General features: G+C 71.4%; 50 protein-coding genes. 19 read left to right on the forward strand and 31 right to left on the reverse strand.

Annotation, left to right across the window (positions count from 1 at the left end):
* The first annotated feature begins 597 nt into the window (after positions 1-597).
* Positions 598-1,635 (forward strand): tryptophan--tRNA ligase, encoded by a 1,038-nt coding sequence (trpS, locus tag ACIPFH_RS19990; RefSeq protein WP_401828091.1) that lies wholly within the window; start codon positions 598-600, stop codon positions 1,633-1,635.
* Here the strand turns inward: trpS and ACIPFH_RS19995 are convergent.
* Entirely contained in the window at positions 1,563-2,570 is a 1,008-nt protein-coding gene (locus ACIPFH_RS19995) for a GlxA family transcriptional regulator (RefSeq protein ID WP_401828092.1), read from the reverse strand. The genes trpS and ACIPFH_RS19995 overlap by 73 nt on opposite strands.
* A 74-nt stretch (positions 2,571-2,644) precedes the next feature.
* Here ACIPFH_RS19995 and ACIPFH_RS20000 point away from each other — a divergent pair, with 74 nt between their 5' ends.
* Entirely contained in the window at positions 2,645-3,232 is a 588-nt protein-coding gene (locus ACIPFH_RS20000; protein ID WP_401828094.1) for a cysteine hydrolase family protein, read from the forward strand.
* Between the two features lie 28 nt (positions 3,233-3,260).
* Here the strand turns inward: ACIPFH_RS20000 and proC are convergent, their stop codons facing one another.
* The 6 genes from proC to ACIPFH_RS20030 all read right to left on the reverse strand — a co-directional run bounded on the left by proC (position 3,261) and on the right by ACIPFH_RS20030 (position 9,484).
* Positions 3,261-4,073, reverse strand: coding sequence for a pyrroline-5-carboxylate reductase (proC, locus tag ACIPFH_RS20005; RefSeq protein ID WP_401828096.1), 813 nt, complete (start codon positions 4,071-4,073; stop codon positions 3,261-3,263).
* Positions 4,074-4,282: 209 nt separating this feature from the next.
* On the reverse strand, positions 4,283-5,086 hold the full coding sequence (locus tag ACIPFH_RS20010; protein ID WP_401828097.1) for an ABC transporter permease: 804 nt from the start codon (positions 5,084-5,086) through the stop codon (positions 4,283-4,285).
* The gene (locus tag ACIPFH_RS20015) at positions 5,083-6,015 is read right to left on the reverse strand and encodes an ABC transporter ATP-binding protein (protein ID WP_401828099.1); all 933 of its coding nucleotides are present in this window, start codon (positions 6,013-6,015) and stop codon (positions 5,083-5,085) included. Before ACIPFH_RS20015 ends, ACIPFH_RS20010 begins: the two co-directional genes overlap by 4 nt.
* A 685-nt stretch (positions 6,016-6,700) precedes the next feature.
* Entirely contained in the window at positions 6,701-7,504 is an 804-nt protein-coding gene (locus ACIPFH_RS20020) for a class I SAM-dependent methyltransferase (RefSeq protein WP_401828101.1), read from the reverse strand.
* Between the two features lie 211 nt (positions 7,505-7,715).
* A complete protein-coding gene (locus tag ACIPFH_RS20025; RefSeq protein WP_401829201.1) occupies positions 7,716-8,354 on the reverse strand; it encodes an EamA/RhaT family transporter in 639 nt (212 codons plus the stop codon).
* An 818-nt stretch (positions 8,355-9,172) separates the two neighbouring features.
* On the reverse strand, positions 9,173-9,484 hold the full coding sequence (locus ACIPFH_RS20030; RefSeq protein WP_356252506.1) for an SH3 domain-containing protein: 312 nt from the start codon (positions 9,482-9,484) through the stop codon (positions 9,173-9,175).
* A gap of 182 nt (positions 9,485-9,666) precedes the next feature.
* Here ACIPFH_RS20030 and ACIPFH_RS20035 point away from each other — a divergent pair, with 182 nt between their 5' ends.
* Positions 9,667-11,829, forward strand: coding sequence for a serine/threonine-protein kinase (locus ACIPFH_RS20035; protein WP_401828103.1), 2,163 nt, complete (start codon positions 9,667-9,669; stop codon positions 11,827-11,829).
* Positions 11,830-11,976: 147 nt separating this feature from the next.
* Here the strand turns inward: ACIPFH_RS20035 and ilvD are convergent, their stop codons facing one another.
* From ilvD to ACIPFH_RS20055, 4 genes are all read right to left on the reverse strand, one after another.
* The gene (gene ilvD, locus ACIPFH_RS20040) at positions 11,977-13,830 is read right to left on the reverse strand and encodes a dihydroxy-acid dehydratase (RefSeq protein ID WP_401828105.1); all 1,854 of its coding nucleotides are present in this window, start codon (positions 13,828-13,830) and stop codon (positions 11,977-11,979) included.
* A gap of 111 nt (positions 13,831-13,941) precedes the next feature.
* Positions 13,942-14,547 (reverse strand): TetR family transcriptional regulator, encoded by a 606-nt coding sequence (locus ACIPFH_RS20045; protein ID WP_356252497.1) that lies wholly within the window; start codon positions 14,545-14,547, stop codon positions 13,942-13,944.
* Positions 14,544-15,401, reverse strand: a complete 858-nt coding sequence (locus tag ACIPFH_RS20050; RefSeq protein WP_401828106.1) for a sugar phosphate isomerase/epimerase family protein — start codon at positions 15,399-15,401, stop codon at positions 14,544-14,546. Before ACIPFH_RS20050 ends, ACIPFH_RS20045 begins: the two co-directional genes overlap by 4 nt.
* A gap of 146 nt (positions 15,402-15,547) precedes the next feature.
* Positions 15,548-16,480 carry a Ppx/GppA phosphatase family protein gene (locus ACIPFH_RS20055; protein ID WP_356252491.1) on the reverse strand — a complete coding sequence of 311 codons (933 nt, stop codon included), beginning with the start codon at positions 16,478-16,480 and terminating at the stop codon, positions 15,548-15,550.
* A gap of 187 nt (positions 16,481-16,667) precedes the next feature.
* Here ACIPFH_RS20055 and ACIPFH_RS20060 point away from each other — a divergent pair, with 187 nt between their 5' ends.
* On the forward strand, positions 16,668-17,534 hold the full coding sequence (locus ACIPFH_RS20060) for a hypothetical protein (protein WP_401829203.1): 867 nt from the start codon (positions 16,668-16,670) through the stop codon (positions 17,532-17,534).
* Positions 17,535-18,036: 502 nt separating this feature from the next.
* On the opposite strand, the gene ACIPFH_RS20065 is transcribed toward ACIPFH_RS20060, so the two are convergent.
* Positions 18,037-19,800: a hypothetical protein gene (locus ACIPFH_RS20065; protein WP_401828108.1), complete on the reverse strand. Its 1,764-nt coding sequence runs from the start codon at positions 19,798-19,800 to the stop codon at positions 18,037-18,039.
* A gap of 278 nt (positions 19,801-20,078) precedes the next feature.
* Here ACIPFH_RS20065 and radA point away from each other — a divergent pair, with 278 nt between their 5' ends.
* The gene (radA, locus tag ACIPFH_RS20070; RefSeq protein WP_356252486.1) at positions 20,079-21,488 is read left to right on the forward strand and encodes a DNA repair protein RadA; all 1,410 of its coding nucleotides are present in this window, start codon (positions 20,079-20,081) and stop codon (positions 21,486-21,488) included.
* Between the two features lie 80 nt (positions 21,489-21,568).
* Positions 21,569-22,693 carry a DNA integrity scanning diadenylate cyclase DisA gene (disA, locus tag ACIPFH_RS20075; protein ID WP_356252483.1) on the forward strand — a complete coding sequence of 375 codons (1,125 nt, stop codon included), beginning with the start codon at positions 21,569-21,571 and terminating at the stop codon, positions 22,691-22,693.
* A gap of 6 nt (positions 22,694-22,699) precedes the next feature.
* Here the strand turns inward: disA and ACIPFH_RS20080 are convergent, their stop codons facing one another.
* Entirely contained in the window at positions 22,700-23,551 is an 852-nt protein-coding gene (locus tag ACIPFH_RS20080) for a hypothetical protein (protein WP_401828110.1), read from the reverse strand.
* A 258-nt stretch (positions 23,552-23,809) separates the two neighbouring features.
* Between ACIPFH_RS20080 and ACIPFH_RS20085 the strand changes: the two genes are divergently transcribed.
* The 5 genes from ACIPFH_RS20085 (at position 23,810) to cseC (ending at position 28,579) form a co-directional block, all read left to right on the forward strand.
* Entirely contained in the window at positions 23,810-24,742 is a 933-nt protein-coding gene (locus tag ACIPFH_RS20085; RefSeq protein WP_401828111.1) for an A/G-specific adenine glycosylase, read from the forward strand.
* A gap of 300 nt (positions 24,743-25,042) precedes the next feature.
* Positions 25,043-25,585, forward strand: coding sequence for a SigE family RNA polymerase sigma factor (locus tag ACIPFH_RS20090; RefSeq protein ID WP_069773156.1), 543 nt, complete (start codon positions 25,043-25,045; stop codon positions 25,583-25,585).
* Positions 25,570-26,229: a hypothetical protein gene (locus ACIPFH_RS20095; protein WP_401828113.1), complete on the forward strand. Its 660-nt coding sequence runs from the start codon at positions 25,570-25,572 to the stop codon at positions 26,227-26,229. Before ACIPFH_RS20090 ends, ACIPFH_RS20095 begins: the two co-directional genes overlap by 16 nt.
* Before the next feature lie 273 nt (positions 26,230-26,502).
* Complete coding sequence (gene cseB, locus ACIPFH_RS20100; protein WP_401828115.1) at positions 26,503-27,204, forward strand: two-component system response regulator CseB; 702 nt, start codon at positions 26,503-26,505, stop codon at positions 27,202-27,204.
* 25 nt (positions 27,205-27,229) lie between these two features.
* On the forward strand, positions 27,230-28,579 hold the full coding sequence (gene cseC, locus ACIPFH_RS20105) for a two-component system sensor histidine kinase CseC (RefSeq protein WP_401828116.1): 1,350 nt from the start codon (positions 27,230-27,232) through the stop codon (positions 28,577-28,579).
* A 307-nt stretch (positions 28,580-28,886) separates the two neighbouring features.
* Here the strand turns inward: cseC and ACIPFH_RS20110 are convergent, their stop codons facing one another.
* Entirely contained in the window at positions 28,887-30,473 is a 1,587-nt protein-coding gene (locus ACIPFH_RS20110) for an MDR family MFS transporter (protein WP_356252466.1), read from the reverse strand.
* Between the two features lie 164 nt (positions 30,474-30,637).
* On the opposite strand from ACIPFH_RS20110, the gene ACIPFH_RS20115 reads away from it, so the two are divergent.
* Complete coding sequence (locus tag ACIPFH_RS20115) at positions 30,638-31,225, forward strand: TetR/AcrR family transcriptional regulator (protein WP_401828117.1); 588 nt, start codon at positions 30,638-30,640, stop codon at positions 31,223-31,225.
* Between the two features lie 11 nt (positions 31,226-31,236).
* Here ACIPFH_RS20115 and ACIPFH_RS20120 read toward each other — a convergent pair whose 3' ends face one another.
* Entirely contained in the window at positions 31,237-31,818 is a 582-nt protein-coding gene (locus tag ACIPFH_RS20120; RefSeq protein ID WP_401828118.1) for a M23 family metallopeptidase, read from the reverse strand.
* Positions 31,819-32,334: 516 nt separating this feature from the next.
* Here ACIPFH_RS20120 and ACIPFH_RS20125 point away from each other — a divergent pair.
* On the forward strand, positions 32,335-32,979 hold the full coding sequence (locus ACIPFH_RS20125) for an HAD family acid phosphatase (RefSeq protein ID WP_401828119.1): 645 nt from the start codon (positions 32,335-32,337) through the stop codon (positions 32,977-32,979).
* A gap of 204 nt (positions 32,980-33,183) precedes the next feature.
* Here the strand turns inward: ACIPFH_RS20125 and ACIPFH_RS20130 are convergent, their stop codons facing one another.
* Positions 33,184-35,712 carry an ATP-dependent Clp protease ATP-binding subunit gene (locus ACIPFH_RS20130; RefSeq protein ID WP_401828121.1) on the reverse strand — a complete coding sequence of 843 codons (2,529 nt, stop codon included), beginning with the start codon at positions 35,710-35,712 and terminating at the stop codon, positions 33,184-33,186.
* Between the two features lie 431 nt (positions 35,713-36,143).
* On the opposite strand from ACIPFH_RS20130, the gene ACIPFH_RS20135 reads away from it, so the two are divergent.
* Entirely contained in the window at positions 36,144-36,791 is a 648-nt protein-coding gene (locus ACIPFH_RS20135) for an SCO3374 family protein (protein WP_401828122.1), read from the forward strand.
* On the opposite strand, the gene ACIPFH_RS20140 is transcribed toward ACIPFH_RS20135, so the two are convergent.
* The 10 genes from ACIPFH_RS20140 to ACIPFH_RS20185 form a co-directional block, all read right to left on the reverse strand.
* Positions 36,770-37,105 (reverse strand): Lsr2 family protein, encoded by a 336-nt coding sequence (locus tag ACIPFH_RS20140; protein ID WP_356252452.1) that lies wholly within the window; start codon positions 37,103-37,105, stop codon positions 36,770-36,772. The genes ACIPFH_RS20135 and ACIPFH_RS20140 overlap by 22 nt on opposite strands.
* A gap of 225 nt (positions 37,106-37,330) precedes the next feature.
* Positions 37,331-37,879 (reverse strand): amino-acid N-acetyltransferase, encoded by a 549-nt coding sequence (locus tag ACIPFH_RS20145; RefSeq protein ID WP_356252450.1) that lies wholly within the window; start codon positions 37,877-37,879, stop codon positions 37,331-37,333.
* A 9-nt stretch (positions 37,880-37,888) separates the two neighbouring features.
* Positions 37,889-38,329, reverse strand: a complete 441-nt coding sequence (locus ACIPFH_RS20150) for a BlaI/MecI/CopY family transcriptional regulator (protein ID WP_356252448.1) — start codon at positions 38,327-38,329, stop codon at positions 37,889-37,891.
* 147 nt (positions 38,330-38,476) lie between these two features.
* On the reverse strand, positions 38,477-38,656 hold the full coding sequence (locus ACIPFH_RS20155; RefSeq protein ID WP_401828123.1) for a hypothetical protein: 180 nt from the start codon (positions 38,654-38,656) through the stop codon (positions 38,477-38,479).
* Positions 38,657-38,707: 51 nt separating this feature from the next.
* A complete protein-coding gene (locus tag ACIPFH_RS20160) occupies positions 38,708-39,400 on the reverse strand; it encodes a hypothetical protein (RefSeq protein ID WP_401829205.1) in 693 nt (230 codons plus the stop codon).
* A gap of 382 nt (positions 39,401-39,782) precedes the next feature.
* Positions 39,783-40,580, reverse strand: a complete 798-nt coding sequence (locus ACIPFH_RS20165) for a type III pantothenate kinase (protein WP_401828125.1) — start codon at positions 40,578-40,580, stop codon at positions 39,783-39,785.
* 15 nt (positions 40,581-40,595) lie between these two features.
* On the reverse strand, positions 40,596-41,597 hold the full coding sequence (gene nadC, locus ACIPFH_RS20170) for a carboxylating nicotinate-nucleotide diphosphorylase (protein WP_401828127.1): 1,002 nt from the start codon (positions 41,595-41,597) through the stop codon (positions 40,596-40,598).
* A gap of 5 nt (positions 41,598-41,602) precedes the next feature.
* On the reverse strand, positions 41,603-43,327 hold the full coding sequence (locus tag ACIPFH_RS20175; protein WP_401828129.1) for an L-aspartate oxidase: 1,725 nt from the start codon (positions 43,325-43,327) through the stop codon (positions 41,603-41,605).
* Positions 43,324-44,313, reverse strand: coding sequence for a pantoate--beta-alanine ligase (gene panC / locus ACIPFH_RS20180; RefSeq protein ID WP_401828131.1), 990 nt, complete (start codon positions 44,311-44,313; stop codon positions 43,324-43,326). The genes ACIPFH_RS20175 and panC overlap by 4 nt, the downstream gene beginning before the upstream one ends.
* Entirely contained in the window at positions 44,310-45,266 is a 957-nt protein-coding gene (locus ACIPFH_RS20185; protein WP_401828132.1) for a Rossmann-like and DUF2520 domain-containing protein, read from the reverse strand. The genes panC and ACIPFH_RS20185 overlap by 4 nt, the downstream gene beginning before the upstream one ends.
* A gap of 243 nt (positions 45,267-45,509) precedes the next feature.
* On the opposite strand from ACIPFH_RS20185, the gene ACIPFH_RS20190 reads away from it, so the two are divergent.
* A complete protein-coding gene (locus ACIPFH_RS20190; protein ID WP_401828133.1) occupies positions 45,510-46,688 on the forward strand; it encodes a threonine aldolase family protein in 1,179 nt (392 codons plus the stop codon).
* Here the strand turns inward: ACIPFH_RS20190 and ACIPFH_RS20195 are convergent.
* On the reverse strand, positions 46,678-46,893 hold the full coding sequence (locus ACIPFH_RS20195; protein WP_401828135.1) for a hypothetical protein: 216 nt from the start codon (positions 46,891-46,893) through the stop codon (positions 46,678-46,680). The genes ACIPFH_RS20190 and ACIPFH_RS20195 overlap by 11 nt on opposite strands.
* Positions 46,894-47,029: 136 nt before the next feature.
* Between ACIPFH_RS20195 and ACIPFH_RS20200 the strand changes: the two genes are divergently transcribed.
* Positions 47,030-48,136 (forward strand): DUF5937 family protein, encoded by a 1,107-nt coding sequence (locus ACIPFH_RS20200; protein ID WP_401828137.1) that lies wholly within the window; start codon positions 47,030-47,032, stop codon positions 48,134-48,136.
* 94 nt (positions 48,137-48,230) lie between these two features.
* Here the strand turns inward: ACIPFH_RS20200 and ACIPFH_RS20205 are convergent, their stop codons facing one another.
* Both ACIPFH_RS20205 and ACIPFH_RS20210 read right to left on the reverse strand, forming a co-directional pair.
* Positions 48,231-48,902 carry a response regulator transcription factor gene (locus tag ACIPFH_RS20205; protein WP_356255727.1) on the reverse strand — a complete coding sequence of 224 codons (672 nt, stop codon included), beginning with the start codon at positions 48,900-48,902 and terminating at the stop codon, positions 48,231-48,233.
* 187 nt (positions 48,903-49,089) lie between these two features.
* Complete coding sequence (locus tag ACIPFH_RS20210) at positions 49,090-50,295, reverse strand: sensor histidine kinase (RefSeq protein WP_401828138.1); 1,206 nt, start codon at positions 50,293-50,295, stop codon at positions 49,090-49,092.
* A 118-nt stretch (positions 50,296-50,413) separates the two neighbouring features.
* Here ACIPFH_RS20210 and ACIPFH_RS20215 point away from each other — a divergent pair, with 118 nt between their 5' ends.
* A complete protein-coding gene (locus tag ACIPFH_RS20215) occupies positions 50,414-51,514 on the forward strand; it encodes an SAM-dependent methyltransferase (RefSeq protein WP_401828140.1) in 1,101 nt (366 codons plus the stop codon).
* Positions 51,515-51,690: 176 nt separating this feature from the next.
* On the opposite strand, the gene ACIPFH_RS20220 is transcribed toward ACIPFH_RS20215, so the two are convergent.
* The gene (locus ACIPFH_RS20220) at positions 51,691-52,842 is read right to left on the reverse strand and encodes an NADH-quinone oxidoreductase subunit D (protein WP_401828142.1); all 1,152 of its coding nucleotides are present in this window, start codon (positions 52,840-52,842) and stop codon (positions 51,691-51,693) included.
* Between the two features lie 43 nt (positions 52,843-52,885).
* Between ACIPFH_RS20220 and ACIPFH_RS20225 the strand changes: the two genes are divergently transcribed.
* Together ACIPFH_RS20225 and ACIPFH_RS20230 are read left to right on the forward strand one after the other, a co-directional pair.
* The gene (locus tag ACIPFH_RS20225; protein WP_401828144.1) at positions 52,886-53,389 is read left to right on the forward strand and encodes a PH domain-containing protein; all 504 of its coding nucleotides are present in this window, start codon (positions 52,886-52,888) and stop codon (positions 53,387-53,389) included.
* 248 nt (positions 53,390-53,637) lie between these two features.
* Positions 53,638-54,912, forward strand: coding sequence for a PH domain-containing protein (locus ACIPFH_RS20230; protein WP_401829206.1), 1,275 nt, complete (start codon positions 53,638-53,640; stop codon positions 54,910-54,912).
* 67 nt (positions 54,913-54,979) lie between these two features.
* Here ACIPFH_RS20230 and ACIPFH_RS20235 read toward each other — a convergent pair whose 3' ends face one another.
* Positions 54,980-56,572 carry a hypothetical protein gene (locus ACIPFH_RS20235; protein WP_401828146.1) on the reverse strand — a complete coding sequence of 531 codons (1,593 nt, stop codon included), beginning with the start codon at positions 56,570-56,572 and terminating at the stop codon, positions 54,980-54,982.
* Positions 56,573-56,666 lie beyond the last annotated feature (94 nt).

A 56,666-nucleotide genomic window follows, 5' to 3' on the forward strand; every position in this document is an offset into this window, starting at 1 on the left:
GTTTCCGACTCTATCAGATCTTTTCTCGACCCGATTTCCTCGGTGCTTTCCAGGTTCTCGCTTTCGCGTTTCCCTTTCCGGCGGTTCCGACTCTACCAGATCCTTTCGGCGCTGATTCCCAGTCAGAGGGGGCTTGTCTTCCCGGCTGTTGGGCCGTTCCGACGAGTGAGACTTTAGCGGATTCCCGGCCCCCGAAGCCAATCGGGGGCTGCGTCCTTTCGAACGCGGATTCCTCATTTCGCGAATACACATGCCGACGACACGACAGCAGACGAATCGACTGCTTGCCGAGAAGTGGTTGGTACCTGCGGAATGGCTGTCCGGGGACCGACCGGGGTCGGCGCTCACGTCGGACAACTCGGAGAACACTACGTATCCGGCCGGGGTGTGTCAACTCATGCCCCTCGGGCACCCCGGAGGCGTACTCTGACGGACGTGACTACGCGTACGTGCACCCAGCTGTGGTGGGCCGCCTGACGGGCGGCCGTACTCACGTATGTACTCAACGGCCGCCGCTTCGGCGGCCGTTCTGTTTTCCCTCCAGCGTTCCAGGGGGTCGGCCGGCCGGAGCGGCGGCCTCGACCAGGAGGTGGAGAGATGAAGCGGGTCTTCAGCGGGGTCAAGCCGACCGGGCATCTGACTCTGGGGAACTACCTGGGCGCTCTGCGGCAGTGGGCCCAGGTCGACCAGCACCGGGCGGACGCACTGTTCTGCGTGGTCGATCTGCACGCGCTGACCGTGGAGCACGATCCGGCGCGGGTGCGCCGGCTCAGTCGGCAGGCGGCGACGCTGCTGCTGGCGGCGGGGCTGGATCCACAGCTGTGCACCGTGTTCGTACAGAGCCATGTGGATGAGCACGCGCGGTTGTCGTATCTGCTGGAGTGCGTGGCCACGGACGGCGAGATGCGGCGGATGATCCAGTACAAGGAGAAGTCCGCGCGGGAGCGGGAGCGCGGGGGCAGTGTGCGGCTGTCCTTGCTGACCTATCCCGTATTGATGGCGGCGGACATCCTTGCCTACGGGGCCGACGAGGTGCCGGTGGGCGACGACCAGTCCCAGCACGTCGAGCTGGCGCGTGACCTGGCGGTGCGGTTCAACCAGCGGTACGGGCACACGTTCGTGGTGCCGAGGGCGACGCATCCGGCGGTGGCGGCTCGGGTGATGAACCTCCAGGAGCCGACGTCGAAGATGGGCAAGAGCGACGACTTCGGGCCCGGGATCGTCTATCTGCTGGATGAACCCGAGGTGGTGCGCAACAAGGTCATGCGGGCCGTCACCGACAGTGGGCGGGAGGTCGTGTACGACCGGGCGGAGCGGCCGGGGCTCGCCAATCTGCTGGAGATCCTCGCCGCGTGCACGGATGGGGACCCGGAGGCCCTGGCCGGTGGGTACGCGTCGTACGGCGCCCTGAAGAAGGACACGGCCGACGCGGTGATCGAGGTCCTGCGGCCCGTGCAGGTCAGGCACAGGGAACTGTGCGCGGATCCCGTCCAGGTGGAGGGAGTGCTGCGGGGCGGGGCGGAGAAGGCCCGGGCGATGGCCCGGCCGGTCGTGGACAGCGCCTATCGCGCGATCGGGTTGCTTCCGCCGGCGACGGAATCGGTCACGGACCGGGTGCTGAACGCGGCGCGGTAGGCGCGTGGGCTGGTGGCGAGGCGCGACGCGAAGTGCTGGCGCATCGTGACCTCGCTGCCGAAGCCGGAACGCCGGGCCACCTCGGGCATGGGGAGGTCGGTGCGTTCGAGGAGTTTCTGGGCCGCGGCGATGCGCTGGTCGAGGAGCCAGCGCAGGGGTGTCGCGCCGGTCGCGGCGGTGAAGTGGCGGGCGAAACTGCGCGGGGACATGCCGGCCCGTACCGCCAGGTCGGCGACGGTGAGGGGTTCGTGCAGGTGGCGCAGGGCGTGTTCGCGTACGGCGGCGAGGGTGTCGGCGTCCCGGTCAGCGCGGGGGGTGGGGTGTTCGATGAACTGGGCCTGGGTGCCGGTGCGGAAGGGGGCGGTGACCATCGAGCGGGCGATGGTGGCGGCCGCCTCGGCGCCGTGCGAGCGGCGGACCAGGTGGAGGCAGAGGTCGATGCCGGCTGCCGTGCCGGCGGCGGTCCAGATGTTGTCGTCCTCTATGAAGAGGGCGTCGGGTACGACGGTGACCCGGGGGTGGTGCGTGCGGAGGAGGTCGATCAGGTTCCAGTGGGTGATCGCTCGGCGGCCGTCGAGGAGGCCGGCCTGGGCGAGGGTGAAGGCGCCGCCGCAGAGGGCCGCGAGGGTGGTGCCTCGGGCGTGTGCGCGACGGAGGGCGTCCAGGACGGGGGCGGGCGCGGGGGTGAGGTGGTCGTCCAGGCCGGGGATCAGGATCAGGTCGGCTCGGGAGAGCCAGCTGAGGGGACGGTCCGGGAGGAGGGCCAGGCCGCCGCGCATCGGGACGTCGGCGCGGTCGGCGGCGACTCGGCGCAGGTCGAACGCGGGAGCGCCGCGGTCGGTGCGGTCGGTGCCCCAGACCTCGTTGATGACGGAGACGTCGAAGGCGCGGATGCCGGGGAAGGCGACGAGGGCGACCCGGTACGCAGGCTTCATGGATGGCAGTAAACCATCGATCGCTGTCTTTTGACCTTCTGGGGTGCGCGGGGTCCCGGCGGCAGGATCGAGGCATGGATATCGCGGAGAACGCAGCGCTGGTGGTCGTCGATGTGCAGAAGGGCTTCGAGGAGCTGGACTTCTGGGGGGCGCGGAACAATCCCGGGGCCGATGACAACATCGCGGCGCTGATCGACGTATGGCAGGGGTCGGGGCGGCCGGTCGTGTTCGTGCGGCATGACTCGGTGAAGCCGGGATCGCCGTTGCGGCCCGGGTACGAGGGGAACGACTTCAAGGAGTACGTGGAGGCGCGGCGGGGGAAGGGTTCCGGGGCCGAGTTGTTCCTCACCAAGACGGTGAACTCGGCCTTTCTCGGGACGCCGGATCTGGGTGCCTGGCTGACCGCGGAAGGGATCTCGCAGATCGTGGTGGCCGGGATCCAGACCAACATGTGCGCCGAGACGACGGCGCGGATGGGCGGCAATCTCGGGTACGACGTGCTGTTCGCGTACGACGCGACGTACACGTTCGGCCTGGAGGGTCCGTTCGGCTGGCGGCGGAGTGCGGAGGAGCTCGCGCAGGCGTCGGCGGTGTCCCTGCACGGGGGCGGGTTCGCCCGGGTCGTGACCACGAAGGAGATCGTGGGGGCGGCCGGCGCCTGACCGCCCCGCGCTGTTCCCGTGGTGGGGGTCAGTCCTTCTTGCCGGAGGCCAGTTCGCGGCTGCGGTCGCGGGCGGCCTCGAGGGCGGCGATGAGGGCGGCTCGTACGCCGTGGTTCTCGAGTTCGCGGATGGCGTTGATGGTGGTGCCGGCCGGGGACGTGACGTTCTCGCGGAGCTTGACCGGGTGTTCGCCGCTGTCGCGGAGCATCGTGGCGGCGCCGATCGCGGACTGGACGATGAGGTCGTGGGCCTTGTCGCGGGGCAGGCCGAGCAGGATGCCGGCGTCCGTCATGGCTTCGACCAGGTAGAAGAAGTACGCCGGGCCGGAGCCGGAGAGGGCGGTGCAGGCGTCCTGCTGGGACTCGGGAACGCGGAGGGTCTTGCCGACGGCGCCGAAGATCTCCTCGGTGTGGGCGAGGTGGGCGGCGGTGGCGTGGGTGCCGGCGGAGATGACGGACATGGCCTCGTCGACGAGGGCCGGGGTGTTCGTCATGACGCGGACGACGGGCGTGCCGGTGGCGAGACGCTCCTCGATGGAGGCGGTGGTGATGCCGGCTGCTCCGCTGATGACCAGGCGGTCGGCGGGAACGTGCGGGGCGAGCTCGTCGAGGAGGGTGCCCATGTCCTGCGGCTTGACCGTGAGAATCAGGGTGTCCGCGGTCTTGGCGGCCTCGGCGTTGGTGACGGGGGTGACTCCGTGGCGGGTGCGGAGTTCCTCGGCTCGTTCCGGGCGGCGGGCGGTGACCAGGAGGTCGGCGGGGGCCCAGCCGCCTCGGATCATGCCGCTGAGGAGGGCTTCGCCGATCTTGCCGGTGCCGAGGACTGCGACTTTCTGGGTCATGGTGCGGGGTCCTCCGGAGGGGTGCGTCGTCCGTCGTCCGGGGTCATCCTCGCACCGGGGGCGGGGGGTCGGCCTGGGTGTCCGGTGGGCGGACTGCTGTTTTCCCGCCCCCGCCGCCCCGTCCCGTTCCCGTCCCTGGGGCTGTGCCCCCGGATCTCCTTTCGGCCCTGCACGGGGCTCGTCCTCAAGCGCCGGACGGGCTGGGAGGGTCACGCGGTGCGCCGTCGCAGGGTCGCCGCTCCCAGGCCCAGGACCAGGAGGGCGCAGCCGCCGACGATGAGGACGTCTCGTACGAAGGTGGCCGTCATGTCGGTGTGGGTGAGGACCTCGTTCATCCCGTCTACCGCGTACGACATGGGGAGGACGTCGGAGAGGGTCTCCAGGGCCGGGTGCATGGTGTCGCGGGGGGCGAAGAGGCCGCAGAGCAGGAGCTGCGGGAAGATCACCGCCGGCATGAACTGGACCGCCTGGAACTCCGAGGCCGCGAAGGCCGAGACGAAGAGGCCGAGGGCCGTGCCGAGGAGGGCGTCGAGGAGGGCGACCAGGAGGAGCAGCCAGGGGCTGCCCGTGACGTCGAGGTCGAGGAACCAGACCGCCAGGCCGGTGGCCAGGGCCGACTGGATGATCGCGAGGGTGCCGAAGGCGAGGGCGTAGCCGGCGATCAGGTCGCCTTTGCCCAGGGGCATGGCGAGCAGGCGTTCGAGGGTGCCCGAGGTGCGTTCGCGCAGGGTGGCGATGGAGGTGACCAGGAACATCGTGATCAGCGGGAAGATGCCCAGGAGGGACGCGCCGATGTTGTCGAAGGTGCGCGGGCTGCCGTCGAAGACGTAGCGGAGCAGGAACAGCATCACGCAGGGGATGAGGACCAGCAGCGCGATGGTGCGAGGGTCGTGTCGCAGCTGGCGCAGCACCCTGGCCGCGGTGGCGGTGGTGCGCGAGACGCTCAGGGCGCTGGTGGGCAGGGGGGCCGGGACAGGGGCGGGAGCTTCGGCGGCGGGTGTCGTCGTGGTCATCGGGTCGTCTCCTTGGTTCGGTTCTTCTTGGTTCGGTTCTCCGTTCGGTTCTCCTTCGTGCCGGTCGCCTTCGTGCCGGTCTCCTTCGTGCGGGCCGCTTCCGTGGCCGCGTCCACCAGGTGCAGGAAGGCCGCCTCGACCGTGTCGGCGCCGGTGCGGGTGCGCAGGGCCTCGGGCGTGGCGTCGGCGAGGATCTCGCCCTCACGCATGAGGAGCAGGCGGTGGCAGCGCTCGGCTTCGTCCATGACGTGGGAGGAGACGAGAAGGGTCGCGCCTCGGGTGGCGGCGAGATCGTGGAAGAGGTTCCACAGGTCGCGGCGGAGGACGGGGTCCAGGCCGACGGTCGGTTCGTCGAGGACGAGGAGTTCCGGGGTGCCCAGGAGGGCGACGGCGAGCGAGACGCGGTTGCGCTGGCCGCCGGAGAGATTGCCGGCGAGGGCGTCGGCGTGGGTGGTGAGATCCACGTCGGCGATGGCCCGGGTGACGTTCTCGTGGCGCCGGTCCGCCGCCGCGCGGCCCGGATCGAGGATCGCGGCGAAGTACGCGAGGTTCTGGCGGATCGTCAGGTCGTCGTAGACGGAGGGTGCTTGGGTGACGTACCCGATGCGGGTGCGCAGGGCGGGGTGGCCGGCGGGGTGGCCCAGGACGTCGAGGGTGCCGGTGGCCTTGGCCTGGGTGCCGACGATGGAACGCATGAGGGTCGACTTGCCACAGCCGGAAGGGCCCAGCAGGCCGGTGATCTGGCCGCGGGGGACGGTGAAGTCGAGGGTGCGCAGGACCGTGCGTGGGCCTCGGACGACGGTCAGGGTCTCGGCTCGTACGGCGGGGGCGGCGGGTGGTGTGACGGCCGGGGCGGCGGGCTGGGTGACGGCTCGGGCCTCGCTCGTGTCTTCGCCGGGTGGGCGGGGATCGGCGTCAAAATTCATCATGCGATGAATAATGGTCGGGGTGCACTGGGTCGTCAAGTGCGCGGGCGTGCGGCGGTGCGGCTGGAATCGGATGCCCTGTTCATTCGCTTCGGGTGTTCACCGGGTCGGCACAGGAACCCGGCGCCCGGTCGATCCGGTTCCCCCGTGCGTGGCCGTCGCCGTGGCCTCCGGTGCGCCCGCCGGACTGGGGTGGTCACCGGCGTCGTCGGCCGGCCGATCGCGCTCGGGGTCGCGGCGGTGGCGATCGTGGTGGGGAATCCGTTCGAGGGGGTGTGGGGTGTGGGGTGTTGGTCGGGTTGGCGCCGGCTGTGACGAAGACGGCTTGGGAAATCAGCCATGTGCACGCCTCGGCGTCGAGACGGAGGGCAGGGGGCGTCGGGCTGGTCGTACGAGTGCTGGGGCATGCGACGTTTCGTTCCTGCGGCTGCTGGTGCTGGAGCTGGAGCTGGAGCTGGAGCTGTTGGACGCGCTGGACGTCGCGTTGAACGGGTTGGACGTCGCGTTGGCGCGCTGGACGCGCTGCCGCACGACCGCGCGGTGCGGCTGGAGTTGGGCGGGCTGCGACAGGTGGATCGCGCGTGTGCGGCGGCGGCCCTTGGAGGGGGGCCACCGCACGGGAGAGGAGGGGGCCGCAGGGTCAGGGGCGGGTGGGGTCAGGGGCGGGTGGGGTCAGGGGCGGGTGGGGTCAGGGGCGGGTGGCGAGCAGCAGTTCGACGTCGTAGGTCTCCTCCACGGTGCCGTGCGGGAAGGCCTGGAGAAGGTGCGTGCGCTCCTCTTCGAGGAAGGCGTCGCTGACCTCCTCGTCCTGCACCAGGAAGCCCGAATGGCTGCCGATGTTGGCCAGGTGGGTGTCGACGGAGACGTGGCGGCTCCAGCGGACCTGGCGGCGGGCCAGGTCGAAGGGGCCGGTCGAGTCGCGGGCGGCTCGGTCGACGCCCGTGTTCTTCTCGACGGCGGGACGGATGCCGAAGTGCCGGTGGATGCGGTCCGACTGGGCGGCGATCCATGACACGTCCAGGGCGTCGGTGTTCCACCACAGCGCCAGCGCGCCGCCCGGGCGCAGGACGCGCAGCGCCTCCGGGACCGAGCGGGCCGGGTCGGTCCAGTGCCAGGACTGGGCGTAGGTGAGGAAGTCGAGGGAGGCGGTGGCCAGGGGCAGGCGGTTGCCGTCACCTCGGACGATCGGCACTTCGGGGAGGGCGTGGCGGAACTGTGCGGCCATGCCGTCGCCGGGCTCGACGGCGACGACCTCGGCGCCGCGGGCGTGCAGGAGGGCGGTCGCGATGCCGGTACCGGCCCCTATGTCCGCGACCCGGGCGCCGGTGAGGGGGCGGCCTGCGAGGTCCTCGATCGTGTCGAGGAGGGCGGTCGGGTAGGAGGGGCGGTTTGCTGCGTACTGGGCCGCGGCGGAGTTGAAGGAGTGGGCCCGGGTGGTGTGCGAGGACGTCTGGGAGGGAGAGGGAGAGGAGGTGCGGGAGGAGGCTGTCATGGGGACATGGTGGCCAGGAGTGGTCGGTGACGGTAACGGATTCAGTGCCGCGTGCTGGATCCGAGCAACCTGAAGGACTTCCACGGCGCCAAAGGGGCCCGGTTCCTGGGGTGGTGGGCCCTCGGTCAGGGGTGGTGGGTCCTCGGTCAGGGGCGGTGGGGAAGGGGTCAGGGGGTGGTGGGGAAGGGGTCAGGGGGTGGTGGGGAAGGGGTCAGCCGCGGCGGCGCTTCTTCGACGGGTTGCCCGTGCGACGGGTCGAGCGGCGTTCGTGCCGGTGGCGGGCCGCGTCGTACTCCGCGCGGTGGAGTTTCTCGCCGGGGGCCTCGGTGAGGGTGCGGAAGAGGTAGGCGAGCAGCGAGCCGACGAAGCCGACGGCCAGCAGGCCCCGCAGTGAGGCCTGACGGTCGGGGTCGTGACGCTTGGTGAAGCCCTCCCAGGTGTGGCGGAAGGCGAGGGCGGTGCAGACCGCGAACATCACGACGACCAGGGGCGTCACGAAGCTCCCCAGGTCGGCGATCGCGATGCCCTGGTAGGCGAAGCGCAGGACGAGGCAGGAGCCCGTGACGGCGGCGAGCGAGCCGACGGACACGGCGATGCGGCGGGCCGCGTAGCCCTGGAGGCCTGGATCGTGGTTCACCCAGGTGGTGCCGAAGAACCGGAGAGGCTCCGGACGGGGCCCTGTGCCTCCGGGGCTTTCTGTCCGGCCTGAGGCGGTGTCGGCCTCAGTGGTGGGGGCGGCCGCCTGGCCTGCGGCGGTGGCCGCCTGGCCTGCGGAAGAGCTCGATGGACTGGTGGGGCTGCCGAGGGAGCGCGCGGAGGCGCCCCGGGGGCCTGCCGAGGTGTCCCGCAGGTCGGCCGGACTGTCCGAGGTGCCGTTTTCGTCGCTCACGGGACGATTATGGCTCCGGGTGGGGACGGACTCTCGGGTGGGTTGCTCGGAGGCCGGGGCGGGGCTGGTACGAGGGCTAGGGCGAGGGCGGGGCCGGGGCCAGGGCGAGGCTGTCCAAGGCCGGGCCGGAGCCGGAGCAGGGCCGAGCCCGGACCGAGGCCGGGACCGAGGCCGGGACCGAGGCCGGGACCGAGGCCGGGACCGAGGCCGGGACCGAAGAGGCTGCCGGCTGCCGGCTGCCGGTCCGGGGTTGCTCCGGTGGTGGAGCTCCGTGGCTGTCGTGCCGACCGCGAACGAGGGCGATCGGAGGTGTGTCGAGGACTTTCAGGACTGTCCGAGGCTGGAGCTGCGCCGACCGGCCGGTCCGAACCGCACCTGGGCGAGGCCGCCCGACCGAGCCTGGACCAGGTTCGGCCACCGGTCACCGGTCACCCCCCCCCGGCCCCCGATCTTCCTGCCCCACCGCCCAGTCGGCCTGAGGCTCGGCCCCGGCCGTCCAGCCGAGTCCAGGCCCAGGCCCAGCTACCCAGCCGACCCGGGGCTTGGGCCCAGCCACCCAGCCGACCCGGGGCTTGGGCCCGGCCACCCGGCCACCCGGCCACCCGGCCGAGCCTGAACCGGGCCCGGCCTGAACCGGGCCCGGGTTCGAGCGTGGCCGAGGCCGAGCGTGACCCGGCCCGAGCATGATCGAGGCCTGGCGTGGCCGGGACCTGGCGTGACCGAAATCGGCCGGGACCTGGCGTGACCGGGATCGGCCGGGGCCGGAATCTGGCCTGGTTTCAGGCGCAGTGGGCGGCCACGTAGCCGTCGCTGCCCGTTCGTACGTAGGCGTCCGAGACGAACTGGCCGCCGGCGATGTTGTCCCAGATGTTCGTCGTGCCGTACGGGCCCGTCACCGAGGTGCCCGGGGTCTGGCAGAAGATCGGGACCCTCGTGTCCTCGGCCAGGACCTTGACGACCGGGTAGCCCGTGCCGGGGCCGCTGCGGACGTTCAGCCGGACACCCGGGGCGATCGGGTAGTAGGTGAGGGCCGCCGTGACGGCCTCCGTCGTTTCGCCGCTCGCGACCTCTTCCACACGGTCGACAGACATGTAAGAACTCCCCCCGTCGGACCCCATGACTGCCATGGGGCCACGTTGATTCCCCTGAAACACGCAATGAAACACATGTACAGAATTCGCACACGGAGGCTAGCAAGCCGCCTCGGTCCCGGACGAGTCATCGACTAGGCTCCGTGCGTCGCGCGCGCGGTTGAACAGCACGGGGGTGGTCCATGACGCCACAGCGCAACGCCGGAGCGGGCGCGGAAGCGGAACTTCCGGAGTACGCCGGTCATTACCGCCTGGAGGAGCGTCTGGGCTCCGGCGGCATGGGTGTGGTGCACCTGGCCCGGAGCACCTCCGGGATGAAGGTCGCGGTGAAGGTCGTACACGCCCAGTTCGCCAAGGACCCCGAGTTCAGGGGCCGTTTTCGGCAGGAGGTGGCCGCCGCCCGGCGGGTGAGCGGGGCGTTCACCGCACCCGTCGTCGACGCCGATCCGGAGGCCGAGCGGCCCTGGATGGCGACCCTGTTCATTCCCGGCTCGACGCTCGCCGAGCAGGTGAAGCGGAACGGGCCCATGCGCTCGGGTGAGTTGCGGCGGCTGATGGCCGGACTCGCGGAGGCGCTGCGGGACATCCACCGGGTCGGGGTCGTGCACCGGGATCTGAAGCCGAGCAACGTGCTGCTCGCCGAGGACGGGCCGAAGGTGATCGACTTCGGTATCTCCCGGCCGAAGGACAGCGAACTGCACACCGAGACCGGCAAGTTGATAGGTACGCCCCCGTTCATGGCTCCGGAGCAGTTCCGGCGGCCGCGGGAGGTGGGTCCGGCCGCCGACATCTTCGCGCTCGGGTCGGTGATGGTGCACGCGGCGACGGGACGCGGGCCGTTCGATTCCGACAGCCCGTACGTCGTCGCCTACCAGGTCGTGCACGACGAGCCGGATCTGACGGGCGTACCGGGGAACCTCGCGCCGCTGGTGGTGCGTTGTCTGGCCAAGGAGCCCGAGGACCGTCCGACGCCGGACGAGTTGATGCGGGAACTGCGGTCGGTGGCGGCCTCGTACGACACGCAGGCGTTCATACCGTCACCGCGAGTGCTGGAGGAGGCGGGGAAGACAGAGGCGGGTCCGGCCGAGCCGGAGTCCGCGCAGGCGCCGGAACGGGCGGGAGCGAGTGCCGGGGGCCGGCGTCGGCGGATGGCCCTCGCGGCCGGCGCGCTGGTCGTCGTCCTCTCGGGCGGCGCGCTCCTCGCCACGCAGCTGCCCGGCGGGGACGACACGGGCAAGGGCGCGCGGGGCAGCGCGGGCGGCTCGCACTCCGCGTCGTCCGCCTTCGCCCCCTGGAGCACGCGACCGGCGAAGAGCGCGACCGGCGCCGCCGCGGGTACGGGCACGGGCGGGATGCCGCAGTGCGTCTACGACGCGCGGCGGCTGCTCTGTGTCCAGTCCGGGCTGGTGTCGGCGCTGGACGCGTCGGACGGGCGCGTCCTGTGGCGGCACGTCCTCTCCGACGACGACGGCCCGAGCCAGGCGCCGGTGCCAGCGGGCGGGCTGGTTCAGGTGATCACGCACTCGGGCAAGCGGCTGGAGGCGCTCGACCCGGCGTCGGGCGCCACGCGCTGGCAGCGCGACCTCTCGAAGTACCCGGGTGTCCGCAGCGTCGGCGGCACCCTGTTGCTGACCGCTGCCGACGGCACGGTGACCGGGGTGGACGCCGCGACGGGGAAGCCGGTGTGGAGCCGGCGCGTTCCGGGGCTGAGCGAGCCGTACTTCATGGCGTTCCCCGACGACCCGTTGGCGTACGTGACGAGCACGTCGGACCACGGGCGCACCCGGATCACGGCCGTGGATCCCGCGACCGGGAAGGTGCGGCTGGAGGAACGGCTCAGCGGCACGCTGACTCTCGTGGGCACCACGGACGGCAGCCTCGTCCTGCTGAGCCAGGGTGGCGAGTACGGCACGGTCGACGCCGTGGTCCGGTACTACCCGCAGGACAAGGTGTCGCTGCGCGTGAGCCTGGGCGTCGCGCTCCAGGAGGCGCGGGTCACCGTGCAGGGCGACCGGGTCTATCTCCTGGCCTTCGACGGATCACTCGTGGCCGTCGACACGGTCGCGGGCAAGCAGATGTGGTCCCTCCAGACGTCCGTGAGCCGGGGCTCGGCGCCGACCGCGGACGGCGAGCACGTCTACTTCAGCGGTGCCGACGGGCGTCTCCTCGCCGTGGACGCCGAGAAGGGCAAGCTCGTCGGGCAGACGGCACTGCGGCTCGGCGCCGACTCGGACGAGGTGGTGGCCACGCTGCCCTCACCCGAGACGGTCGACGGCCGTGTCTTCGCGGGCGCTCCCGACGGAACCGTCTTCGCGGTGGACGGGCGGGACCCGGCGGACTGGTGAGAACGGACTGCCGGGGCACGCGCTGGTGAGACGCGGGCCGGTGAAACGCGGGCCGGCGAGACGCGGGCCGGCGAGACGCGCCGAGGGCCGCCTCCGAACGGAGGCGGCCCTCACAGCAGCGCTTGACTCGACCACCCGGTGGTGGGGTCAGCCCAGCTTCGACACGTCCCGCACCGCGCCCTTGTCGGCGCTCGTCGCCATCGCGGCGTAGGCGCGCAGCGCGGCGGACACCTTGCGCTCGCGGTTCTTCGGCGCGTAGACCCCGCCGAGGGCCGCCTCGCGCCGGGCCAGCTCGGCGTCGTCGACGAGGAGCTCGATCGTGCGGTTCGGGATGTCGATGCGGATGCGGTCGCCGTCCTCGACGAGCGCGATGGTGCCGCCGGAGGCCGCCTCGGGGGAGGCGTGGCCGATCGACAGGCCCGAGGTGCCGCCGGAGAAGCGGCCGTCGGTGATCAGGGCGCAGGTCTTGCCGAGGCCGCGGCCCTTGAGGAAGGACGTCGGGTAGAGCATCTCCTGCATGCCCGGGCCGCCCTTGGGACCCTCGTAGCGGATGACGACGACGTCGCCGTGCGTCACCTGCTTGTTGAGGATCTTCTCGACGGCCTCTTCCTGCGACTCGCAGACGACCGCCGGGCCCTCGAAGGTCCAGATCGACTCGTCGACGCCCGCCGTCTTGACCACGCAGCCGTCGACGGCGAGGTTGCCGCGCAGGACCGCGAGGCCGCCGTCCTTGCTGTAGGCGTGCTCGGCGGAGCGGATGCAGCCACCCTCGGCGTCCTCGTCCAGCGCCTCCCAGCGCTCGGACTGGGAGAAGGCCTCGGCGGAACGGACGCAGCCGGGGGCCGCGTGCCAGAGTTCGAGCGCCTCGGGCGAGGGGGAGCCGGCGCGGACGTCCCACGTCTTCAGCCAGTCCGCCAGGGACGGGCTGTGGACCGAGTGCACGTCCTCGTTGAGCAGACCCGCGCGGTGCAGCTCGCCGAGCAGGGCGGGGATGCCGCCGGCGCGGTGCACGTCCTCCATGTAGTACGTGCGGTTCTTCGCCACGTTCGGCGCGACCTTGGCCAGGCAGGGCACGCGGCGCGAGACCTCGTTGATCTCCTCCAGGCCGAACGGGACGCCCGCTTCCTGGGCGGCGGCCAGCAGGTGGAGGATCGTGTTGGTCGAGCCGCCCATCGCGATGTCGAGGGCCATCGCGTTCTCGAAGGCCGCGAGGGTGGCGATGTTGCGGGGCAGGACCGTCTCGTCGTCCTGCTCGTAGTACCGGCGGGTGATGTCCATCACCGTGCGCCCCGCGTCCTCGTACAGCGCCCGGCGGGCCGTGTGGGTGGCGAGGACCGAGCCGTTGCCGGGGAGGGAGAGGCCGATGGCCTCGGTCAGGCAGTTCATCGAGTTGGCGGTGAACATGCCGGAACAGCTGCCGCAGGTCGGGCAGGCGTTCTCCTCGATACGGAGGATGTCCTCGTCCGAGATCTTCTCGTTCACGGCCTCGGACATCGCGTCGACCAGGTCGAGCGTGCGGACCGTGCCGTCGACCAGGGTGGCGCGGCCGGACTCCATCGGGCCGCCGGAGACGAAGACGGTCGGGATGTTCAGGCGCAGGGCCGCGTTCAGCATGCCCGGGGTGATCTTGTCGCAGTTGGAGATACAGATCACGGCGTCGGCGCAGTGGGCCTCCACCATGTACTCCACGCTGTCCGCGATCAGGTCGCGGGAGGGCAGGCTGTAGAGCATGCCGCCGTGGCCCATCGCGATGCCGTCGTCGACGGCGATCGTGTTGAACTCGCGCGGGATGCCGCCGGCCGCGGTGATCGCCTCGCTGACGATCCGGCCGACCGGCTGGAGGTGGGTGTGTCCGGGCACGAACTCGGTGAAGCTGTTCGCCACCGCGATGATCGGCTTCCGGCCGATGTCCGCACCGGGTACACCGGAGGCGCGCATAAGGGCGCGGGCGCCCGCCATGTTGCGACCGTGGGTGACTGTGCGGGACCTCAGCTCGGGCATCGTCGCTCGCTCCTTCAGACAGATAGGGCTGCTATTGAGCGTACGCCGGTCATCCAGGGGGCGGGACGGGGTGTCCGGAATACGGGATGGATGTCTCGGCGGCACCGCCGTTCACGGCTGGGTCAGGTGTCCCTGTACGACCGGTGCCACGCGCGCGATGATCAGCTCCAGGTCCGCCGAGGCCAGCGGCTCCACCCTGATCACGTACCGCAGCATCGCGCAGCCCACCAGCTGCGCCGCCGCCAGCTCGGCGCGCAGCTCGGCGTCCGGCAGGTCGAGCTGCGCGGCGATGCGGCGCAGCAGCTGCGAGGCGACCAGGCGGCGGAAGACGGCGGCCGCGGTGTCGTTGTTCACGGCGGAGCGCACGATCGCCAGCAGCGGCTTGCGGGTGGTGGGGTTCTCCCAGACGCCGAAGATGAAGCGGGCGAGCCGCTCGCCGACCTGGTCCAGCGGCCCGTCGGCGACCGCCTCGGGGGCGTTGAGCGCGGGGGCGAAGGCGACCTCGACGGCCGCCTCGAAGACCTGTTCCTTGGTGCCGAAGTAGTGGTGCACCAGCGCCGGATCCACACCGGCCGCCTTCGCGATCCCGCGTACGGACGTCTTGTCGTAGCCCCGCTCGGAGAACTCCTCGCGGGCGGCCGCCAGGATGAGGTCGCGGGTGTCCGCCGACTCCGCGCGAGGGGGACGGCCGCGCTTGCGGGCGGTGACGCCGGTCATCGGCGGGGCACCTTCGCCGCGGAGGACGTGGGCGGCGACGCGGCCGGTGACGAGGAGGCCAGGTGCAGGCGGGTGAAGGCCAGCGCCTCCGCCAGATCGGCCTCACGTTCGGCGCTCGACATCGCGCGCCGCGTGTTGACCTCGATGACGACATGCCCGTCGAAGCCGGTCAGCGCGAGCCGTTCCAGCAGCTCGGCGCAGGGCTGGGCGCCGCGGCCGGGGACCAGGTGCTCGTCCTTCGCCGAACCGTTTCCGTCGGCGAGGTGGACGTGGCCCAGGCGGTCGCCCATGCGGTCGATCATCTGCATCGCGTCGGCGCGGGCCGTCGAGGCGTGGCTGAGATCGATCGTGAAGTGCCGGTAGTCGTCCTTGGTGACGTCCCAGTCCGGCGCGTACGCGAGCATCTCGCGGTCGCGGTAGCGCCAGGGGTACATGTTCTCGACGGCGAACCGTACGTCCGTCTCGTCCGCCATCCGCCAGATACCGGTGACGAAGTCCCGCGAGTACTGCCGCTGCCAGCGGAACGGCGGGTGGACGACGACCGCGCTCGCGCCGAGCTTCTCCGCCGCCGCGCGCGCCCGCTGGAGCTTGATCCACGGGTCGGTCGACCACACCCGCTGCGTGATGAGCAGGCAGGGGGCGTGGACGGCGAGGATCGGGATGCGGTGGTAGTCGCTGAGTCTGCGCAGCGCGTCTATGTCCTGGCTCACGGGGTCGTTCCAGACCATGACCTCGACGCCGTCGTACCCGAGGCGCGCGGCGATCTCGAAGGCCGTCGCCGTCGACTCCGGGTAGACCGAGGCAGTCGACAGGGCGACCTTCGCATCCGGGATCCGCACGACTGGCTCTGCCATGGGGGACAGGTTACGGGGTGCGGTCGCCCAGGTGCGGGGCTCCCGGCCGCCGTTGTGGTGTTCGCCACGGACAGGCGCGTACGGCGTGGTCGCTCGCGCCCCCCGGCGGAGCCGCCCGTGTCACGGCCCCGTGCCCCGCAGGCTCGTTACGCCGACGCCATGTGATCGAGTTTGCGCAGAATGACGCCCTCCCTGAGCGCCCAGGGACAGATCTCGAGGTTCTCCACGCCGAAGAGGTCCATCGCCCCCTCCGCCACCAGCGCGCCCGCGAGGAGCTGGTTGGCGCGGCCCTCGGAGACACCCGGGAGCTCCGCTCGCTGGGCCGTCGTCATCCCGGCCAGGCGGGGCACCCAGGCCTCGAGGGACTCGCGCTTGAGCTGCCGCTGCGTGTACGGGCCGTCGACGGACCGGGCGGCGCCGGCGATACGGGCGAGCTGCTTGAACGTCTTGGACGTGGCGACGACGTGGTCGGGGGCGCCGAAGCGCTTGAACTCACCGACCGTGCGGGCGATCTGCGCGCGGGCGTGGCGGCGCAGGGCTCGTATGTCCTCGGCGTCGGGCGGGTCGCCGGGCAGCCAGCCCGCGGTGAGCCGGCCGGCGCCGAGCGGCAGCGAGACGGCCGCGTCGGGCTCCTCGTCGATGCCGTAGGCGATCTCGAGGGAGCCGCCGCCGATGTCCAGGACCAGCAGCTTTCCGGCGGACCAGCCGAACCAGCGACGGGCGGCGAGAAAGGTGAGCCGGGCCTCCTCGGCGCCGGTGAGGACCTGGAGCTCGACACCGGTCTCGGCCTGCACGCGCGCGAGGACGTCGTCGGCGTTGCTGGCCTCGCGCACGGCGGAGGTGGCGAACGGCAACAGGTCCTCGACGCCCTTGTCCTCGGCGGCCTGGAGGGCCTCCTTGACCACGGTGATCAGTTTGTCGACGCCCTCGGGGCCGATCGCCCCGTCCTCGTCGAGGAGTTGGGCAAGGCGCAGCTCCACCTTGTACGAGTGCGCGGGCAGGGGGCACGCGCCCGGGTGGGCGTCCACCACCAGCAGATGCACCGTGTTCGATCCCACGTCGAGGACACCGAGTCTCATGGAGGGAACGCTACTGCCCAGCGGGCGATCCAGGTTGTGCGGGGCGAAGCCCCTCGTGAAGGGTGGTGGTCGGGTGGCGGGCGGGACGTCCCCGAAGAGGCTCCTGGCGACTTACCCTGGACGAGTGCCCAAGACGAACAAGGCGAAGACCGACAAATCCACCGACGGTCCTTCGCGTGCGAAGCCGGTGAAGCCACCGAAGAAGTCGAACAAGGCCAAGGCGTCGGAAGCGAAGGCCCTGGCGGCCAAAGCTCTGGCCGCGGACGAGACGGGCCTCGATTTCGCGCGCGCGTGGGTGGAGTTCCCCGACCCGGCCGACGACGAACAGGTCTTCCGGTGTGATCTGACCTGGCTGACCTCCCGCTGGAACTGCATCTTCGGCAGCGGCTGCCAGGGCATCCAGCCGGGCCGCGCGGCCGACGGCTGCTGCTCGCTGGGCGCCCACTTCTCCGACGAGGACGACGAGAAGCGCGTCGCTGGGCATGTGGCACGGCTCACGCCGGACATCTGGCAGCACCACGCCGAGGGCACCCGGAACGGCTGGGTCTCGGAGGACGAGGAGGGCTCCCGACAGACCCGCCCGTTCAACGGCTCGTGCGTCTTCCAGAACCGCCCCGGTTTCGCGGGCGGCGCGGGCTGCTCGCTGCACATCCTGGCCCTCAAGGAGGGCCGCGAGCCGCTGGAGACCAAGCCGGACGTCTGCTGGCAGCTGCCGGTGCGGCGGACGTACGACTGGATCGACCGGCCCGACGACACGCGCGTGCTCCAGGTGTCGATCGGTGAGTACGACCGTCGCGGCTGGGGCCCGGGCGGCCATGACCTGCACTGGTGGTGCACGTCCGCGACCTCGGCACACGGCGCGGGCGACCCGGTGTACGTCTCCTACCGCCCGGAGCTGACCGAGCTGATGGGCAAGGCGGGCTACGACCGCCTGGTCGAGCTGTGCGAACAACGCCTCGCCTCGCAGCTCCCGCTGGTGGCACCGCATCCGGCCGATCCGACGGCTGCGACGGGCGCGACGGGCGCGACGGGCGCGACGGGCGCGACGGGCTGACGCTCCGGGCCACCGTGCACGTGAGCTTCTTCCTGGCTCTCGTGCTCCTGGGATCCCCCGGGCTCACGGGCTCCTGGCCTGTGCCGGCCGCCGAGATCCCGGCCGGGCGGCCGGGCGGTCTTCGGTGACCGGGCGGCTGGGCGACCGGGCCGTCTTCGGTCACCGGGGCGTCTTCGGTGACCGGGACGTCACGGGTCTTCGGTGGCCGGGCCGCCTTCGGTGACCGGACGTTCTCCGGTGGCCGGGCGTTCTTCGGTGACCGGACGTTCTCCGGTGGCCGGGCCGCCTTCGGTGACCGGACGTTCTCCGGTGGCCGGGCGTTCTTCGGTGGCCGGGCGTTCTTCGGTGGCTGCGGATTTCGGAGCGGCCGGCGGCGCCACCGGTCGGGCGGCCGCCCCGAGGTCGAGACCCGGGGGCGGCGCCCGTGCGTCCCGCGTGCCCTACGGCGCGTCCCGCATGCTCTGGTGCCGCGCGCCGACACGGTCGGCGCGGTCCGTGATCCCTATGACGTCGCCGGGCTCGGGGGGCCGTTGTCGTCGGTCGGCGGAGGGCTCGCCTCCGAGGCGGTCGGGGACGGGTCTCCGGGGACGGGTTCCGGACCAGAGGAGGTCGGGGGGTCGGTCGGGGCCGGGGTCGGGTCCGGGGAGGACGGCGCCGTGGGCGTCGGTTGCGGGTCGGTCGCCGGAGGCGGCTCGCCGGGGCCCGGACCGTTGCCGGGGGCCGAGGGGCCGGATGCGGTGCCGTAGCCCTCGATGGAGACCACGGCGCCCGCCGGCGCGATCGCCACGCGCGCGTGCCACTGCCCGGAGGGCTCGCGGAGGTGATCGACGTACACCTTGATCGTCACCGACTCGCCGGGCTTCAGGCTGCCCGTGGAACGGCTCAGATAGAGCCAGGAGGCCGCCGTGGTGGCCGACCAGCGGATCGGACCGTCGCCGCCGGCGCCCGCGGTGAGGGTGATGAGAGTGGTGTCGCCGCTGTTGGCGGCCGTCACGGAGAGGTGGCCGACGGCGCTGTCGCCGAGTCCGGTGACGCTGACGACCTCCACCGAGACATCGGGGCCGTTGTTCTTCGTGGGACCGCTGCCGGGGCGGGTGCTGGCGTTACCCGCGTTCTCGTAGCCGCCGACCGTCTCACCGTCGAGGCTGTCGGTGCCGTGCGCCTCGCTGGCGCTGGCCGAGCGGCCCTCGACCCCCTCCCCCGTCGGTGTGCCCCGGTAGGCCGCCCACAGGGCGAGCACCGGAGCGGCGACGACGGTGGCGACGACGGTCGTCGTGACGGCACGCGCGCGTAGCCGCTCGCGGCGGGCGGCACGGTCCTTGGGATCCATCGGGAAGCCCCGCCGGTCGTAGCGCGGCGCCGCGGCGCCCCGCGCGCGGGTGAGATGGGCCATGGCCGCGTGCAGCTCCGCGCGGGGAGCTTCCAGCACGGGCAGCTCGGCGGGGGTGACCCCGGCGCCGGGCCAGCGGCCGGGCGCGGCGCGTTCGGCGGTCCGGCGACAGCGCGGGCAGTCGTCGACGTGCCGGACGAGTTCGCGGCGCAGGGCGGCGCTGAGCACGAGCCGGTGCTCGCCGGTGAGGCGGGCCACCCCGGGACAGCCGCCGGTCTCGACGACGGCGAGCGCCGCGCGCGTGCGCTCGACCTCGCAGGCGGCGGAGGCGAGCAGTTCGCGGGCTGCGGCGAGATCCTTGCCGAGGATGGCGGCGACCTCGTGGGCGGCGAGGTGGTGGCGTACGGCGAGCTCGAGCGCCTCGCGCTGCTCCGGGGTGGTGCCGGCGGCCTCCGGCCAGGCGAGCAGGGTGAGTTCGCGCCGTCGCCGCTCCATGGCCTGGTCGGAGGCGGTCGGGGCTGCCGCCGTGGTGGACGCCGTGGGGGTCGTGGCCGTCGCGGGCCTGGTGCCGGGTTGCCGGCGGGCGCCGTTGCGTGCCGCCGCGTGGGTGCCCTGACGTTTCTGCTTGGCCTCGGTGAGCTTGCGCAGACAGGCCCAGCGGGCGAGCGCGTACAGCCAGGCCCGGCGGTCGCCCGCCGCGTCGGGAGCGCGCTGGCCACGCCGTTCGGCGAACACCAGGACGTCACCGAGGGCGGCGGTGGCCGCGTCGTGGTCGCACAGGACGGACAGGCAGTAGGTGAACAGACCGTCCAGGTACGGCTCGTAGCGCGCGGGAGGCCGCTGTGCGAGCGTGCGCGCCGCAGCGCCGTCACGCGCCTCCCGGTGCGCCCGGTGTGCGCCGGTCGTTCGGGTCGAGGTTTCCGGGCTGCTGGTCATCACCCGTGCGACCGTAGGCGGCACGGAACTAGGTCTTCTTGTCCCTTGAGTCCTTTTAATCCGTATGGGTGAAACGATCCCTCAAAAGGGCACAGGGGAGGGGGGTCCCCTAGCCCGTTCGTGACCAGGCGTGGCCGATTCGCCAGGGCGCGGGTCCTCTCCGCTGCCGGCGCGGGCCCTGGCGCGGGACGGCGACGGGGCCGTCCAGAACGGCGCCCGGCGGGGTCGGTCGTCCACAGGGCGGTCCGGCTGTCAGTGGCGGCGGCTACGGTTTCCCCATGGCTGCCCGTACGAAGACCACCAAGGACCGTCCGTCCTACCGCTGCACGGAATGCGGCTGGCAGACGGCCAAGTGGCTCGGCCGCTGCCCCGAGTGCCAGGCCTGGGGGACGGTCGAGGAGTACGGCGCGCCCGCGGTCCGTACGACGGCACCGGGGCGCGTCACCACCTCCGCCCTGCCCATCGGCCAGGTGGACGGGCGCCAGGCCACAGCCCGCCCCACCGGCGTACCCGAGCTGGACCGCGTCCTCGGCGGCGGACTCGTACCGGGCGCCGTCGTGCTCCTGGCCGGCGAGCCGGGCGTCGGCAAGTCGACCCTCCTGCTGGACGTGGCGGCCAAGTCGGCGAGTGACGAGCACCGCACGCTGTACGTGACCGGTGAGGAGTCGGCCTCCCAGGTCCGCCTGCGCGCCGACCGCATCGGCGCCATCGACGACCATCTGTACCTCGCCGCCGAGACCGATCTGGCGGCCGTTCTCGGGCATTTGGACGCGGTGAAGCCGTCCCTGCTGATCGTGGACTCCGTACAGACCGTGGCCTCCCCGGAGATCGACGGAGCGCCCGGCGGCATGGCCCAGGTCCGCGAGGTCGCCGGCGCCCTGATCCGCGCCTCCAAGGACCGCGGCATGTCCACGCTCCTGGTGGGCCATGTCACGAAGGACGGCGCGATCGCCGGCCCCCGTCTCCTCGAACACCTCGTGGACGTCGTCCTGAGCTTCGAGGGGGACCGCCACGCGCGCCTGCGCCTGGTGCGGGGCATCAAGAACCGCTACGGCGCCACCGACGAGGTCGGCTGCTTCGAACTGCACGACGAGGGCATTACGGGCCTTACCGATCCAAGCGGACTTTTCCTGACTCGTCGTGACGAACCGGTACCGGGTACCTGTCTGACGGTCACCCTGGAGGGCCGCCGCCCCCTGGTCGCCGAGGTGCAGGCCCTCACCGTCGACTCGCAGATCCCCTCGCCCCGCCGCACCACGTCCGGCCTGGAGACCTCCCGGGTCTCGATGATGCTGGCCGTTCTGGAGCAGCGCGGCAAGATCAGCGCGCTGGGCAAACGGGACATCTACTCGGCGACGGTCGGCGGCGTGAAGCTCTCGGAGCCCGCCGCGGACCTGGCGATCGCCCTCGCCCTGGCCTCCGCCGCGAGCGACATCCCGCTGCCCAAGAACCTCGTCGCGATCGGCGAGGTGGGCCTCGCGGGCGAGGTCAGACGGGTCACGGGCGTTCAGCGCAGGCTTTCGGAGGCACACCGCCTGGGCTTCACTCACGCGCTCGTGCCGGGCGATCCGGGCAAGGTCCCGGCGGGCATGAAGGTTCTGGAAGTCGCGGACATAGGGGACGCCCTGCGGGTCCTGCCGCGCTCCCGTCGACGAGACGCCCCACGGGAGGCGGAGGAGCGCCGGTAGACTTTGCCCTGGTCTCGCCCGTCCGTACGAAACGAGTGCGCGAAACGGGAACGTCCCAGACCTGTGACCGGAGGAGTGCAGTGGCAGCCAACGACCGGGCGGCAGCTCCCGGAAAGTCCGGTGGGAGTTCCGGTGCCGAGGGCCTGATGCGCGCCGCGCTGAGCGCGGTGGCTCCCGGCACGGCCCTGCGCGACGGCCTGGAACGGATCCTCCGCGGCAACACCGGCGGGCTCATCGTGCTGGGTTCCGACAAGACGGTCGAGGCGATGTGCACGGGCGGATTCGTCCTGGACGTGGAGTTCGCGGCCACGCGCCTGCGTGAGCTGTGCAAGCTCGACGGCGGCATCGTGGTCTCCTCCGATCTGTCGAAGATCCTCCGGGCCGGCGTCCAGCTGGTGCCGGACCCCACGATCCCCACCGAGGAGACGGGCACCCGGCACCGCACGGCGGACCGGGTCAGCAAGCAGGTCGGCTTCCCGATCGTCTCGGTCTCCCAGTCCATGCGTCTGATCGCCCTGTACGTCGACGGACAGCGCCGCGTCCTGGAGGACTCGGCCGCGATCCTGTCCCGCGCGAACCAGGCACTGGCGACCCTGGAGCGCTACAAGCTCCGCCTGGACGAGGTCGCGGGAACGTTGTCAGCGCTGGAGATCGAGGACCTGGTGACGGTCCGGGACGTCTCCGCGGTGGCCCAGCGCCTGGAGATGGTGCGCCGCATCGCCACCGAAATCGCCGAATACGTGGTCGAACTGGGCACGGACGGGCGTCTGCTCGCCCTCCAGCTCGACGAGTTGATCGCGGGCGTGGAACCGGAACGCGAGCTGGTGGTCCGGGACTATGTGCCGGAGCCCACGGCCAAGCGGTCCCGCACGGTCGACGAGGCGCTGTCCGAGCTGGACGCGCTCAGCCACGCCGAACTGCTCGAACTGTCCACGGTGGCCCGCGCGTTGGGCTACACCGGCTCCCCCGAGGCCCTGGACTCGGCGGTCTCGCCCCGCGGCTTCCGTCTCCTGGCGAAGGTGCCTCGGCTGCCCGGCGCGATCATCGACCGCCTGGTCGAGCACTTCGGCAGCCTCCAGAAGCTCCTCGCCGCGAGCGTCGACGACCTCCAGACGGTGGACGGCGTGGGCGAGGCAAGGGCCCGGAGCGTCCGCGAGGGCCTGTCACGGCTGGCCGAGTCGTCGATCCTGGAGCGGTACGTCTAGTCCGGTCTAGTCGTCGTCCAGTACGAACGACGTCTGCGCCTTGGCGAACCCGGGAGCCTTCGCCTCCACCAGATACGTACCCGCTCCGGCGGCCCCCGCCGGAGGCGTCGCGCACTTCGGGGCGCTCGGCTTGCGGTCCCACTTCACGGTGTACGTGAAGCTGTCCCCGGCCGGCACCCGGTACAGCAGGCTGCCGGACGTCTTGGGGCAGTCGGCGGACGACCAGTAGTCGTCGGATCCGCCCGTCTGAGTGATCGTCAACACCGCGGACTTCGGACCGAGATCGACCTTGCAGTCGCTTCCCGAGCTGTTCTTCGCGGTCAGTTGGAAGGTGGGCGTCCGGTCGGGCGAGTAGGAGTTCTGGACGCTGCGCAGGGTCAACGTGACCGCTCCCGCAGTGCAGTTGGGCAGCGTCGTCCCGACGGGCAGCGTGGTCCCGGTGCCGGTGCCACTGCCACTGCCACTGCCACTGCCACTGCCACTGCCACTGCCACCGTCGCTGCCGCCGCTACCGCTGCCGCTGCCGTTGGCTCCGTCGTCGGTGCCACCGGCGCCCGCCGAGTCACCACCCGAGCCCGAAGCCGACCCGGAACCGCTGGTGGCACCCTCGCTCGACTCGTCGCGCCCGCCCGGGTTCTGGCTGATCGCGGGCCCCGATCCGGACGGTCCCGGCGTGATGGAGGACGCGGGATTCTTGCCGCTGCCGCCGTCGGCGCCGTTGTTCCCGCCGCCCCCGCCCGAGGTCACCACCCACAGGATCAGCAGGGCCAACAGGGCGAACACGGACAGCAGTACGACCCTCCGACGCCAGTAGATGGAGGAGGGAAGCGGCCCGACCGGATTGCGCAGAGATCCCACGGCGCAAACTGTACGAGAGATCGAGGGGTTCGCCGGCCCCACCCGCCGCCAACGGCACAACTTTTCCGGATCATCATTCCGGAGACCGTGGCCCTCGACCCGCCTTCGGTCCGCGCCGTCGCCTCTTCTTGACGATCGCACCCATTGCACCTCTGGCCATGGCCCGCGTCACGCGCGCGCGGGGTGCCCTCTCGGCCCACTCGGTCGAGTGGCGGTACGCGCGCGTGCCCCGCCGCTCATGGCAGGATCGGAAGGGCCATGACTGCGCCCACGAAGCCCCCGCACCGCACCCCCGCCCGCTCCGACGCCGACGCACCCGCAGCGGAGCTCCACTCCCTGGTGATCGACTGGTTCGACGAGAACGCCCGCGACCTGCCCTGGCGACGCCCCGAGGCCGGCGCGTGGGGCGTGCTGGTCAGCGAGTTCATGCTCCAGCAGACGCCGGTCAGCCGTGTGCTGCCGGTCTACGAGCAGTGGCTCGCCCGCTGGCCGCGCCCGGCCGACCTGGCCGCGGAGGCCCCGGGCGAGGCCGTACGCGCGTGGGGGCGGCTCGGATACCCACGTCGCGCGCTGCGGCTGCACGGCGCCGCGGTGGCGATAACGGAACGGCACGGCGGCGACGTGCCGTCGGACCACGCGCAGCTCCTCGCACTGCCCGGCATCGGCGAGTACACGGCCGCGGCCGTCGCCTCCTTCGCTCATGGGCACCGGCACGCCGTCCTGGACACCAATGTCCGCCGCGTCTTCGCGCGCGCGGTCACCGGCGTGCAATACCCGCCGAACGCCACCACGGCCGCCGAACGCAAACTGGCCCGTGCCCTGCTGCCCGCCGACGAGCCGACCGCCGCACGCTGGGCCGCCGCGTCCATGGAGCTCGGCGCGCTGGTCTGCACGGCGAAGAACGAGACGTGCGTGCGCTGCCCGATCGCGGCGCAGTGCGCCTGGCGGCTCGCGGGCAAGCCGGAGCACGACGGACCGCCCCGCCGGGGCCAGACGTACGCCGGCACCGACCGGCAGGTCAGGGGCAAGCTGCTCGCCGTCCTGCGGGACGCCCACGCCCCCGTGCCGCAGGCCGCCCTCGACCGGGTGTGGCACGAGCCGGTGCAACGCGCGCGTGCGCTGGACGGCCTCGTCGCGGACGGGCTCGTGGAACCGCTGCCGGGCGGGCTGTACCGCCTGCCGCTGACCTGACGCACGGTCATTTCACAGACGTACGGCTTCGTCACGGCCGTCGCCCGGCTTTTGTCACGCTCAATAGGCGAGCAAATCACCCCATAGGCGACGCATTCAGCCTGCTTCTCTACCCCAAACCTATTTCCGTTACACAACCGACGGACAGCTGAGCGCTAGCCGCAGGCTGCTTCGGACAGCGCCGTGACAACACCTCCGTAGCTTCAGTTGCGTACCCGGAAGCAACACGCCGGTTACGGACCACAAGCAGTGAACCGGCGGCGGCAGTCCGCCGGTACGGGGAATCGGAGGCGGTTGACCATGGCACAGGGCGAGGTGCTCGAGTTCGAGGAATACGTCCGGACGCGACAGGACGCGCTGCTGCGCAGCGCCCGGCGCCTGGTCCCGGACCCGGTCGACGCGCAGGACCTCCTCCAGACCGCGCTGGCCCGGACGTACGGCCGCTGGGACGGCATCGCCGACAAGCGGCTCGCGGACGCCTACCTGCGCCGGGTCATGATCAACACCCGCACCGAGTGGTGGCGGGCCCGCAAGCTCGAGGAAGTCCCGACCGAGCAACTTCCGGACGCCTGCGTGGACGACTCCACCGAGCAGCACGCGGACCGCGCCCTGCTGATGGACGCGATGAAGGTCCTCGCTCCGAAGCAGCGCAGTGTCGTGGTGCTGCGACACTGGGAGCAGATGTCCACTGAGGAGACGGCCGCCGCCCTCGGCATGTCGGCCGGAACGGTCAAGAGCACGCTGCACCGGGCGCTCGCCCGGCTCCGCGAGGAGCTGGAAGCCCGCGATCTGGACGCACGCGCGCTGGAGCGTGAGGAGCGGGAGCGTTGCGCGGCGGCCTGACCGAGGCCGGGCCCACACCGGCCCGAAGCACCATCCAGGCGGCGATCACGGCGATGTCCGTGCTCGCCGCCCTCGCCCTTTTCGTCTCCGCCTGTGGCACGGGTGGCACCGGCGCCCGTGACGAGGGCCCCGCCCACGCCGACGCCGTGACGGGCGCCACCGCCTCCCCCTCGCCCGCCTCCACCGATCCCCCCGACCGGGCGGACGCGGTCCGGCTGATCAAGGACGACCCCGAGGTCTCGGCGGAGGTCAAGCGCGAGTTGCAGCCCTGCGCGGGCGACGAGTACCCGGTCGACGTCTCGTACGGCGACCTCACCGGCGGCTCCGGCAACGACATCATCGTCAACGTACTCACCTGCGGTGACCTCGTCGGCGTGGGCTCGTACGTGTACCGCCAGGACGACGGCGGCTACGCCAACGTGTTCAAGGCCGAGGAACCGCCCGTCTACGCGGAGATGGACCGCGGCGACCTGGTGGTGACCAAGCAGGTGTACGAGAAGGGCGACTCCGTCTCCGACCCGTCCGGCGAGAACGTGATCACGTACCGCTGGACCTCGGGCCGCTTCGTGAAGGAGTACAGCTGGCACAACGACTACAGCGGCATCGTCGGTGCGGACCCGACGATGCCGCCGGCGAGCGGCTGACCTGCCCCGGAGCGCCGGCCGAAAAAAATCTTGCGGCCGTGTGAACCGATCGGGCCGCTCGTTCCGATCTATGGATGGACGGGCAGGGCCGGAACACACGGGGAACACACAGCGAACGCATGAGAAGTGAACGCTCCGCGCGCTCCACGCGTCCAAGCAAGGGGCACATCCGACAGGTCACCGCCAGGACGCGGACAGAAACCCGCCGGATCGACGACCCGCACGCACATGTGAACGCATACGAGAACGCATACGAGAACTGAGAGCACCGGGATGGCAGACCAGACCCACGTCCTGTTCGTCGAGGACGACGACGTCATCCGCGAGGCCACCCAGCTCGCCCTCGAGCGGGACGGCTTCGCGGTCACCGCGATGCCCGACGGCCTGTCGGGGCTGGAGGCGTTCCGTGCGGACCGCCCCGACATCGCGCTGCTGGACGTCATGGTGCCCGGCCTGGACGGCGTGAGCCTGTGCCGGCGTATCCGGGACGAGTCCACCGTGCCGGTGATCATGCTGTCGGCGCGTGCCGACTCCATTGACGTCGTCCTCGGTCTGGAGGCGGGCGCCGACGACTACGTGACCAAGCCCTTCGACGGCGCCGTGCTGGTCGCCCGGATCCGCGCCGTACTGCGCCGCTTCGGTCACGCGGGCGGCGGCGACCGCACCGAGCCCGCCGCCGCCACGGCGGGTGGTGCGCTGTCGTTCGGCGATCTGGAGATCGACACCGAAGGCATGGAGGTGCGCCGGGCCGGACAGCCGGTGGCACTGACCCCGACCGAGATGCGCCTGCTGCTGGAGTTCTCCTCCGCTCCGGGCACGGTCCTCTCCCGCGACAAACTGCTGGAGCGGGTGTGGGACTACGGCTGGGGCGGCGACACCCGGGTCGTCGACGTCCATGTGCAGCGGCTGCGGACGAAGATCGGCCAGGACCGTATCGAGACGGTCCGCGGTTTCGGCTACAAGTTGAAGGCCTGAGCGGAGCAGGGACAGGGGGAGGAGGATGCGGGGGATGATCCGGCAGCTGGTTCCGGCGCGGACAGAGGGTGTGGGCATCCGTACGGGGCTGCGGTGGAAGCTGAGCGCGGCGATCGCGCTGGTCGGCGCCCTGGTGGCGATCGCGCTCAGTCTCGTCGTGCACAACGCCGCGCGTGTCTCCATGCTGGACAACGCGCGCGACCTCGCCGACGAGCGCGTCCAGATCGCCCAGCGCAACTACGAGCAGTCGGGACCGGTCAACTTCCATTACCCCAACATCAAGATCGACGACTCCCGCCTGCCGCGGTCGTTGCGGGAGAAGGTCCAGGAGGGCCGCCGGGCCACGTTCGTCTCCGACCGCACCGGCGGGGTGCCGGACATCTGGGCGGCCGTGCCGGTGAAGGGCGGGCATGTGCTGTCCCTGCACACCGGCTTCACCGACCGCAGCACCGACATCCTCAACGATCTCGACCAGGCCCTGGTGATCGGTTCCATCGCCGTCGTCCTCGGCGGCAGCGCGCTCGGCGTGCTCATCGGTGGGCAGCTCTCGCGCCGGTTGCGCAAGGCGGCGGCCGCGGCGAACCAGGTCGCCACGGGCGAGACGAACGTGCGGGTGCGGGACGCCATCGGTGGGGTCGTGCGGGACGAGACCGACGATCTGGCGAGCGCGGTGGACGCCATGGCGGACACGCTTCAGGAGCGGCTGGAGGCCGAGCGCCGGGTCACCGCCGACATCGCGCACGAACTCCGTACCCCGGTGACGGGACTGCTGACGGCCGCCGAGCTGCTGCCGCCCGGCCGGCCGACGGAGCTGGTCCTGGACCGGGCGAAGGCCATGCGCACCCTGGTCGAGGACGTGCTGGAGGTGGCGCGCCTCGACGGTGCCTCGGAGCGCGCCGAACTCCAGGACATCGTGCTGGGCGAGTTCGTGGCCCGGCGGATCGCGGCCAAGGACCCGGACGTCGAGGTGCGGGTGGTGCACGAGTCGATGGTCACGACCGACCCCCGGCGCCTGGAGCGCGTGCTGTTCAACCTGCTGGCCAACGCCGCCCGGCATGGCAAGCCGCCGATCCAGGTCACCGTCGAGGGCCGGGTCATCCGGGTCCGCGACCACGGCCCGGGTTTCCCCGAGGACCTGCTCGCGGAGGGACCCAGCCGTTTCCGCACCGGCAGCGCCGACCGGGCCGGACACGGGCACGGGCTCGGGCTCACCATCGCCGCGGGCCAGGCCCGTGTACTCGGCGCCCGGTTGACCTTCCGCAACGTGCGGCCGGCGGGTGCCCCGGAGCACATACCCGCCGAGGGTGCCGTCGCCGTTCTGTGGCTGCCCGAGCACGCACCGACGAACACGGGAAGCTACCCGTTGATGCCGTGACAGCGGACGCCGTGCGGGCTGGAGGAACGGTGTGCGGCGAGGTGGGGGCTGGAGGAACGGTGTGGCGGCGAGGTGCGGGCGGCGCGCCCCCCTGTCCCCCGTGACAACCGCACCGTCCGTTGACGAGCGCGCAACCGCACGCACGATCGCATCGTCCATCGGGCAAGCCCCGTCGCAGCCCACCGTCTGCGCCAGAACGGTGCCGGGCCAGGCACGTGAAAAGGCCGAGGCCCCCCGGGGCGGACACCGCCGGGGGGCCTCGGCCGACTGCGACGCGGTCGGGCGGTCTCGACTCGGACCGCTCGACTCAGACGGCGTCGACCAGGGGCGGCTGCGCCGCAGCCGCACCGTCGGTCGGCTCCTCGCCGTCCTTCTGCGGTCCCGCGCCCTTGAGGGGGACCTCCTTGACGAACACCGCCGCCACCAGCGCGACCACCGCCACCACGGCCCCCAGCAGGAACGCCGAGTGGATACCGGCCGACACCGCGTGCTGGTAAGCCTCCCGGGCCGCGACGGGCAGCTTCGCCAGGCCGGCCGCGTCGAGCTGCGCGGACTGCTCGGTGATCTTCGAGCCGAGTGAGCCCGCCCGCTCGGACATGACGTCCTGGACGCGGCTGTTGAACAGCGCACCCATGATCGCGACACCGAAGGAGGAGCCGAGCGTCCGGAAGAGGGTGGTGGACGAGGAGGCGACGCCCATGTCCTTCATCTCGACGCTGTTCTGCGCGACCAGCATCGTGATCTGCATCAGGCAGCCCATGCCGAGACCGACGACGGCCATGAAGACACCGGAGGTGAGGCGGCTGGTCCCGGTGTCCATCGTGGACAGCAGGTACAGGCCGATGACCATCGCGACGCTGCCGACGACCGGGAAGATCTTGTACTTGCCGCTGTTGGTGGTCACCCGGCCCGCCACCATCGAGGTGACCAGCATGGCGCCGAGCATCGGCAGGAGCAGCAGACCCGAGTTGGTCGCGGAGGCGCCCTGCACCGACTGCTGGTACAGCGGCAGGAAGAGGGTGGCGCCGAACATCACGAAGCCGGTGACGAAGCCGATGAGCGACATCAGGGTGAAGTTGCGACTGCGGAAGATGTGCAGCGGCACGATCGGCTCGGCGGCCCTGGTCTGCCAGAACACGAACCCGATGAGCGAGGCGACGCCGATCCCGATGAGTTCCATGATCCGCGCGGACGACCAGGCGTACTCCGAGCCGCCCCAGGTGGTGACCAGGACGATGGAGGTGATGCCGACGGTCAGCAGACCGGCGCCCAGGTAGTCGATCCGCGACTGCGAACGCTTCTTCGGCAGGTGCAGGACGGTGCTGATGAGCGCCAGCGACACCACGCCGAGGGGCAGGTTGATGTAGAAGGACCAGCGCCAGCCCCAGTTGTCGGTGATGGTGCCGCCGACCAGCGGACCGCCGATCATCGCGAGCGCCATGACGCCGGCCATCATGCCCTGGTACTTGCCGCGTTCCCGCGGCGGGATCAGGTCACCGATGATCGCCATGACGCCGACCATCAGACCGCCGGCGCCAAGACCCTGGATCGCGCGGAAGCCGATCAGCTCGCCCATGTTCTGCGCCATGCCGCTCAGCGCGGATCCGATCAGGAAGATCACGATCGACGTCATGAAGGCGCCCTTGCGCCCGTACATGTCGCCGATCTTGCCCCAGATCGGAGTGGAGGCCGCCGTCGCGAGGGTGTACGCGGTCACGACCCACGAAAGGTGTTCGAGCCCGCCGAGATCGCCGACGATGGTGGGCATCGCCGTGCCCACGATCATGTTGTCGAGCATCGCGAGCATCATCGTGATCATCAGCGCGAGCAGGACGACCCGCACGCTCCTGGGCTGTTTCTCCGGCTCGGTCTCGACCGTCTTCGTGTCCGCCATCGTTCCCACTCCCCTGGGTTCCCCCCGGTCGGCCACTTACTTGCCGCCCGGCTAGTTCACTACACTGGGAAGGTAGACCTGCAACTAGCCGGGCGTCAAGTAAGTTCCTGTGAGTAACTAGCCGGACGGCAAGTAAGCTCCAACGGGAGCGCGAGAGCACGAGAATGGACGTCACCATGGACGGCATGAAGCAGCAGCGGCGCGGCAACACCCGCCAGCGCATCCAGGACGTTGCGCTCGAACTCTTCGCCGAGCAGGGCTACGAGAAAACCTCTCTCCGCGAGATCGCGGAGCGTCTGGAGGTCACCAAAGCGGCCCTGTACTACCACTTCAAGACCAAGGAAGAGATCATCGTCGGCATCTTCACGGATCTGACGAAGCCGATCGAAGACCTGATCGACTGGGGCAAGAGCCAGCCGCACACCCTGGAGACCAAGCAGGAACTCGTACGGCGCTACAGCCGGGCCCTGTCCGAGGCGACCCCGCTCTTCCGCTTCATGCAGGAGAACCAGGCGACGGTGCGGGAACTCCAGATCGGCGACTCGTTCAAGGACCGCATGCGGGGCCTGCGCGACATCATCCTCGACCCGGACGCCCCCCTCGCCGACCAGGTCCGCTGCGTGAGCGCCATCTTCACGCTGCACGCCGGCATGTTCTTCCTCCAGGACCTCGAAGGCGACCCCGAGGACAAGCGTGCAGCCGTCCTCGACGTCGCCATCGATCTGGTGACACAGGCGCACCAGGGCGCCTGATCACAGCAGCGTCAGACCTTCACGCCCTTGCCGCGCAGGAAGGAGACCGGGTTGATCGCCGAACCGTAGTTCGCGGTCGTACGGATCTCGAAGTGCAGGTGAGGGCCGCTGGAGTTGCCGGTGTTGCCGGACAGGGCGATCTTCTGGCCCGTCTTGACTATCTGGCCGACCTTCACGTTTATGCGCGAGAGGTGGGCGTACTGCGAGTAGACGCCGTTGGCGTGCTTGATCACGATGGCGTTGCCGTAGGCCGGGCCGTCACCGGCCCCGTTACCCCCGGCCTTGACCACGGTGCCGCCGTGCGCGGCCATGACCTTGGTGCCGCTCGGCACGGCGAAGTCCTGGCCGCTGTGGGTGGACTGCCACATCTTGCCGGCCTGGGCGAACCCTGCGGACAGCGTGTACTTCTTCACCGGGTCGATCCAGGAAGCGGCCGAGACTGCCGTCTTGGCGGCGGGCGCCGCGGCAGGCGCGGCGGCGGACGCCACTCCGGCCCCCAGCACGACCGAGGCGCCCAGGGCGGCGGTGCCGACGGCCACGCGAGTGCGGAGCAGGGACGTACGGGAAGAACGGAACGTGACGCGCTGGAACATGAAAGACCTCATGGAGACGGGGACAGAGGAAACCACCCGGCGTGAACCTCCGCCGGAGTGGCCATCCCTTGGTAACCCCGACCCCCACAAGCCCCCAAACGTGTGATGTACGACGGAACCTAGTACTTCACCTCAAAACTTCCCACTTCTTGACAGAACCTCCTTTCCGGACACTTGCGACACAGGCCCACGCCGGAGGCCTGCGCGGGGTTCGAAGCCTCAGGGGCATATGTCCTTTTTGCTCCTAATCGAGCTACGACTAGTCGGCCTAGTAGGGTCCAAATCGCCTGTGCGCCATGTCACCGGCCGCCGCCCGCAAGGGACTTCGGAATGTGACGGCGACTACTCCCGTGCCCCGTAGGCCACTTGTGACCCCGCTCACGTTCATGCACGGGTCTGTGATCGGGCTCTCATCGACCTCTACCGTCCAGTAACCCGCTGGTTCCCCTCAGGCCACCACCAGCGAGCAGCATGCTCACGACATCGGCAGCGCAAGGATGCGAGAGGACCCCACACATGACCAGAGGCACCTGGACGCGCCGCATAGCCATGACCGCCGTGGCGACGGCAGCCGTCACGGCGATGGCGGTCCCGGTCGGCGCCCAGGCCGCGACGGCCACCGGCACCTCCACCGTCGCCACCACGGCCGCCGCGGCCGCCGCCGAGGACGTCGACTACGCCACTTGGCAGCAGGACTGCCGGACGGTGATGAACCAGGCCCTGCCGACGCTGAAGCAGCGCATCGCCGCCGCCAAGCCGGGCGAGAAGCAGGCGATCGTCCTGGACATCGACAACACGACCCTGGAGACCGACTTCGGCTTCAGTTACCCGCAGCCCGCCAACAAGCCGGTCCTCGACGTCGCCAAGTACGCCCAGGAGCACGGCGTCTCCCTGTTCTTCGTCACCGCCCGCCCGGGCATCATCTCCGGGGTGACGGACTACAACCTCAAGTACGTCGGCTACAAGGTCTCCGGCCTGTACGTGCGCGGCTTCCTGGACCTCTTCAAGGACGTCGCCGCCTACAAGACCGCCCAGCGCGTCGACATCGAGTCCAAGGGCTACACGATCATCGCGAACATCGGCAACAGCGCCACCGACCTCTCGGGCGGCCACGCCGAGACGACGTACAAACTGCCGGACTACGACGGTCAGCTGTCGTAGGCCCCTGAGGCCCAGGCAGGCCCCTGAGGCCCAGGCAGGCCCCTGAGGCCCAGGCAGGCCCCTGAGGCCCAGGCAGGCTCCTGAGGCCCGGGCAGGCCCCTGGGGGCCCTGCGCGGCCCCATGCGGGCCCTGCGGAAGGAACGCATGCGAAAGGGGCCGGTGCTGTGAAGCACCGGCCCCTTTCTCCGCTCAGTCCCCGAAGGGTCAGGCGTCCTTGCTCAGGTTCGGTCCGGCGCCGCCGGCCGCCTGCTCGATCGGCGGGACGTCGGGCAGAGCCGACTTCTCCTCGCCGCGGAAGGTGAAGGTCTTGGTCTCACCCTCGCCCTCGGTGCCCACGACCACGATGTGACCGGGGCGCAGCTCGCCGAAGAGGATCTTCTCCGAGAGCGTGTCCTCGATCTCGCGCTGGATGGTGCGACGCAGCGGACGCGCACCCAGCACCGGGTCGTAACCCTTCTTCGCCAGCAGCTCCTTCGCGGCCTGGGAGAGCTCGATGCCCATGTCCCGGTCCTTGAGGCGCTCGTCGACCTTGCCGATCATCAGGTCGACGATCTGCAGGATGTCCTCCTGCGTCAGCTGCGGGAAGACGACCACGTCGTCGACACGGTTGAGGAACTCGGGGCGGAAGTGCTGCTTGAGCTCGTCCGAGACCTTGTTCTTCATGCGCTCGTAGTTCGACTTCTTGTCACCCGAGGCCGCGAAGCCCAGGTTGAAGCCCTTGGAGATGTCCCGGGTGCCGAGGTTGGTCGTCATGATGATGACCGTGTTCTTGAAGTCCACGACCCGGCCCTGGGAGTCGGTCAGACGACCGTCCTCCAGGATCTGCAGCAGCGAGTTGAAGATGTCCGGGTGGGCCTTCTCGACCTCGTCGAAGAGGACGACGGAGAACGGCTTGCGGCGGACCTTCTCGGTCAGCTGGCCGCCCTCTTCGTAGCCCACGTATCCGGGGGGCGAACCGAAGAGCCGCGAGACCGTGTGCTTCTCGCTGAACTCCGACATGTCGAGGGAGATCAGCGCGTCCTCGTCGCCGAAGAGGAACTCGGCGAGCGCCTTGGACAGCTCGGTCTTACCGACACCGGACGGACCGGCGAAGATGAACGAACCACCGGGACGCTTCGGGTCCTTGAGGCCCGCACGCGTACGACGGATCGCCTTCGACAGCGCCTTGACGGCGTCGATCTGGCCGATGACCCGCTTGTGGAGCTCGTCCTCCATGCGCAGCAGACGCGAGGACTCCTCCTCGGTCAGCTTGAAGACCGGAATGCCGGTGGCCGTGGCGAGGACCTCGGCGATCAGCTCGCCGTCGACCTCGGCGACGACGTCCATGTCGCCGGCCTTCCACTCCTTCTCCCGCTTGGCCTTGCCGGCCAGGAGCTGCTTCTCCTTGTCGCGGAGGGAGGCGGCCTTCTCGAAGTCCTGCGAGTCGATCGCGGACTCCTTGTCGCGGCGGACGCCGGCGATCTTCTCGTCGAACTCGCGCAGGTCCGGCGGCGCGGTCATCCGGCGGATGCGCATCCGGGATCCGGCCTCGTCGATCAGGTCGATCGCCTTGTCCGGCAGGAAGCGGTCCGAGATGTACCGGTCGGCCAGGGTGGCGGCCTGGACCAGCGCCTCGTCGGTGATCGAGACACGGTGGTGCGCCTCGTACCGGTCACGCAGACCCTTGAGGATCTCGATCGTGTGCGGCAGCGACGGCTCCGCGACCTGGATGGGCTGGAAGCGGCGCTCGAGGGCCGCGTCCTTCTCCAGGTGCTTGCGGTACTCGTCCAGCGTGGTCGCACCGATGGTCTGGAGCTCACCACGGGCCAGCATCGGCTTCAGGATCGAAGCGGCGTCGATGGCGCCCTCGGCGGCACCCGCACCGACCAGCGTGTGCAGCTCGTCGATGAACAGGATGATGTCACCGCGGGTGCGGATCTCCTTGAGGACCTTCTTCAGGCGCTCCTCGAAGTCACCGCGGTAGCGGGAGCCGGCGACCAGGGCGCCGAGGTCCAGGGTGTAGAGGTGCTTGTCCTTGAGCGTCTCGGGCACCTCGCCCTTGACGATGGCCTGGGCGAGGCCTTCGACGACGGCGGTCTTGCCGACGCCGGGCTCACCGATCAGGACCGGGTTGTTCTTGGTGCGGCGGGACAGCACCTGCATGACCCGCTCGATCTCCTTCTCGCGCCCGATGACCGGGTCGAGCTTGGACTCACGAGCGGCCTGGGTGAGGTTCCGGCCGAACTGGTCGAGGACCAGGGACGTCGAGGGCGTGCCCTCGGCAGGGCCGCCACTGGCGCCGGCGGTCTCCTTGCCCTGGTAGCCGGAGAGCAGCTGGATGACCTGCTGCCGCACCCGGTTGAGATCGGCGCCCAGCTTGACGAGGACCTGGGCGGCGACGCCCTCGCCCTCGCGGATCAGGCCGAGCAGGATGTGCTCCGTGCCGATGTAGTTGTGTCCCAGCTGAAGGGCCTCGCGGAGCGACAGCTCCAGGACCTTCTTGGCACGGGGGGTGAAGGGGATGTGCCCGGACGGGGCCTGCTGGCCCTGGCCGATGATCTCCTCCACCTGCTGGCGGACCGCCTCGAGCGAAATCCCGAGGCTCTCAAGGGCCTTGGCGGCGACACCCTCACCCTCGTGGATCAGGCCCAGGAGGATGTGCTCGGTGCCGATGTAGTTGTGGTTGAGCATCCGGGCTTCTTCCTGAGCCAGGACGACAACCCGCCGCGCGCGGTCGGTGAACCTCTCGAACATCGTTAATCGCTCCTCAGAGCGGTCAGGCAGTGGGGGGAACTTCCCCTCCCTGTCCTTCCGCAGCTTAGTCCCGCAAGCGGGGACCGCTCATTCCAACTGCCGACACCGTCGATGGCCTCCTGACCCCGAACGCCGACATCTGCTCCAACCCGATGGTGCGAGACGATGTTCCCGCAGGCCAGGCAGTTACCCCAGTCGCCAGTACGCCGATGGCGAACGTGAGACGGCCTTTCCTGCGTGTCGCCCCCCTCCCACTAGGGATGTCTTACCCGCTGCTACCGACAGTCCATGCCGTGCGCACCGGTCCCCTCCGCTACGGGCGAACAACCTTGCGTCTCCCGACACCTCCAAGCGCCCCATTTGTCGACACCGTGAGCGTCCGTCCAAACACCCAGCGTAACTCGCGGGCCTTTTCGGCGGTTGCACTTGGCATGGTTGGCTCAGTCCCGTCGGCTCTCTGCTCGGCCGCCGCCGCGACCCTCACGGTCCCCCTCCCCCGAAGGCCGCTCGATCCGGATGATCCGGACGACCGGATCCGCGGCTGGTACGAGAACGAACTGGGCTGGGCGACGGTGCCCGGGGAGCCGGTACGACTTCTGGTGGGCGAGCGCTTCGACGTGCTGGACGTGCCGGCCGAGGCGGGCCTCAGGGCGCTGCGGCGGCTCGCGCCGGGCTCGCCGGTGGCCGTGGGAGACGACCGGATGCTGCTGCTGGTGGCAGCGGGCGGCGCGGAGGAGGTGCCGGGGATCCTTCAGTGGCTGGAATGGGGCGCGCTGCCGCTGGATCTGAAGGCGATCGGTGCGGGCGGGCTCATCGAAGCGCCCCTCAGGCCCTCCGGCCGAGACCAGGAGGAGGGCCGGAATCCGGGCCCTAAGCGTCCTGAGCCGGTACAGGGGGCCGCCGTCTGGCTGCGGCCCCCCGTGGCAGGGCGCGAGGCAGAGGCCTCGCTGCCGACGATGTCGGCGCTGGGGGGCCTTGGAGGCGCCCCCGATCTCGTACGGCTGGTGAACACGCTGGCGACACACTGTCACCGTGTCTGGCTGCGGCGCGCCAGCGCTCAGCCGTTGTCCTTCTCGTAGGCCTCACGAATGGACGCCGGAACGCGGCCGCGGTCATTGACCTCGTAACCGTTCTCCTTGGCCCACGCGCGGATCTGGGCGGTGTCCTGGCTGCCACCGGCAGCGGCACGCGCCTTTCCACGCCCACCCGAAGCACGGCCTCCGGTACGACGGCCGCCCTTCACGTAGGGCTCGAGGAGTCCACGGAGCTTGTCCGCATTGGTAGTCGTGAGATCGATCTCGTAGGTCTTGCCGTCCAACGCGAACGTCACGGTCTCGTCCGCCTCGCCGCCGTCGAGGTCGTCGACAAGAAGGACCTGAACCTTCTGTGCCACCGGATTTCCTTTCATCGAAAACGTGAGGGCCGGGGGTCCGCGGCGTCCGCCGTTTAGCCGCACCCTGTTATATGCAGTACTGCACTACGTCGGAAAGCAAACCGCTTTTGCTGGGAAAACACAAACCCCCGGCAGAGACCGGCAGCCCGGCCCTCGCCCGGAAACGTGCGCGTTTCGGACATAGGGCACCGGGCAGTGCGGGTCGATGTGAATGGCCGTCGACGATCACAGATGCAGAAGCATCCGCCTGTTGCCCAAGGTGTTCGGTTTCACTCGTTCGAGTCCGAGGAACTCCGCGACGCCCTCGTCATAGGAACGCAGCAGCTCCGCGTAGACATCGGTGTCGACCGGCGTCTCACCGATCTCCACGAAGCCGTGCTTGCCGAAGAAGTCCACTTCGAAGGTCAGGCAGAAAACCCGGCGAACGCCGAGCCAACGCGCGGTGTGGAGCAACTTCTCCAACAACTGGTGGCCGACGCCGGCGCCCTTCAGCCCGGGCTTCACCGCGAGAGTGCGGACTTCCGCCAGGTCTTCCCACATCACGTGCAGGGCGCCGCAGCCGACCACCTCGGCGTTGTCGTCGCGTTCGGCGACCCAGAACTCCTGGATGTCCTCGTAAAGCGTCACGGTCGCTTTGTCGAGCAGGATGCCGCCGCGGACGTAGGCGTCAAGGAGACGGCGCACGGCGAAGACATCGCCGGTCCGGGCCCGGCGGACGGTGATGGCTTTAGCGGTGACTTCGGGGTTCTCGGCCGAGGGACTCTCTGCTGACATGTGGGGACGCTATCGTCCGTCGGACTCCGTCGCCGAGCCGGGGTTCTCACCGGGACTCCCCGTACTCCCGGGACTCCCCGTAGAGGCGGGTTCGGAAGTTTCGGGACCTTGGACGATGCGAACGGCGTCGCGCAGCGCGTGCCGCTGTTCCTCGCTCATCATCCCGAAGAAGGCGACGAGAGCGGCGGCGGGGTTGTCGCTCTGCGCCCAGGCGTCGTTCATCAGGGCGGCGGCGTAGGCGGCCCGGGTCGAGACCGCCTCATATCGATAGGCCCGGCCTTCCGCTTCACGGCGCACCCAGCCCTTCTGATGGAGATTGTCCAAAACGGTCATCACCGTGGTGTACGCGATGGACCGTTCCTGCCGAAGGTCTTCCAGGACTTCTCGAACGGTCACCGGGCGGTTCCACTTCCACACCCGCGTCATGACCGCGTCTTCGAGTTCTCCCAATGGGCGAGGCACAGTTCAGAACAATAGTGGGAGATCTCGTCAATCGCGTGCCGGACGGGCGCTTTCAACGGCAAACGGGAACAAAAAGGGCGCACGGCTCCGGAGGGAGCCGCACGCCCTGGGGGATGCGGAAGCGTCGTGGGTCGCTCAGGCGTCGGGGCCTGCGGCGGCCTGCCTGGCGCCGTCCGCGCGCGCGAGGACGGCGTCGACGGCCGCGTCCTCCTTGGCCTTGTTGGCGCCTCCCTGGGTCTTCACGATCACCCTGATCACACCGATGAAGAACACGGCCATGACGACGGGAGGCACGAGCGCGGAGACGTAGTCCATGGAGCCAGGGTAGCCAGAAGGGAACGGGACACCGGTGCGGGGTCGCCCGTGTCAGCCGGCCGCCAGGCGTTGCCGCTCCGGGTCGGCGGGCGGCGGGGTCGGTTTACGGCGCGGGAAGACCTCGCCCGGCGTGGGGACGGGCCGGCGGGCGGGTTCCGGGGCGGCGGGCTCGACGGGGACCGGACCGGGAGCGGGGGCGGGCGGCTTGCCGGCGGGCTTCTGCCGCGGTTCCTCCCCCGGACGCCCGCCCTGGTCCCCGGCGGCGACGGGCATCCGGGCCCAGCCTTCTCCGGAGAGCCCCCCAGGAAGGGCCAGAAGCCGCGTACGGGACGCGGGGACGGTGGGAGCGGCCGCCGGGGCTCCACGAGCCGTGCGCCGGGCCAGACGCGCGCGTACGTCGCGTTCGGCGAGCACCTGGCAGCGAGCCAGGAGAGCGGCGGCCGCGGGGTTGCCGCGCAGGGCGCGCAGCGCCGAGAGGTCGTCGGGGTCGGGCCGGTACCCGGTGGCCAGCACCTCCTTGAGGAGCGTCAGGTAGCCGGCGGCGGTACCCGGGAGGGCGGCGCGGTACCGGGCGAGGTCGGCCACCAGGAAGGCCCGCAGTCGGGCGGCCTCGCTCGTCGCCTCGTCGAGGGACTCGGCAAGGCGATGACAGTCCTGGATGTCCTCGGCGGAGACGGGGCCGGGATGGAGGGCGAGGGCGAGGGCGCGGCGGAGCACACGCAGCTCCTCCGAGCCGAACGCCATACCGCCGCGGGATCCGTAGGGCGTGGGCATGCCGCGACGATACGCGCTAATCAGACAAATTCGACATAAGGGGCTGGTGTGGCGCGCCCGCAATCCGCCCTGAGGGTCCTTGGGGCCACGGCAGCCCCTTGAGTCCCGGCAGCCCCTCGAGTCCTGCCGGTCCTGCTGCCCCTGGTGGCTCTGGTGGCCCTGGTGGCTCTGGTGCCCCTGGTGGCTCTGCCGGATATGCCGGCCCCGGCTCCTCGGTGGCCCGCCCCTGCCGGGCCACCGTCACCCATCCACTCGCCCCGCTCGCCCGCCCGGAGGGCGGAGTCGACCTGGCTCGGGCCGGACCGGGCGGGCGCGGGCCGCCTCGGTCCCGACCTCGCGGGGCCGTTCCCGCTCACATGCGTGACACGTTCCGCTCGTACACCAGACGCAGTCCGATCAGCGTCAGCCACGGCTCGTGCTCGTCGATCACCGAGGCCTCGCCCAGCACCGTCGGCGCCAACCCGCCCGTCGCGATCACCGTGACCTCGTCAGGGTCGTCCGCCAGCTCACGGGCCATCCGGGTCACCACGCCGTCGACCTGGCCGGCGAACCCGTACACGATCCCGGACTGCATCGCCTCGACCGTGTTCTTCCCGATCACGCTCCGGGGCCGGGCCAACTCGATCTTGCGCAGCTGTGCGGCCTTGACGCCCAGGGCCTCGACGGAGATCTCGATGCCGGGGGCGATGACCCCGCCGACGTACTCCCCGCGCGCGCTGACCGCGTCGAACGTCGTCGCCGTGCCGAAGTCGACGACGATCGCCGGGCCGCCGTAGAGCTCGTTCGCCGCGACCGCGTTGATGATGCGGTCGGCGCCGACCTCCTTGGGGTTGTCGAACAGGATCGGCACGCCTGTCTTCACGCCGGGTTCGACGAGCACGGCGGGCACATCGCCGTAGTAGCGCCGGGTCACCTCGCGCAGTTCGTGCAGTACGGAGGGCACCGTCGCGCAGATCGCGATCCCGTCGATGCCGTCGCCCAGTTCGTCCCCGAGCAGCGGGTGCATCCCCATCAGGCCATGCAGGAGCACGGCCAGTTCGTCCGCGGTGCGGCGGGCGTCGGTGGAGATCCGCCAGTGCTCGACGATGTCCTCACCGTCGAACAGGCCGAGCACGGTGTGCGTGTTGCCCACGTCGATCGTCAGCAGCATGGCCGGTCCCGTTCCCTACTCCGCCGCTCGCAGATCCAGACCGATGTCCAGGATCGGCGAGGAGTGCGTCAGGGCCCCGACGGCGAGGAAGTCGACACCGGTGTCGGCGTACGCCTTGGCGTTGACCAGGGTCAGCCGGCCCGACGCCTCCAGCAGAGCGCGCCCGCCGACGACGCCGACGGCCTCGGCGCACTCCGCGGGCGTGAAGTTGTCCAGGAGGATCAGGTCGGCGCCCGCGTCGACGACCTCCCGCAGCTGGTGCAGGGTGTCGACCTCGACCTCGATCGGCACGTCCGGGAAGGTCTCCCGCACGGCCTCGAAGGCCTGGGCGACGCCGCCCGCCGCGACGACGTGGTTGTCCTTGACGAGCGCCGCGTCGGACAACGACATGCGGTGGTTGACGCCTCCGCCGCAGCGGACGGCGAACTTCTCCAGGGATCGCAGACCCGGGGTCGTCTTGCGGGTGTCACGCACGCGTGCCTTGGTGCCCTCCAGTACGTCCGCCCACGCGCGCGTGGCGGTGGCGATGCCCGACAGGCGGCACAGCAGGTTGAGCGCGCTGCGCTCGGCGGTGAGGAGGTCACGCGTGCGTGTGGTGACGGACAGCAGCTTCTGGCCGGCCTCCACCCGGTCGCCGTCCTCCACGTGCCGCTCGACCTCGAACTCGTCCGTGCAGACGACCGAGACGACCGCCTCGGCGATCCTGAGGCCCGCGACCACGCCCGCCTCGCGCGCGGTGAAGTCGGCGGTGGCGACCGCCTCCTCGGGGATGGTCGCGACGGTCGTCACGTCGACGCCGTGAGCCAGGTCCTCCTGTATGGCGACGTTGGCGATGTCCTCGACCTCCACGGGGTCGAGTCCGGCGTCGGACAGCAACTGGGCGAGCGCGGGGTCGAGCCCGCACTCCGCGTATTCGGCGTATCCCTCGCCGGCGAGGTCCGTGTCTGCGTCGGCGCCGCAGGCACAGCCGTCGCCGCAGCCGCCGCTCGGGGCGAGGGGAAGGTCGGGGGTGCTCACTTCTGTCACTGCTCCTGGTGGTGCTGCCGGGTCGGCCGGGTCGGGGGGAAGTCTGCGGTATCGGTGGTGTGTACGGCGAGCGTGCGGTCCGGATTCAGCTGTACGACGATGTGCCGGCGCCAGTTCGTGTCGTCGCGGTCGGCGCGGTCCTCGCGCCAGTGGCAGCCGCGGGTCTCCTCGCGCCGGCTGGCGGCGGCGACCAGGACACGCGCCACGCACAGGAGGTTGGTGGCCTCCCAGGTGTCGACGCCGGGCTCGGCCGTCTTGCCGTTCTCGTCGAGGGCGTCCCGGGCGTCGGAGTGCAGCCGCACCAGCTGGCCGGCCGCCTTCTCCAGGGATCCGGCGGAGCGCAGGACGCCCGCTCCGTCGGTCATGATCCGCTGGATGGCGAACCGGGCCTCCGGGGCGAGAAGCGGGTGCGCCGGCTTCTCGGGGCGCTCGACCGGCGCGGGCACCCGCGCGTGCAGGCCGTCGTCGGCCCGGCTCGCCGCGATGTCGGCGACGATGCGCTCGGCGTAGACGAGGCCCTCCAGGAGCGAGTTGGACGCGAGCCGGTTCGCGCCGTGCACGCCGGTGCAGGCGACCTCGCCGCACGCGTACAGGCCCGGCACGGTCGTGCGGCCCCGGGAGTCGGTGCGCACGCCCCCGGAGGCGTAGTGGGCGGCCGGGGCGACCGGGACGGGCTCGGTGACCGGGTCGATGCCGTGGACCCGGCAGGCGGCGAGGATCGTCGGGAAGCGGTGCTCCCACATGTCGGCGCCGAAGTGGCGGGCGTCGAGGAACATGTGCTCGGCGTCCTGCTCCTGCATGCGGCGCATGATGCCCTTGGCGACGATGTCCCGGGGCGCCAGCTCGGCCAGCTCGTGCTGCCCGACCATGAAGCGCACGCCGTCCGCGTCGACCAGGTGGGCGCCCTCACCGCGCACGGCCTCGGAGACGAGGGGCTGCTGGCCCTCGGCGTCCGCACCGAGGAACAGCACGGTCGGGTGGAACTGGACGAACTCCAGGTCGGAGACCTCCGCGCCCGCGCGCAGGGCGAGCGCCACCCCGTCGCCGGTCGACACCGACGGGTTGGTGGTGGCGGAGAAGACCTGGCCCATGCCGCCGGTGGCGAGGACGACCGCGGGTGCGTGCACGGCGCCCACGCCGTCGTGCTGGCCCTCGCCCATGACGTGCAGGGTGACACCCGCGGTGCGGCCGTCGGCGTCCGTGAGCAGGTCCAGTACGAGCGCGTTCTCGATCGTGCGCAGGCCACGCGCGCGTACCGCCTCGACGAGCGCGCGGGAGATCTCCGCGCCGGTCGCGTCGCCGCCCGCGTGCGCGATACGGCGTCGGTGGTGGCCTCCCTCGCGGGTGAGCTCCAGGCCGCCTTCCTCGGACTCGTCGAAGTGGGCGCCGGTCTCGATCAGCCGGCGCACGGCGTCGGGGCCCTCGGTGACGAGGATCCGTACGGCGTCCTCGTCGCACAGGCCCGCGCCCGCCACCAGCGTGTCGTCCAGGTGCTGTTCGGGCGTGTCGCCCTCGCCCAGGGCCGCGGCTATGCCGCCCTGCGCCCAGCGGGTGGAGCCGTCGTCGAGACGGGCCTTGGTGACGACGACCGTCTTCAGCCCGGCGGCCTCGCAGCGCAGGGCCGCGGTCAGGCCGGCGACGCCGGAGCCCACGACCACCACGTCCGCGGCGATGTTCCACCCGGGCGCGGGCGCGTGCAGTCGTATGCCTGTGCTGGTCACGAGGCGGCTCCGAAGGTGAGGGGGAGGTTGTCGATCAGCCGGGTCGTCCCGACCCTGGCGGCGACGGCGAGGACGGCCTCGCCGATGAAGTCGTCCTCGAGCTCCGTGAAGTCGGACGGGTCGACCAGCGCGAGGTAGTCCAGTTCCAGCGGTGGGTCCAGCCGGGCGGCCTCGTCGAGGACCGCGCGGGCGGCGGCGCGGACGGCCGCCGGGTCGCCGGGGGCGGCCTTGGCGACGGCGTGCGCGTCGGCCGCCGCGCGGGACTCGCCGATGGCGCTGAGCGCCTCGGCACGCGCGCGCGTGGCGGGCACCTGGCGTGCGCGTGCCCGCAGCGCCTCCTGTGCGGCGTGCCGGTCGCGGCCCGCGAACAGGGCCTGGGAGAGCGCCAGCGCGGTGTGCCGGTCCCTGGCGGACAGGTAGCGGTTGCGGCTGGACAGGGCCAGCCCGTCCTCCTCGCGCACGGTCGGCACGGCGACGATCTCGATGCCGAAGTTCAGGTCCCGTGTCATGCGGCGGATCAGGGCGAGCTGCTGGGCGTCCTTCTGCCCGAAGAGGGCGGCGTCGGGCCGGGTGAGGTGCAGCAGCTTGGCCACGACGGTGAGCATGCCGTCGAAGTGCCCGGGGCGGGACCTGCCCTCGAGGCGCTCCCCCATGGGGCCCGCGGTGATGCGGACCTGGGGCTCACCGCCGGGGTAGACCTCGTCCACGGAGGGGGCGAGGACGACGTCCGCGCCGGCCTGCTCGGCGAGCTTGAGATCGGCGTCCAGGGTGCGCGGGTAGCGGTCGAGGTCCTCGCCCTGGCCGAACTGGAGCGGGTTGACGAAGACCGTGACGACGACCTCGCCGTCCGGCCCCGCGAGCTCGCGGGCGGTGCGGACGAGGGTGGCGTGGCCCTCGTGCAGGGCGCCCATGGTCATCACGACGGCCCGGCGGCCCTCACGCGCGCGTGCGTGCAGTTCGTCGGCGGTGCGCAGCAGGGTGGTCATCCGGCATCTCCTTCGCCGCCGTCGGTGCCGGGGGTGCCCGCGGTGCCGTGGGTTCCGTCGGCGAGTACCCCGAGGAGGTCCTCGGCGAGTTCGGGCTTGAGCAGCCCGCGGGCGAGCGCGCGGTCGGCGGTCGCGCGGGCCATCGCCAGATAGCCGGCCACGGTCTGCGGAGCGTGCTCACGCAGCTCGGCGACGTGCGCGGCGACCGTGCCCGCGTCCCCGCGCGCGACGGGGCCGGTGAGCGCCCCGTCGCCGGAGCGCAGCGCGTTGTCGAGGGCGGCCCCGAGCAGCGGGCCGAGCATCCGGTCGGGGGCCTCGACACCGGCCGCCCGCAGCAGTTCCATGGACTGGGCGACCAGCGTGACCAGGTGGTTGGCGCCCAGGGCGAGGGCCGCGTGGTAGAGCGGCCGGCTCTCCTCGGCGATCCACTCCGGCTCGCCGCCCATCTCGATCACCAGGGCCTCGGCGGCCAGCCGCAGCTCGTCGGGCGCGGTGACGCCGAACGAGCAGCCCGCCAGGCGCTGGACGTCGACGGGGCTGCCCGTGAAGGTCATCGCCGGGTGCAGGGCCAGCGGCAGACCGCCCGCGCGCAGCGCCGGGTCGAGGACCTTCGAGCCGTACCGCCCGGAGGTGTGCACGAGCAGCTGGCCCGGCCGTACCGCGCCGGTCTCGGCGAGGCCCTCCACGAGCCCGGGCAGGGTGTCGTCGGGGACCGTCAGCAGCACCAGGTCGGCGCGCTGGAGGACCTCGGCGGGCGGGACGAGGGGCACGTCGGGCAGCATCAGCGCGGCTCGCCGCCTGGAGGCGTCGGAGACACCGGAGACGGCGACCGGGCGGTGCCCGGCGAGTTGCAGGGACGCGGCCAGGGCGGGGCCCACCCGGCCGGCGCCGACGACGCCGACGGCGAGCCGCGCGGGGCGGTCCCTGGGGTCTGGCTGTTGGGCTGTACTCACGCGACGGCGGCCTTCCGTTCCAGTCCGCTCCGGGTACCGGACGATTTCTCGTCATGTTAACGCTATCCGCCCGATGGGCGTCCGGTTGTCCACAGCCTGTGGGTTATCCCACCCGTTCCCGACACGCGGCGCGGGGGCGGGCGAAGGCCCGAACGCCCGTGGCCCGACGGGGCGGGCGAGGGCCGGATACGAGGCCGGATACGCCCGTGGCCCCGGGAGCCGCCGCACGGCATCATCCGGGGCATGACATACGCGGCGGGACAGGGCGAGGAGAAGTCGGCGCAACAGCGCCTGCGGGAGCGGCGGGCAGTCGCCTATCGGGAGGCCGAACGGGTCCTGTCGCGGGACGGGGCCCGTGGCACGCTGCGCGACCGGCTCGCGCTGCTGCACGAGGCGGCGCCGCAGGTCTACGACCTGGACGAGCCCGCGGACCTCTACGGCGACGGGGTCGTGGCGGCCCTGGAGGAGCGGGTCGCCGGGCTGCTGGGCACGGAGGCCGCCGCGTTCTTCCCCACCGGCACGATGGCCCAGCAGGTCGCCCTGCGCTGCTGGGCGGGACGCACCGGCAACCCCACGGTCGCGCTGCACGCGCTGAGCCACCCCGAGGTGTGGGAGCGGGGCGCGTTCACCGCCGTCAGCGAACTGCGCACGGTCCGGGTGACGCGCGAGCCCCGGCTGCCCACGGCCGAGGAGGTGCGCGCCTTCGAGGAGCCGTTCGGGGCGCTGATGCTGGAGCTGCCCCTCAGGGACGCCGGTTACGTGTTGCCCTCGTGGGAGGAGCTGTCCGAGGTCGTGGAGGCGGCACGCGAGCGTGACGCGGTGGTGCACTTCGACGGGGCGCGCCTGTGGGAGACGACCCACCACTTCGGCCGCCCCCTGCGGGAGATCGCCGACCTGGCCGACAGCGTCTACGTGTCGTTCTACAAGTCCCTCGACGGCTTCGGCGGCGCCGCGCTCGCCGGCCCGAAGACGCTGGTGGAGGAGGCGAAGGCCTGGCGGCACCGCTACGGCGGGATGGTCTTCCAGCAGTTCCCCACCGCACTGTCGGCACTCGTCGGCCTGGAGCGCGAGCTGCCCCGGCTGCCCGAGTACGTGGTTCACGCGCGCGTGGTGGCCGCCGCGCTGCGCGAGGGATTCGCCGAGGCGGGCGTCGTGTGGGCGCGCGTACACCCCGAGGTGCCGCACACCCACGAGTTCCAGGTCTGGCTGCCCTTCGAGGCCGATGTGCTCGCCGAGGCGGCGGCGCTCCAGGCCGAGCAGACGAAGGCGATGCTCTTCGCCGGCGCCTGGAGCCGCGGCGGGCCGGGGCTGTCCCTCACCGAGGTCACCGTCCGCGCCGCCGGACTGACGTGGACCGCGGACGACGTGAAGGCGGCGGTCGTGGACTTCGTGGGCCGGGTGACCGAGGCGGTCAGCGGGTAGGGCGCGGCCGCAGGCGCAGTCGGCGGGCCAGGGCCTGCCGCAGGCGCCCATGGGCGGGGCGGCCGACGAGGACAGCCCGGAACTGCCGGTGATCACGCAGTTCGCGGATCACCTGCCAGTCGTGGGCGCCGGGAGCGGGCGCGGAGGGCTCGCCGTGCTGCCGGGCGCGGTGGACGTCGAGTGCGTACTGCTGCGTGATGCTCATGACCGACCCCTCTCAAAACGAACGTGGTCTCGACGGCCCGTTCAGGCTGCGCCCGGCCGGCGCCCCGCGTCGCGCCGATTGACGGCGGCCGTCAATCGGAGACCGCGTTGTCAGTGGCGCGGTGCACCATGAGGGCATGAGCCTGAGCATCGACATCGCGGGGCTGCGGCCGGAGAGGGTCGCGGTCGTGCCCTCACCCCTGGCCGAGCTCGGCATGGCGCTGCACGCGCTGTCCGAGCCGGGGCACCATCCAGGCCTGCAGGGCTGGGTGACCGGTGTGACCGCGCGGCTCGACTCGCATCTGGCCGACCGGATGTGCGAGGCCGACTTCCTGTGGCGGACGACGTTCTCGGACATCTTCCTGCCGTACGCGGGCATCCCGGGCAGAAGCACGCTCCCCGGGGCCACGCTCGCCGAGGAACTCGACCTCCTGGACAAACTGACGGACGAGCAGTTCGTTGACTCGGCACTGGAGTTCACCTGCGCGCCCGGCTACGACGTGCCGAGCCTCAGTGTGCTCGCCGACCCGGGGCTGCGTCGGCGCGCCTTCGAACTGGCCGCCACGCGGGGGCCGCGGCAGGTGCGCTTCACTCAGCGGCTGCTCGACGACCCGCCACGCGTGCGTGCCTGGCTGCGGCAGTTCCTGCAGGACTGCGACGAGGCGTTCTTCGCCGATGTCTGGGCCCGCGTACGCCTCCCGCTCGCCACGGACGCCCGCTACAAGACCGATCTCCTGCGCCGCAAGGGCCTCGCGGAGGCCCTCGCCTCGGTGTCCTCGGCCGTGACGCTCGACGTGGACGCCGCGCGGATCACCGTCGACAAGCTGGTCCAGGGCCGCACCACCACCGGGGACGGCGGCCTGCTGCTGGTGCCGACAAGTCTCGGCTGGCCGCACCTGATGGTGCTCCACCGGTACGGCTGGCAACCGGTGCTCCACTACCCGGTCGGCTCGCCCGAACTGGCCTCGCCGCCCTCGGTGGATCAGCTGGCACTGCGGATGACCGCGCTGTCCCACCCCGTCCGGATGCGCATCTGCCGCCTGCTTGCCCGCAGCGCCTACACCACGACCGAGCTGGCCCAGGTGCACGGCGTGACGGCTCCCGAGATATCCCGGCACCTCGCCGTCCTGAAGAAGGCCGGCCTGATCACCACCCGTCGGCGCGGCCGGTACGTCCTGCACCAGCTCGACGTGACGGTGGTCGCCCGGCTGGGCAGCGACTACCTGGAGGGGATGCTCCGCTAGCCGTCGGAGCGTCGGCGGGGACCGCGTGGGCGCCCGCGCGGCTCCGTGTGGCTCCGCACGGGTCCGTGCGGCTCCATATGTGGCTCCGCACGGGTCAGCCGTGGCCGCCGGCCCTCACGACCCCCGTCTCGTACGCGAGGACCACCACCTGGACCCGGTCGCGCAGCCCCAGCTTGGTCAGGATGCGGCCCACGTGGGTCTTGACGGTCGCCTCGGACAGCACCAGCCGGGCCGCGATCTCCCCGTTGGAGAGCCCCTGGGCGACCAGCACCATGACCTCGCGCTCCCGCTCCGTGAGCCGCTCCAGCTCCTTGTGCCGCGGCTCCTTGCCGGTGGCGGGCAGCATCGGTGCGAACCGGTCGAGGAGACGGCGGGTGGTGGACGGGGCGACCACCGCGTCACCGCTGTGCACGGAGCGGATGGCGGTCAGGAGCTCGCCCGGCGGCACGTCCTTGAGCATGAAGCCGGAGGCACCCGCCTTCAGCCCGGAGAACGCGTACTCGTCCAGGTCGAAGGTGGTCAGGATCAGCACCTTCGGCGGTTCGGGCTCGGCGCAGATACGCCGGGTGGCCTCCACCCCGTCCAGCTTCGGCATGCGCACGTCCATCAGCACGACGTCGACCTCCGTGGACCGCACCACCTGCAGGGCCTCAACACCGTCGCCCGCCTCCGCCACGACCTCCATGTCCGGCTGGGCGGCGAGCACCATCCGGAACCCGGTGCGCAGCAGCACCTGGTCGTCGACGAGCATCACGCGGATCGTCATCGAGTCCTCTTCCGTTTCTTCTGTTTCCGTCAGCCGGTTGGCGCGGTTTAGGCGGTGGCGCGTGGTTCAGGTGGTGATATGTGGTTCAGGTGGTGCTTGGTTCAGGTGGTGGGGCGATGGTTCAGAGGGTGGGCGAGGGCTGAGGGGACGGGGCGTGACAGGTGTCACCAGGGGGCGTGCGTCGGCGTCAATGCGCGGGTTTGAGCGGGAGCAGGGCGCTGATGCGGAATCCTCCGCCGGGGCGCGGGCCCGCGTCCAGGGTCCCGCCCACCATGCCGACCCTCTCGCGCATACCGATCAGGCCGTGACCCGCACCGTCGGCTCCGCCCTCCTCGTACAGCTCGTGCGGGGCGCCCTTGCCGTCGTCCTCGACGAGCAGGCCGAGGCCGTCGTCGAAGTAGACCAGGCGCACGCTCGCACCCGCGTTCGGCCCCCCGTGCTTGCGCGTGTTGGTCAGCGCCTCCTGCACGATGCGGTACGCCGTCAGCTCGACGCCGCTGGGCAGCGGCCGCGCCGTGCCCTCGACCTTGAAGTCCACCGGCAGGCCCGAGCCACGGCACTGCTCGACGAGGTCCTCGATCTGCTCGACGTCCGGCTGCGGCACGTACTCGCCGCCCTCCTGGTGCTCGCCGGTCCGCAGCACACCCAGCAGGCGGCGCATCTCGGCGAGAGCCTGGCGGCCCGTGGAGGAGATCGTCTCCAGGGCCTTCTTCGCCTGGTCGGGCGCGGCGTCGAGGACATAGGCGGCGCCGTCGGCCTGCACCACCATCACCGACACGTTGTGCGCGACCACGTCGTGCAGCTCGCGCGCGATACGGGCTCGCTCGGCGGCGACCGCGACCTTCGCCTGCGCCTCGCGCTCCTTCTCCAGGCGCGCCGCGCGCTCCTCCAGCTGCGCGAAGTACGCGCGGCGGGTGCGTATGGAGTCGCCGAGCACCCAGGCCAGGGCGAACGGCACCGTCAGGAAGACGACGGTCGCGACGTCACCCGGCACGCTCGCGTCCTGGTGCGGCCAGCGCAGTTGGGCCATGGTCGCCGCGCTCAGCCCCATGGCGAGCGCGAGCCAGGAGGCCCAGCGGGCGCCGTTCGCGGCGACCGTGTAGACGATCACCAGCAGGGCGAAGTCGGCGACCGTGGTCGAGACACCCAGCACCAGCTGCGCCAGCCCCAACGCCGCGGCGAGCAGCAGCATCTTCTCGGGCATGCGTCGCCGTAGGGCGATCACCAGGGACAACAGGAGTACGACGGGCACGTAAAGCGCCATGGAGTCGGTGCCTCCGCGCTGTTCCTGGCCGGAGGTTCCGGCCGCGACAGAGATCCCGAACAGGACGAAGGCCCAGAAGCCGTCCACCCCGGTCGGGTGTCTGCGAAGGAAGTCATAGAGGCGCTGCACGTAACCCAGCGTAGGGAAGCCCGATGCGTGCAGGGGTCAACCGGAGGGCCGATCCGGTGCGGGCGCGCGTACTCCCCAAGGTGGATGCCGTGATCACCTGTACGCCTAGTCTGGCCGGGTGGTGGACAGGGTGACGGGCGCGGAAGAGTGGCGCGGCTGGCGGGCGGCGACGCAGGCCGCGCTGTACGGCGTGGACGGCACGGGCGGCTTCTACCGGCGTTCCGAGGGCCCGGCCAGGCACTTCCGTACATCCGTGCACGCGTCGCCGCTGTTCGCCGAGGCCGTGGCCCGCTTGCTGCGCCGGGTCGACGAGGCACTCGGCCGGCCCGCGACGCTCGACTTCGTCGACATGGCCGCCGGCCGGGGCGAACTGGTCACCGGCGTGCTGGCCGCGCTCCCGGCCGATGTGGCGGAACGCACACGCGCGTACGCCGTCGAAATCGCCGACCGTCCTGAGGGCCTCGCTCACCGGATCGAGTGGCTTCCCGATCCCCCACCACAGATCACCGGGCTGCTGTTCGCCAACGAATGGCTGGACAACGTGCCCGTCGAGGTCGCTGAGATCGACGCCGCGGGGATGTCTCGGCTGGTGCTCGTGCGGGACAGCGGGGCCGAGCGGCTCGGGGCGCCGGTGTCCGGCGCGGAGGCGGAGTGGCTCGCGCGATGGTGGCCCTCGGCGGGCGAGGAGGGGCAGCGGGCGGAGATCGGGTTGCCCCGGGACACGGCGTGGGCGTCCGCCGTCTCGTGCGTTGCGGGCGGGCTCGCGGTGGCGGTGGACTACGCGCACACGGCGGACGCACGCCCCCCGTACGGGACGCTCACCGGCTTCCGCGACGGACGCGAGACAGCACCCGTTCCCAACGGCTCCTGCGACATCACGGCCCACGTCGCGCTGGACGCGTGCGCGGAGGCGGGGGCGACGGGGGCGACGGGGGCGACGGGGGCGACGGGGGCAGGGGAAGCGGCGGGGACGTCACGAGCACTTCCCGGCGCACGGCTGGTCACCCAGCGCGCCGCGCTGCGCGCGCTGGGCGTCACCGGCGCACGCCCCCTGCTGGCGCTGGCGTCCACGGACCCCTCCGCGTACGTGCGCGCCCTCGCGAGTGCCGGGGAAGCCGCCGAGCTGACCGCACCGGGCGGACTGGGCGACTTCGGATGGCTGCTCCAGCCGGTCGGAATCCCCCACCCACTGGACTCCCCGACCCCATCGATCCACTGAACCCGATGTCCAATGAACCCACTCGGTTCATTGGATGCGCTCACTCCGAACCCGAACCCGAAGCCGAACCCGAAACTGAGGCTGAAACCGGCTGACCCCTCGTGGCCAGCCGAGCCCGTCCGCCGCCCGCCCCGTCCGCCCCGGTCCACCGCCGCCCGGCCCACCCGCCTCCCCGGCTACTTGTCGATGTCCCCCACCACGAAGAACATCGACCCCAGGATGGCCACCATGTCCGCGACCAGAGTGCCCGGAAGCAGTTCGGTGAGCGCCTGGATGTTGTTGTACGAGGCCGAGCGGAGCTTCAGCCGGTACGGCGTCTTCTCGCCCTTGCTGACGAGGTAGTAGCCGTTGATACCGAGGGGGTTCTCGGTCCACGCGTACGTGTGCCCCTCGGGCGCCTTGAGGACCTTCGGGAGCCGTTGGTTGATCGGACCGGGCGGCAGCTCCGCGAGACGGTCCAGACAGGCGTCCGCGAGGTCGAGCGCGTTGTGCGTCTGCTCCAGGAGGCACTCGAAGCGCGCGAGGCAGTCGCCCTCGGTCCTGGTCACCACCTTCAGGGTGTCCTGAAGCTCCCCGTACGCGAGATAGGGCTCGTCCCGGCGCAGGTCGAAGTCGACACCCGAGGCGCGCGCGATCGGCCCGCTCACGCCGTACGCGTGCACGTGCTCCGCCGCGAGCCTTCCCACGTCCCGCGTGCGCCCCCGGAAGATCTCGTTGCCGAGCACGAGGTCGTCGAAGACGTCCAAGCGTGAACGCACGGCGACGACGGCACCACGCGCGCGTGCGGCCCATCCGGCCGGCAGGTCCTCCTTGAGGCCGCCCACGCGGTTGAACATGTAGTGCATGCGCCCGCCGGAGACCTCCTCCATCACGTTCTGGAGCACTTCGCGCTCACGGAAGGCGTAGAAGACCGGGGTGATGCCGCCCAGCTCCAGGGGATACGACCCGAGGAACATCAGGTGGTTCAGCACCCGGTTCAGTTCGGCGAGCAGCGTGCGGGTCCACACCGCGCGCTCGGGAACCTCCATGCCGAGCATCCGCTCCACCGCGAGGACCACGCCCAGCTCGTTCGAGAACGCCGACAGCCAGTCGTGGCGGTTGGCCAGCATGATGATCTGGCGGTAGTCGCGTGCCTCGAACAGCTTCTCCGCGCCGCGGTGCATGTAGCCGATCACCGGCTCCGCGTGCCGGATGCGCTCGCCGTCCAGGACGAGCCGCAGCCGCAGCACGCCGTGCGTGGAGGGATGCTGGGGACCGATGTTGAGCACCATGTCGGTGCTCTCCGCGGCACCGCCGATCCCGACCGTGGTCTCCGTCGTAGGAGTCATGGGCACAGTCTCCCTCACGTGCTCCCCTACGTACGCTGACGGTATGGAAACGGGGAACCCGGGTGACGTGGAGACGACGGCGGCCGGACCGGTGTGGATCGGACTGCCGCCGGGACTGCTGCGGATGCGTCGGCTGTTGCTGGTGGTGTGGCTGGGGCTGACGGCCGTCTGCACGGGGCTGCTGCTCGGTCTGCTCGTCGGCCCGGTGTGGGCCGCGTTCGCGCTGCTGCCGCTGGCCGGCATCGGATGGGGCTGGGTGCTGCTCGGCCGCAACTGGCACTCCTGGCGGTACGCCGAGCGGGCTGACGACCTGCTGATCAGCCGGGGCGTGCTGTGGCGCGAGGAGACCGTGGTGCCGTACGGACGCATGCAGCTCGTCGAGGTCACCTCCGGGCCCGTCGAACGGCACTTCGGTCTGGCCAGCGTCCAGCTGCACACCGCGGCCGCAGCCACCGACGCGACCATCCCGGGCCTGGACCCGGCCGAGGCGGAACGGCTGCGCGACCGGCTCACCCAGCTCGGCGAAGCCCGATCGGCGGGGCTGTGACGACCCCGGGCGTCGAGGACGGCGTACCCGACACACCCCGCACAGCAGACGCACCAGACACGGCAGACACGACGCACACCACAGACCCACCAGACACAGCACGCACCACAGAGACACCAGACACAGCACGCACGGCGTACAACGCAGACACCGCATGCACCGCAGACACCGCAGACACCGCAGACACCGCACGCACGGCAGACGCATCCGGCACCCGCCGCCCCCAGCCGCCCGTCACCGAGCGTCGCCTGCACCCCGTCACGCCGTTCCGGCGGGCGTGGGCGCCGGTCGCGGTGGTCGTCGGATGGGCCGTGCACGACCCCGACCAGGCGCAGGAGCAGCTGACCCGACTGACCACCACGACCCTGCTGATCGCCCTCGCCGTCCTCGTCCCCGCAGCCTCCCTCTACGGCTTTCTGACCTGGTGGTCCACCCACTTCTCGGTGACGGACAGCGAACTGCGCATCCGGACCGGTCTGATGTTCCGACGCGCCGCGCACATCCGTCTGGAACGCATCCAGGCGATCGACGTCAGTCAGCCGCTGCTGGCGCGGATCGCCGGCGTCGCGAAGCTCCGGCTCGACGTGGTCGGCGCCGAGAAGAAGGACGAACTGGCCTTCCTGGGGGAGGAAGAGGCCCGCGTACTGCGGGCGGAGCTGCTCGCGCGGGCCGCGGGCTTCGCCCCGGAGACGGCGCACGAGGTCGGCGAGGCACCCGCGCGTGAGCTGTTGCGCGTGCCGGCGCGCGAGCTCGCGATCGCCCTGGTGCTGACCGGCGCGACCTGGGGCGCGCTGGTCGCCGCGCTCGTCGTGCCGCCGGTGCTGTGGCTGGCCACCCACAGCGTGTGGACGGTCCTGGCGACAGGCGTACCGCTGCTCGGCGCGGCGGGCGCGAGCAGTGCGGGACGGTTCGTCGGCGAGTACGACTGGACGGTCGGCGAGTCGCCGGACGGGCTGCGGATCGACCACGGGCTGCTGGACCGTACGCACGAGACGGTGCCGCCCGGACGGGTGCAGACCGTGCGGATCGTCCAGCCACTGCTGTGGCGGCGGCGCGGCTGGGTGCGTGTCGAGCTGGACGTGGCCGGGTCGGCCAACTCCGTACTCGTACCGGTCGCCCCACGCGCGGCCGCTGAGGCCGTCGTCGCGCGCGTGCTGCCCGGCGTGAGCGTCCCGGCAGAGACCTCGCTGTCGCGTCCGCCGCGGAGGGCCGGACGGTGTGTGCCCGTGTGGTGGCGGGGCTACGGGATCGCCGTCACGGACGCGGTGTTCGCCACCCGGCGCGGACTGCTGCGCCGCAGACTCGCGCTCGTTCCGCACGCCAAGGTGCAGAGCGTGCGGCTGACGCAAGGGCCTTGGCAGCGCCTCTGGCGGCTCGCGGACGTCCATGTGGACACGGGGGCCGGCAAGACCGTCACGGCCCGGCTGCGGGACGCACACGAGGCCGCGGAGCTGCTCCGGGCGCAGGCCGAACGGTCACGGACCGGGCGCCTGGACGCCCGGCCGGACCGGTGGATGGCCTAGGACACCGCCCGGACCCACGCCCCCCTGCAACCCCCGGGGGAGACACAGGGCAGGGCCGGGCGCAGCGTCAGGAGACGGCGCTGCGCAGGCTCTGGAGGTCGATCTGCTCCGTCTCGTCGTGGGCGGTCAGGTCGATCACCTGGCCCACGCCGCGTGCCGCCTCGTCCACCGGCTTGAACTCCGCCTCGGACTCGGCCTTGTGCAGGGCGAGCGCCTCCTGGCCGACGACATCGGCGAGGTCCTCGTTCTGCACGGCCTCCAGCGCGTGGGGCATCGACGCGCCCTTCGTACCGAAGAAGTCGAACCCGCCCTCGGCCGTCGGACGCCGTATCGGCTGCGCGGCCGGTACGACGGCCACGGCGGTCGGCACGGCGAAGTGCCCGGAGGGGCGGCGCTGCACGGCGGCGGCGGGACGAGGGACGAGCGCACCGGTCCCGACGGCAACCGGGGCGGAGGCGACGGCGGGGGCGAGGCCGGGCGCGGGGGCGGAGTCCAGGGCCGGCGACGGCGTAGGCCGGGCGGTCTCCGTGTCGTCCGCGTGCTCGTTGCCGGCGGCCGCTTCCGTGGCGTAGCCGTCCGCGTCGTCCGGCTCCGTGAAGGCGGGAGCCGCGGTCCGCGGGAGCGGGGGCCGGTCCTGCGGGATCGCGTCGGCCTGGACAGCCAGGGTGGGGGCGGTCGCGCGCGCGTGCTCGTCGACCGCCTCGGGCTTCCCCTGCGCCTCGTCCTCCTGCGCGGCCTCCGACTCGCCGCCGGCGACTGTGGCGCCGACATCCGCGGAAGTGACCTGCGTGGCCTCCTCGTCGGCGTGGTCCCCGGCCTTGGAAGCCTTGCCGCCGTCGGTGTCGAACCGGGCCAGGGCCGCCTGCGCCCGCAGGAACAGCTTGGATCCCTCGGGAGAGAAGACCGTCGAAGCCTTCGCCCCCTCCCCGGCCTCGTCCACGTCCTCGGCCGCGTCGACCGACTCGTCCGCGTCGGCGGACTCCGCGGCCTCGACAGGTTCGGCAGAGTCGCCGGACTCGTCCGTCTCGACCGCCACCTCGGCTTCGACCTCGGCCTCGACCGCATCCGTGCCCTCGGCACCCTCGGCGTCCTCGGCATCCCGCGCGGCGACCACGTCCTCGGCGTCGACCGCATCCCGCGCGATGACCGCGCCGGTCGGCTCCACGTCCTGTGCCACGCGCGCGGCGGGCAGCGCGGGCGAGGGAGCCGCTTCTATCTCGAGCAGACGGCGGCCCTCCAGGGCGCTGGCACGCTCGGTCTCGGCCGTGGCGTAGCGGCGCAGCAGCGCGGCATGCTCGTTGCGCAGGGCAGCCAGTTCGGCGCGCTTGGACCGCAGGCGCTGCTCCAGCTTGACGCGCAGCTCACGCGATTCGTCGAGGTCGCTCTCCAGCTCGGCGACACGTTCCTCGTAGCGCCACTCGTCACCGGCACGCGAGCGTGCCAGGTCGGCGACCTGTTTGCCGGCCTGCACGTCCCAGCGGCGCATCACGACCGCGCCGAGGATCGCCGTCGCCGCGGCGGCCGCGGCCAGACCTCGGAGCGCCGTCGGCGCCGTGAACACCCAGGGGCCGAGGGCACAGACAAGGGAGACGCCTGCGATTGCCGAGGGAGGCAGCAGCCTGTGCAAAGGCGGGGAATGGCGGTGACGTCCACGTGGCATGGCCAGAAACTTACCGCGCGTAGGCGAATGTTGGCGCCCCGCCCCGCAAAAACACGGCCATACCGATGTCTTCACAGGGCATCAGGAAACAGCG

Origin of the sequence: Streptomyces sp. NPDC088157 (assembly GCF_044741545.1) — a bacterium.
Taxonomy (GTDB): Bacteria; Actinomycetota; Actinomycetes; order Streptomycetales; family Streptomycetaceae; genus Streptomyces.

Coding starts and splice junctions, on each gene's coding strand:
- trpS (WP_401828091.1), top strand. CDS start 598: ATGAAGCGGGTCTTCAGCGGGGTCAAGCCGACCGGGCATCTGACTCTG.
- ACIPFH_RS19995 (WP_401828092.1), bottom strand. CDS start 2,570: ATGAAGCCTGCGTACCGGGTCGCCCTCGTCGCCTTCCCCGGCATCCGC.
- ACIPFH_RS20000 (WP_401828094.1), top strand. CDS start 2,645: ATGGATATCGCGGAGAACGCAGCGCTGGTGGTCGTCGATGTGCAGAAG.
- proC (WP_401828096.1), bottom strand. CDS start 4,073: ATGACCCAGAAAGTCGCAGTCCTCGGCACCGGCAAGATCGGCGAAGCC.
- ACIPFH_RS20010 (WP_401828097.1), bottom strand. CDS start 5,086: ATGACCACGACGACACCCGCCGCCGAAGCTCCCGCCCCTGTCCCGGCC.
- ACIPFH_RS20015 (WP_401828099.1), bottom strand. CDS start 6,015: ATGATGAATTTTGACGCCGATCCCCGCCCACCCGGCGAAGACACGAGC.
- ACIPFH_RS20020 (WP_401828101.1), bottom strand. CDS start 7,504: ATGACAGCCTCCTCCCGCACCTCCTCTCCCTCTCCCTCCCAGACGTCC.
- ACIPFH_RS20030 (WP_356252506.1), bottom strand. CDS start 9,484: ATGTCTGTCGACCGTGTGGAAGAGGTCGCGAGCGGCGAAACGACGGAG.
- ACIPFH_RS20035 (WP_401828103.1), top strand. CDS start 9,667: ATGACGCCACAGCGCAACGCCGGAGCGGGCGCGGAAGCGGAACTTCCG.
- ilvD (WP_401828105.1), bottom strand. CDS start 13,830: ATGCCCGAGCTGAGGTCCCGCACAGTCACCCACGGTCGCAACATGGCG.
- ACIPFH_RS20045 (WP_356252497.1), bottom strand. CDS start 14,547: ATGACCGGCGTCACCGCCCGCAAGCGCGGCCGTCCCCCTCGCGCGGAG.
- ACIPFH_RS20050 (WP_401828106.1), bottom strand. CDS start 15,401: ATGGCAGAGCCAGTCGTGCGGATCCCGGATGCGAAGGTCGCCCTGTCG.
- ACIPFH_RS20055 (WP_356252491.1), bottom strand. CDS start 16,480: ATGAGACTCGGTGTCCTCGACGTGGGATCGAACACGGTGCATCTGCTG.
- ACIPFH_RS20065 (WP_401828108.1), bottom strand. CDS start 19,800: ATGACCAGCAGCCCGGAAACCTCGACCCGAACGACCGGCGCACACCGG.
- radA (WP_356252486.1), top strand. CDS start 20,079: ATGGCTGCCCGTACGAAGACCACCAAGGACCGTCCGTCCTACCGCTGC.
- ACIPFH_RS20085 (WP_401828111.1), top strand. CDS start 23,810: ATGACTGCGCCCACGAAGCCCCCGCACCGCACCCCCGCCCGCTCCGAC.
- ACIPFH_RS20090 (WP_069773156.1), top strand. CDS start 25,043: ATGGCACAGGGCGAGGTGCTCGAGTTCGAGGAATACGTCCGGACGCGA.
- cseB (WP_401828115.1), top strand. CDS start 26,503: ATGGCAGACCAGACCCACGTCCTGTTCGTCGAGGACGACGACGTCATC.
- cseC (WP_401828116.1), top strand. CDS start 27,230: ATGCGGGGGATGATCCGGCAGCTGGTTCCGGCGCGGACAGAGGGTGTG.
- ACIPFH_RS20110 (WP_356252466.1), bottom strand. CDS start 30,473: ATGGCGGACACGAAGACGGTCGAGACCGAGCCGGAGAAACAGCCCAGG.
- ACIPFH_RS20115 (WP_401828117.1), top strand. CDS start 30,638: ATGGACGTCACCATGGACGGCATGAAGCAGCAGCGGCGCGGCAACACC.
- ACIPFH_RS20120 (WP_401828118.1), bottom strand. CDS start 31,818: ATGTTCCAGCGCGTCACGTTCCGTTCTTCCCGTACGTCCCTGCTCCGC.
- ACIPFH_RS20125 (WP_401828119.1), top strand. CDS start 32,335: ATGACCAGAGGCACCTGGACGCGCCGCATAGCCATGACCGCCGTGGCG.
- ACIPFH_RS20130 (WP_401828121.1), bottom strand. CDS start 35,712: ATGTTCGAGAGGTTCACCGACCGCGCGCGGCGGGTTGTCGTCCTGGCT.
- ACIPFH_RS20135 (WP_401828122.1), top strand. CDS start 36,144: ATGGTTGGCTCAGTCCCGTCGGCTCTCTGCTCGGCCGCCGCCGCGACC.
- ACIPFH_RS20145 (WP_356252450.1), bottom strand. CDS start 37,879: ATGTCAGCAGAGAGTCCCTCGGCCGAGAACCCCGAAGTCACCGCTAAA.
- ACIPFH_RS20155 (WP_401828123.1), bottom strand. CDS start 38,656: ATGGACTACGTCTCCGCGCTCGTGCCTCCCGTCGTCATGGCCGTGTTC.
- ACIPFH_RS20160 (WP_401829205.1), bottom strand. CDS start 39,400: ATGGCGTTCGGCTCGGAGGAGCTGCGTGTGCTCCGCCGCGCCCTCGCC.
- ACIPFH_RS20165 (WP_401828125.1), bottom strand. CDS start 40,580: ATGCTGCTGACGATCGACGTGGGCAACACGCACACCGTGCTCGGCCTG.
- panC (WP_401828131.1), bottom strand. CDS start 44,313: ATGACCACCCTGCTGCGCACCGCCGACGAACTGCACGCACGCGCGCGT.
- ACIPFH_RS20190 (WP_401828133.1), top strand. CDS start 45,510: ATGACATACGCGGCGGGACAGGGCGAGGAGAAGTCGGCGCAACAGCGC.
- ACIPFH_RS20195 (WP_401828135.1), bottom strand. CDS start 46,893: ATGAGCATCACGCAGCAGTACGCACTCGACGTCCACCGCGCCCGGCAG.
- ACIPFH_RS20200 (WP_401828137.1), top strand. CDS start 47,030: ATGAGCCTGAGCATCGACATCGCGGGGCTGCGGCCGGAGAGGGTCGCG.
- ACIPFH_RS20205 (WP_356255727.1), bottom strand. CDS start 48,902: ATGACGATCCGCGTGATGCTCGTCGACGACCAGGTGCTGCTGCGCACC.
- ACIPFH_RS20220 (WP_401828142.1), bottom strand. CDS start 52,842: ATGACTCCTACGACGGAGACCACGGTCGGGATCGGCGGTGCCGCGGAG.
- ACIPFH_RS20225 (WP_401828144.1), top strand. CDS start 52,886: ATGGAAACGGGGAACCCGGGTGACGTGGAGACGACGGCGGCCGGACCG.
- ACIPFH_RS20235 (WP_401828146.1), bottom strand. CDS start 56,572: ATGCCACGTGGACGTCACCGCCATTCCCCGCCTTTGCACAGGCTGCTG.